The 57,548-nt window shown below is 76.2% G+C and carries 45 protein-coding genes and 2 pseudogenes (1 of these 47 running past the window's edge); 17 read left to right on the forward strand and 30 right to left on the reverse strand.

Going from position 1 to position 57,548, the window contains the following annotated elements; translation table 11 throughout:
- Window positions 1–67 (reverse strand): annotated as a pseudogene (locus RM844_RS33760) (IS200/IS605 family transposase); the annotation flags it as partial.
- A 150-nt stretch (window positions 68–217) separates the two neighbouring features.
- On the opposite strand from RM844_RS33760, the gene RM844_RS21030 reads away from it, so the two are divergent.
- Complete coding sequence (locus tag RM844_RS21030) at window positions 218–682, forward strand: MarR family winged helix-turn-helix transcriptional regulator (RefSeq protein WP_311668870.1); 465 nt, start codon at window positions 218–220, stop codon at window positions 680–682.
- A gap of 31 nt (window positions 683–713) precedes the next feature.
- Here the strand turns inward: RM844_RS21030 and RM844_RS21035 are convergent, their stop codons facing one another.
- A complete protein-coding gene (locus tag RM844_RS21035) occupies window positions 714–4,310 on the reverse strand; it encodes a hydantoinase B/oxoprolinase family protein (RefSeq protein ID WP_311668871.1) in 3,597 nt (1,198 codons plus the stop codon).
- A gap of 191 nt (window positions 4,311–4,501) precedes the next feature.
- Complete coding sequence (locus RM844_RS21040; RefSeq protein WP_311668872.1) at window positions 4,502–5,938, reverse strand: HEAT repeat domain-containing protein; 1,437 nt, start codon at window positions 5,936–5,938, stop codon at window positions 4,502–4,504.
- A 217-nt stretch (window positions 5,939–6,155) separates the two neighbouring features.
- Here RM844_RS21040 and RM844_RS21045 point away from each other — a divergent pair, with 217 nt between their 5' ends.
- Window positions 6,156–7,541, forward strand: coding sequence for a SpoIIE family protein phosphatase (locus tag RM844_RS21045; protein ID WP_311668873.1), 1,386 nt, complete (start codon window positions 6,156–6,158; stop codon window positions 7,539–7,541).
- 589 nt (window positions 7,542–8,130) lie between these two features.
- Window positions 8,131–8,496, forward strand: a complete 366-nt coding sequence (locus RM844_RS21050; RefSeq protein WP_311668874.1) for a hypothetical protein — start codon at window positions 8,131–8,133, stop codon at window positions 8,494–8,496.
- Window positions 8,497–8,565: 69 nt separating this feature from the next.
- Here RM844_RS21050 and RM844_RS21055 read toward each other — a convergent pair whose 3' ends face one another.
- Window positions 8,566–10,014, reverse strand: coding sequence for a DNA-binding protein NsdB (locus RM844_RS21055; RefSeq protein WP_311668875.1), 1,449 nt, complete (start codon window positions 10,012–10,014; stop codon window positions 8,566–8,568).
- 239 nt (window positions 10,015–10,253) lie between these two features.
- Here RM844_RS21055 and RM844_RS21060 point away from each other — a divergent pair, with 239 nt between their 5' ends.
- Together RM844_RS21060 and RM844_RS21065 are read left to right on the forward strand one after the other, a co-directional pair.
- Window positions 10,254–11,363, forward strand: coding sequence for an aminoglycoside phosphotransferase family protein (locus RM844_RS21060; RefSeq protein ID WP_311668876.1), 1,110 nt, complete (start codon window positions 10,254–10,256; stop codon window positions 11,361–11,363).
- A 169-nt stretch (window positions 11,364–11,532) separates the two neighbouring features.
- Complete coding sequence (locus tag RM844_RS21065) at window positions 11,533–12,999, forward strand: protein kinase domain-containing protein (protein WP_311668877.1); 1,467 nt, start codon at window positions 11,533–11,535, stop codon at window positions 12,997–12,999.
- A gap of 54 nt (window positions 13,000–13,053) precedes the next feature.
- Here RM844_RS21065 and RM844_RS21070 read toward each other — a convergent pair whose 3' ends face one another.
- Window positions 13,054–13,986, reverse strand: a complete 933-nt coding sequence (locus RM844_RS21070; RefSeq protein ID WP_311668878.1) for an NADP-dependent oxidoreductase — start codon at window positions 13,984–13,986, stop codon at window positions 13,054–13,056.
- A gap of 264 nt (window positions 13,987–14,250) precedes the next feature.
- On the opposite strand from RM844_RS21070, the gene RM844_RS21075 reads away from it, so the two are divergent.
- On the forward strand, window positions 14,251–14,724 hold the full coding sequence (locus RM844_RS21075; protein WP_311668879.1) for a MarR family winged helix-turn-helix transcriptional regulator: 474 nt from the start codon (window positions 14,251–14,253) through the stop codon (window positions 14,722–14,724).
- A 78-nt stretch (window positions 14,725–14,802) separates the two neighbouring features.
- Here the strand turns inward: RM844_RS21075 and RM844_RS21080 are convergent, their stop codons facing one another.
- From RM844_RS21080 to RM844_RS21100, 5 genes are all read right to left on the reverse strand, one after another.
- Complete coding sequence (locus RM844_RS21080; protein ID WP_311668880.1) at window positions 14,803–15,300, reverse strand: hypothetical protein; 498 nt, start codon at window positions 15,298–15,300, stop codon at window positions 14,803–14,805.
- Between the two features lie 198 nt (window positions 15,301–15,498).
- Entirely contained in the window at window positions 15,499–15,636 is a 138-nt protein-coding gene (locus tag RM844_RS21085) for a hypothetical protein (RefSeq protein ID WP_311668881.1), read from the reverse strand.
- 487 nt (window positions 15,637–16,123) lie between these two features.
- Complete coding sequence (locus RM844_RS21090; RefSeq protein ID WP_311668882.1) at window positions 16,124–18,055, reverse strand: sigma factor-like helix-turn-helix DNA-binding protein; 1,932 nt, start codon at window positions 18,053–18,055, stop codon at window positions 16,124–16,126.
- 91 nt (window positions 18,056–18,146) lie between these two features.
- Window positions 18,147–19,982: a serine/threonine-protein kinase gene (locus tag RM844_RS21095; protein WP_311668883.1), complete on the reverse strand. Its 1,836-nt coding sequence runs from the start codon at window positions 19,980–19,982 to the stop codon at window positions 18,147–18,149.
- A 166-nt stretch (window positions 19,983–20,148) separates the two neighbouring features.
- Entirely contained in the window at window positions 20,149–22,365 is a 2,217-nt protein-coding gene (locus tag RM844_RS21100) for an MMPL family transporter (protein WP_311668884.1), read from the reverse strand.
- A 282-nt stretch (window positions 22,366–22,647) separates the two neighbouring features.
- Here RM844_RS21100 and dhaK point away from each other — a divergent pair, with 282 nt between their 5' ends.
- The 3 genes from dhaK (at window position 22,648) to RM844_RS21115 (ending at window position 24,733) form a co-directional block, all read left to right on the forward strand.
- The gene (gene dhaK, locus RM844_RS21105; RefSeq protein WP_311668885.1) at window positions 22,648–23,643 is read left to right on the forward strand and encodes a dihydroxyacetone kinase subunit DhaK; all 996 of its coding nucleotides are present in this window, start codon (window positions 22,648–22,650) and stop codon (window positions 23,641–23,643) included.
- A gap of 62 nt (window positions 23,644–23,705) precedes the next feature.
- A complete protein-coding gene (gene dhaL / locus RM844_RS21110; RefSeq protein ID WP_311668886.1) occupies window positions 23,706–24,317 on the forward strand; it encodes a dihydroxyacetone kinase subunit DhaL in 612 nt (203 codons plus the stop codon).
- Window positions 24,314–24,733: a PTS-dependent dihydroxyacetone kinase phosphotransferase subunit DhaM gene (locus RM844_RS21115; RefSeq protein WP_311668887.1), complete on the forward strand. Its 420-nt coding sequence runs from the start codon at window positions 24,314–24,316 to the stop codon at window positions 24,731–24,733. Before dhaL ends, RM844_RS21115 begins: the two co-directional genes overlap by 4 nt.
- A gap of 163 nt (window positions 24,734–24,896) precedes the next feature.
- Here the strand turns inward: RM844_RS21115 and RM844_RS21120 are convergent, their stop codons facing one another.
- The 3 genes from RM844_RS21120 to RM844_RS21130 are packed head-to-tail and all read right to left on the reverse strand — an operon-like array spanning window position 24,897 to window position 27,505.
- Window positions 24,897–25,382: an NUDIX hydrolase gene (locus RM844_RS21120; RefSeq protein WP_311668888.1), complete on the reverse strand. Its 486-nt coding sequence runs from the start codon at window positions 25,380–25,382 to the stop codon at window positions 24,897–24,899.
- Between the two features lie 10 nt (window positions 25,383–25,392).
- The gene (locus RM844_RS21125; RefSeq protein ID WP_311668889.1) at window positions 25,393–26,181 is read right to left on the reverse strand and encodes a glutamate racemase; all 789 of its coding nucleotides are present in this window, start codon (window positions 26,179–26,181) and stop codon (window positions 25,393–25,395) included.
- A gap of 52 nt (window positions 26,182–26,233) precedes the next feature.
- The gene (locus RM844_RS21130; protein ID WP_311668890.1) at window positions 26,234–27,505 is read right to left on the reverse strand and encodes a TerD family protein; all 1,272 of its coding nucleotides are present in this window, start codon (window positions 27,503–27,505) and stop codon (window positions 26,234–26,236) included.
- A 236-nt stretch (window positions 27,506–27,741) separates the two neighbouring features.
- On the opposite strand from RM844_RS21130, the gene RM844_RS21135 reads away from it, so the two are divergent.
- Window positions 27,742–28,284, forward strand: a complete 543-nt coding sequence (locus tag RM844_RS21135) for a DUF6643 family protein (RefSeq protein ID WP_311668891.1) — start codon at window positions 27,742–27,744, stop codon at window positions 28,282–28,284.
- A 52-nt stretch (window positions 28,285–28,336) separates the two neighbouring features.
- On the opposite strand, the gene RM844_RS21140 is transcribed toward RM844_RS21135, so the two are convergent.
- On the reverse strand, window positions 28,337–29,734 hold the full coding sequence (locus RM844_RS21140) for a family 2B encapsulin nanocompartment shell protein (protein WP_311668892.1): 1,398 nt from the start codon (window positions 29,732–29,734) through the stop codon (window positions 28,337–28,339).
- A gap of 281 nt (window positions 29,735–30,015) precedes the next feature.
- On the reverse strand, window positions 30,016–31,446 hold the full coding sequence (locus RM844_RS21145) for a family 2B encapsulin nanocompartment shell protein (RefSeq protein ID WP_311668893.1): 1,431 nt from the start codon (window positions 31,444–31,446) through the stop codon (window positions 30,016–30,018).
- Window positions 31,447–32,003: 557 nt separating this feature from the next.
- On the opposite strand from RM844_RS21145, the gene RM844_RS21150 reads away from it, so the two are divergent.
- Entirely contained in the window at window positions 32,004–34,418 is a 2,415-nt protein-coding gene (locus tag RM844_RS21150; RefSeq protein ID WP_311668894.1) for a right-handed parallel beta-helix repeat-containing protein, read from the forward strand.
- A 135-nt stretch (window positions 34,419–34,553) separates the two neighbouring features.
- Here RM844_RS21150 and RM844_RS21155 read toward each other — a convergent pair whose 3' ends face one another.
- A complete protein-coding gene (locus RM844_RS21155; protein ID WP_394814564.1) occupies window positions 34,554–36,908 on the reverse strand; it encodes a hypothetical protein in 2,355 nt (784 codons plus the stop codon).
- A 137-nt stretch (window positions 36,909–37,045) separates the two neighbouring features.
- Between RM844_RS21155 and RM844_RS21160 the strand changes: the two genes are divergently transcribed.
- The 3 genes from RM844_RS21160 to RM844_RS21170 all read left to right on the forward strand — a co-directional run bounded on the left by RM844_RS21160 (window position 37,046) and on the right by RM844_RS21170 (window position 40,153).
- Complete coding sequence (locus tag RM844_RS21160) at window positions 37,046–37,894, forward strand: DeoR/GlpR family DNA-binding transcription regulator (RefSeq protein ID WP_311669051.1); 849 nt, start codon at window positions 37,046–37,048, stop codon at window positions 37,892–37,894.
- A gap of 169 nt (window positions 37,895–38,063) precedes the next feature.
- A complete protein-coding gene (locus RM844_RS21165; RefSeq protein ID WP_311669052.1) occupies window positions 38,064–39,677 on the forward strand; it encodes a bifunctional 3'-5' exonuclease/DNA polymerase in 1,614 nt (537 codons plus the stop codon).
- A gap of 107 nt (window positions 39,678–39,784) precedes the next feature.
- Window positions 39,785–40,153 (forward strand): VOC family protein, encoded by a 369-nt coding sequence (locus tag RM844_RS21170; protein ID WP_311668895.1) that lies wholly within the window; start codon window positions 39,785–39,787, stop codon window positions 40,151–40,153.
- Between the two features lie 37 nt (window positions 40,154–40,190).
- Here the strand turns inward: RM844_RS21170 and RM844_RS21175 are convergent.
- Together RM844_RS21175 and yczR are read right to left on the reverse strand one after the other, a co-directional pair.
- Window positions 40,191–40,502: pseudogene (locus RM844_RS21175) on the reverse strand (MerR family transcriptional regulator); the annotation flags it as partial.
- A gap of 234 nt (window positions 40,503–40,736) precedes the next feature.
- Window positions 40,737–42,239 (reverse strand): MocR-like transcription factor YczR, encoded by a 1,503-nt coding sequence (gene yczR, locus RM844_RS21180; RefSeq protein WP_311668896.1) that lies wholly within the window; start codon window positions 42,237–42,239, stop codon window positions 40,737–40,739.
- 100 nt (window positions 42,240–42,339) lie between these two features.
- On the opposite strand from yczR, the gene yczE reads away from it, so the two are divergent.
- On the forward strand, window positions 42,340–43,089 hold the full coding sequence (gene yczE, locus RM844_RS21185; RefSeq protein ID WP_311668897.1) for a membrane protein YczE: 750 nt from the start codon (window positions 42,340–42,342) through the stop codon (window positions 43,087–43,089).
- Between the two features lie 169 nt (window positions 43,090–43,258).
- A complete protein-coding gene (locus RM844_RS21190) occupies window positions 43,259–43,633 on the forward strand; it encodes an RNA polymerase-binding protein RbpA (protein WP_097232556.1) in 375 nt (124 codons plus the stop codon).
- A 78-nt stretch (window positions 43,634–43,711) separates the two neighbouring features.
- Here the strand turns inward: RM844_RS21190 and fxsA are convergent, their stop codons facing one another.
- The 5 genes from fxsA to RM844_RS21215 all read right to left on the reverse strand — a co-directional run bounded on the left by fxsA (window position 43,712) and on the right by RM844_RS21215 (window position 49,457).
- The gene (gene fxsA / locus RM844_RS21195; protein WP_311668898.1) at window positions 43,712–44,305 is read right to left on the reverse strand and encodes an FxsA family membrane protein; all 594 of its coding nucleotides are present in this window, start codon (window positions 44,303–44,305) and stop codon (window positions 43,712–43,714) included.
- 5 nt (window positions 44,306–44,310) lie between these two features.
- On the reverse strand, window positions 44,311–45,075 hold the full coding sequence (locus tag RM844_RS21200; RefSeq protein ID WP_311668899.1) for a polyprenol monophosphomannose synthase: 765 nt from the start codon (window positions 45,073–45,075) through the stop codon (window positions 44,311–44,313).
- 4 nt (window positions 45,076–45,079) lie between these two features.
- Window positions 45,080–46,828 (reverse strand): apolipoprotein N-acyltransferase, encoded by a 1,749-nt coding sequence (gene lnt / locus RM844_RS21205; RefSeq protein WP_394814565.1) that lies wholly within the window; start codon window positions 46,826–46,828, stop codon window positions 45,080–45,082.
- Between the two features lie 504 nt (window positions 46,829–47,332).
- Window positions 47,333–48,973 (reverse strand): amidohydrolase, encoded by a 1,641-nt coding sequence (locus tag RM844_RS21210; protein ID WP_311668900.1) that lies wholly within the window; start codon window positions 48,971–48,973, stop codon window positions 47,333–47,335.
- A gap of 43 nt (window positions 48,974–49,016) precedes the next feature.
- Window positions 49,017–49,457 (reverse strand): Lrp/AsnC family transcriptional regulator, encoded by a 441-nt coding sequence (locus RM844_RS21215; RefSeq protein WP_311668901.1) that lies wholly within the window; start codon window positions 49,455–49,457, stop codon window positions 49,017–49,019.
- Between the two features lie 202 nt (window positions 49,458–49,659).
- Between RM844_RS21215 and RM844_RS21220 the strand changes: the two genes are divergently transcribed.
- Window positions 49,660–50,112 (forward strand): hypothetical protein, encoded by a 453-nt coding sequence (locus tag RM844_RS21220; RefSeq protein WP_311668902.1) that lies wholly within the window; start codon window positions 49,660–49,662, stop codon window positions 50,110–50,112.
- 255 nt (window positions 50,113–50,367) lie between these two features.
- Here the strand turns inward: RM844_RS21220 and RM844_RS21225 are convergent, their stop codons facing one another.
- The 7 genes from RM844_RS21225 to RM844_RS21255 all read right to left on the reverse strand — a co-directional run.
- A complete protein-coding gene (locus RM844_RS21225; RefSeq protein ID WP_311668903.1) occupies window positions 50,368–51,543 on the reverse strand; it encodes an acyl-CoA dehydrogenase family protein in 1,176 nt (391 codons plus the stop codon).
- A gap of 190 nt (window positions 51,544–51,733) precedes the next feature.
- Complete coding sequence (locus RM844_RS21230; protein WP_311668904.1) at window positions 51,734–52,204, reverse strand: cupin domain-containing protein; 471 nt, start codon at window positions 52,202–52,204, stop codon at window positions 51,734–51,736.
- Between the two features lie 156 nt (window positions 52,205–52,360).
- Complete coding sequence (locus RM844_RS21235; protein WP_311668905.1) at window positions 52,361–52,981, reverse strand: L-threonylcarbamoyladenylate synthase; 621 nt, start codon at window positions 52,979–52,981, stop codon at window positions 52,361–52,363.
- A gap of 99 nt (window positions 52,982–53,080) precedes the next feature.
- On the reverse strand, window positions 53,081–54,028 hold the full coding sequence (locus tag RM844_RS21240) for an aldo/keto reductase (RefSeq protein WP_311668906.1): 948 nt from the start codon (window positions 54,026–54,028) through the stop codon (window positions 53,081–53,083).
- A 110-nt stretch (window positions 54,029–54,138) separates the two neighbouring features.
- A complete protein-coding gene (locus RM844_RS21245) occupies window positions 54,139–55,224 on the reverse strand; it encodes an enoyl-CoA hydratase/isomerase family protein (protein ID WP_311668907.1) in 1,086 nt (361 codons plus the stop codon).
- 206 nt (window positions 55,225–55,430) lie between these two features.
- Window positions 55,431–56,315, reverse strand: coding sequence for a hypothetical protein (locus RM844_RS21250; RefSeq protein ID WP_394814570.1), 885 nt, complete (start codon window positions 56,313–56,315; stop codon window positions 55,431–55,433).
- A gap of 145 nt (window positions 56,316–56,460) precedes the next feature.
- Window positions 56,461–57,548: the 3' portion of a DUF2264 domain-containing protein gene (locus RM844_RS21255; protein ID WP_311668908.1), read on the reverse strand. 868 nt of this gene lie beyond the right edge of the window; only the last 1,088 of its 1,956 coding nucleotides appear in the window; the start codon falls outside the window, past its right edge; its stop codon occupies window positions 56,461–56,463.

A 57,548-nucleotide genomic window follows, 5' to 3' on the forward strand; every position in this document is an offset into this window, starting at 1 on the left:
ACACGATGTGGAGTCCGAGGTCGTACACGCCGCCGGAGAATCGGCGAACCTTCCTGGTCACGGCCACGCGATCACTATACACGCGCCGCAAGTCTAGTGCGCCAGAAAGGTGGGCCCAGGTGAACAGCGCAGATCCATGCACACAGTTGAGGTCAGAGCAAGGCTCAGAAGCCATTCCCCACCCCGCTAAAGCGGGGCGTCCCCTGGCTAGGTACTGATGGCACCCGGCACCGAAGGCCCCGCGTCCGCCGCGTACTTCCCGACGCTCGCGGCGGAGCGGCTGGACATCGCCCTCTGCCGGGCCTCGGCCGCGGTCGCCCGCGCCACGGAGGCCCGGGCACACGCGCTCGGCCTGGGCGTCGGGCAGCACCTGGTGCTGAAGATGCTGGCGGCGGTCGGCCCCCGCTCCCAGCGGGTGCTCAGCGACGAACTGCGCATCGACCGCAGCGTCATGGTCGGCCTCTGCGACAGCCTGGAACAGGCGGGCCTCGTCCGGCGCGAGCGGGCCGCCGGCGACCGGCGCGCCTACGCCGTCACCCTCACCGACGCCGGCCGGCAGCGGCTGGCGCACGCCGAGGAGGCCGTGCCCGCGCTGCTGGACGACGCCTTCCAGGCCCTCACCCCGGCCGAACGCGACCGGCTCTCCGCACTCCTCGGCAAGCTGCTGCGGCCGGCGCCCTGACCCCGCCCCGGCTCAACCGGCGGGCGCCGGCTCAGGGCGCGCCGTAGCCGCCACCGCCCGGGGTCTCCACGACGAGCGTGTCGCCCGGCGCCACCTCGACGCTGTCGTTGCCGGCCAGCTCCTCGACCGTGCCGTCCGCCCGGCGCACCGCGTTGCGGCCCGGGGCGCCCGGGGCGCCGCCGGCCATGCCGTAGGGCGGCACCCGGCGGTGGCCGGTCAGCAGGGCCACCGTCATCGGCGCCAGGAAGGTCAGCCGGCGCACCACGCCGTCGCCCCCCGGCCAGCGGCCGGCGCCGCCGCTGCCGGCCCGCACCCGGAAGTCGGCCACCCGCACCGGGTAGCGCCACTCCAGCACCTCGGGATCGGTCAGCCGGGAGTTGGTCATGTGGGTCTGCACCGCGGACGCGCCGGGAAACCCGTCGCCCGCGCCCGAGCCGCTGGCCAGCGTCTCGTAGTACTGCACCCGGTCGTCGCCGAAGGTGACGTTGTTCATCGTGCCCGAGCCCTCCGCCTGCACGCCGAGCGCCGCGTAGAGCGCGCCCGTCACGGCCTGCGAGGTCTCCACGTTGCCGGCGACGGTGGCCGCCGGGTAGCGGGGGGCGAGCATCGAGCCGGGCGGGATGCGCACCTCGACCGGCGCCAGGCAGCCGCTGTTGAGCGGGATGTCGTCGGCGACCAGGGTGCGGAAGACGTAGAGCACGGCGGCCAGCACCACCGAGCTGGGCGCGTTTGCGTTCCCCGGCTGCTGCGGGGAGGTGCCGGCGAAGTCCAGCACCACGCCGCGGGCCACCCGGTCCACGGTGACGGCCACCTCGATCACCGCGCCGGCGTCCGTCTCGTAGCGGTAGTGGCCGTCCGCGAGGGTGGCGATGATCCGGCGGACCGCCTCCTCCGCGTTGTCCCGCACGTGCCGCATGTAGGCCCGCACCACGTCCAGGCCGAACTGGTCGATCATGGCGCGGAGTTCGGCGATGCCCCGCTCGTTGGCGGCGAGCTGGGCGCGCAGGTCGGCCAGGTTGGCGTCCACCCCGCGCGAGGGGTAGGGCGCGTCCAGCAGCAGCGCCCGGGTCTCCGCCTCGCGCAGCCGACCCCCGCTGACCAGCAGCCAGTTGTCGAAGAGGACGCCCTCCTCGTGGACGGTGCGGCTGAAGGCCGGCATGGAGCCGGGCGTGATGCCGCCGATCTCCGCGTGGTGCCCGCGCGAGGCGACCAGGAACAGCAGCCGCTCGCCGGCCCGGTCGAAGACCGGGGTGACCACGGTGACGTCCGGCAGGTGGGTGCCGCCGTGGTACGGGTCGTTGATGGCGTACGCGTCGCCCGGCCGCAACCGCCCCGCGTTGCGGCGGAGCACCTCCTTGATCGACTCCCCCATCGAGCCCAGGTGCACCGGGATGTGCGGGGCGTTGGCGATCAGGTTGCCCCGGTCGTCGAAGAGCGCGCAGGAGAAGTCCAGCCGCTCCTTGATGTTGACCGAGTGCGCCGTGTTCTCCAGCCGCACGCCCATCTGCTCGGCGATCGACATGAAGAGGTTGTTGAACACCTCCAGGCGGACCGGGTCGACCTCGGTGCCCACCGCCACCGTGGCCGGTCGCGGCACGACCCGGTCCAGCAGCAGGTGGCCGCGGTCGCCGACGGTGGCCCGCCAGCCCGGCTCGACGACGGTGGTCGCGTCGTCCTCGGCGACGATCGCCGGGCCGTCCACCGCGTCGCCGGGGCGCAGCTCGGCCCGCTGGTAGAGCGGGGTGTCCCGCCAGGCGCCCTCGGTCCAGACCCGGACGGTGTCGGCGGCCCGCGCCGGCCCCGGGCGCGGCGGCAGCGCCGCCAGGTGGTCCTGGTGGCCGCCGGCCGCGCCCACCGCCTCGGCCTCCACGGTCGCCGCCACCAGCGGCTGGTCCATGGTGAACCCGTAGCGCGCCGTGTGCGCCGTGGCGAACTCGGCCGCCATCGCCGGCACTTCGGCCAGCGCCACGGGCAGCACCGCGTCCGTCCCGGCGTACCGCAGGTGCAGCCGGACGGTGTGCCGGACGGCCGCCTCGGGCACGCCGTCGGCGCGCAGCGCGGCGCGGGCCGCCCCGGCCAGCTCGTCGGCGACGGCGCGCACGGCCGGCAGGTTGGCCTCGGTCAGCTCGGTCTCGACGGAACGCTCGCGCAGCGCGGTGGCGTCCGCCACGCCGATGCCGTAGGCGGAGAGCACGCCGGCCAGCGGCGGCACCACCACGGTGGCCACCCCCAGCGCGTCGGCCACCCGGCAGGCGTGCTGCCCGCCGGCGCCGCCGAAGCTGGCCAGCGCGTAGCGGGTGACGTCGTGGCCGCGCTGCACGGAGATCTTCTTGACCGCGCCGGCCATGTTGAGCACCGCGATGTCCAGGAAACCCTCGGCGACCTCCTCCGGGCCGCGGTCGTCGCCGGTGGCCTCGGCGATCTCCCTGGCCAGCTCGGCGAACCGCGCCCGGACCACCCCGGCGTCCAGCGGCTGGTCGCCGTCGGGGCCGAACACGCGGGGGAAGTGGGCGGGTTGCACCCGGCCCAGCATCACCTGGGCGTCGGTGACCGCCAGCGGCCCGCCGCGCCGGTAGCAGGCCGGGCCCGGGTCGGCGCCGGCCGACTCGGGCCCCACCCGGTAGCGGGCGCCGTCGAAGCGCAGCAGCGAGCCGCCGCCGGCCGCCACCGTGTGGATGTCCATCATCGGTGCCCGCATCCGCACCCCGGCCACCTCGGTGCCGAGCACCCGCTCCAGGGTGCCCGCGTAGTGCGAGACGTCGGTCGAGGTGCCGCCCATGTCGAAGCCGATCACCCGGTGGTGGCCGGCCTCGGCGCAGGCCCGGGCCATGCCGACCACGCCGCCGGCCGGGCCGGAGAGCACCGCGTCCCGGCCCCGGAAGTTGCCGGCCTCCCGCAGCCCGCCGCCGGACTGCATGAACATCAGTCGCACGCCCCGGAGTTCGTCCGCGACCTGGGCGACGTAGCGCCGCAGCACCGGGGAGAGGTAGGCGTCCACCACGGTGGTGTCGCCCCGGGACACCAGCTTGATCAGCGGGCTCACCTCGTGCGAGCAGCTGACCTGGGCGAAGCCGGCGTCCGTCGCCAACCGGGCGACGGCGCGCTCGTGTTCGGGGTGCCGGTAGCCGTGCATCAGCACCACGGCGGCGCTCCGGAAGCCGTCCGCCCGGGCCGCCCGCAGCGCCTCGGCCACCGGCGCCTCGGCCAGCTCCCGCACCACCGAGCCGTCCGCGCCGATCCGCTCGCCGACCTCGATCACCCGGTCGTAGAGGGCCTCGGGCAGCCGGATGTGCCGGTCGAACAGGCGCGGCCGGTTCTGGTAGGCGATGCGCAGCGCGTCCCGGAAACCGGCGGTGGTGAGCAGCACGGTCGGCTCGCCGCGCCGCTCCAGCAGGGCGTTGGTGGCCACCGTGGTGCCCATCTTGACGATCTCGACCCGCTCGGCCGGCACCGGCTCCCCCGGGGCCAGGCCCAGCATCCGGCGGATGCCGGCGACCGCCGCGTCCCGGTACCGCTCCGGCGCGTGGGAGAGCAGCTTGTCGGTGACCAACCGGCCGTCCGGCCGGCGGCCCACCACGTCGGTGAAGGTGCCGCCACGGTCGATCCAGAACTCCCAGCGCCCGTCCATCCGGTCATCGTGCCAGGCGCGGCGCGCGGCGGGCCAGCGCGACCGAGGGGCGGACGCGCCGTCAGCCGACCGCGGGCGGCGAGCCGTCGGCCGTCAGGGGGCGCATCGGGGGCGCGTCGGACCGACCGCGCGCCGGGGTGGGGCGGCCGGCCGCACGCCGGCGGGGTGTCGGTCGGCGCGCGCCGGGCGGGTCAGCCGGCGGCGCCCGGGGCCAGCCGGCCGCGCACCACGCTGCGCACCCCGGCCTGCTCGGCCGGATCGCTGGCCAGCCGGCGCATCCGGGCCAGCGCCCGGCGGTCGCCGGTGCTGACGCACTCGGCGCCCAGCAGCCTGGTCTCCTCCTCGCAGTCCCACAGGCACTCGACGGCCAGCCCGCTGGCGAAGCCGGGGTCGGTGGCCGCCAGCGCCCGGGCGGCGTGGCCGCGCAGCTGGGACGAGGGCGTCTCGCGGTACAGGTGGCGCAGCACCGGGGCGGCGGCGGTCACGCAGAGCCGACCCACCCCCTCGACCAACGGGCGCAACTCCCGGCTGTCCGCGCCCCGCACACACACCGCGCGGTGCAACGCGGCCAGCACCCGGGGCGCGTCGGTCGCGGTGCCCCGGCGGGCCAGCAGCGCGGCGGCCGTGATGCCCAGCTCGTCCCCCCTGGTCGCCCAGTGCCGCGCCTGGTCCAGGGTCCGGGCGCCGTCCATCCGGGAGAACGCGGTCAGCGCGGCCCGCCGCACGTCCGGGTCGGGCGCGGCCACCGCCGACTCGACCAGCGCCAGCGCCCGGGCGTCGCCGCGCTCGGCGAGGTGGCGCAGCGCGGCGGCGCGGGCCGCCGGGTGGCCGCCGCCGGCGGCGGCCAGCAGCGCCGGCCGGTCCTCCGGGCCGGCGACCGCGCCCAGGCAGCGGGCGGCCGGCGCCTCGCGCCACTGCCGCGGGGTCTGCGCGTAGCCGTCCTCGGCCCAGGCCAGGACGGAGGCCACGCTCCAGCCCGGCCGGGGGCCGGACGGCCGCAGCTGGCGCTGCCAGCGGTCGAAGTCGCCCCGCTCCAGGGCGGCGGTCAGCCGCTCGCGCTGGGCCGGCCGGTCCGGGTCCTCGGACCAGACCCGCCAGGGGCGCGGCTCGAAGGAGTCCCGGACCGCGTCGGTCAGCGCGGCGTCGCCCTCGGCCGTGCGCGGGAAGCGGTCCAGGATGCGCGGCCCCAACGGGCGCAGTCCGGCGTCGGTGTCCCGGACCGCCAGCTCGTCGAGGGCCCAGGGCCAGTTGGTGCCGCGGACCGCGTAGTCGCGGAGCAGCCGCAGGGCCTGGCCACGGCCGTAGGTGGCCAGGTGGCCGAGGACGGAGAGGGCCAACCCGGTGCGTTCCTCGTCGCCACGGGCGGCGTCGTCCGGGTGGAAGAGGTGCTCGGCGATCGGGCCGAGGTCCGCGCCCAGCTCCAGGTAGAGCCTGGCGTAGTAGAGCGAGCGGCGTTCCAGCTGCCAGTCCGGGCGTGGATCGTGGAGCACACAGTGCTCCAGGGCGGCCACCGCCTCCGCCCTGGGGGCGGCCAGCGCGTGCAGCCACCCGTCACCGCGCCCCCGCTGGAGGAGCCCCAGAAGGGTCCCGCTGGGCGCTATGCCGGTTTCGGTCGGACTGGCGAACATATGAGTCAGCATCCGGTGCGTTGTCATCGGTGGCAACGGGATTTCCCGCTGGCCGGCTCCTTGCCGGTGACACAGGTTCTACACCCGATGTGCCACCGTGCGCGCCCCGTGCGGCGGCTGAATCTCTTACGGAGCGGGTAGGGCTGTGCAACAGTCTGGAGTCGTCCGTGCCGACCGCTCCGGCCGTCAGGCCCGACTCGCCGTATCGAGGTCAGCCATGCTCTCCTCCCAGAATCCCAAGCCCACGCTGGACGATGTCCCGGCCGGGCCCACGCTCGACGAGCTGATCGATCGCGCCCGCCGGTTGCGGGACGACCTCGACGCGGCCCGCCGCGCGGACTCCCGGGACACCGCCGGTGAGCCGGTGCGGCGGGCCGCGTGGGAGCTGGTCGGCAGCTGGCTCGACGACGTCGGGGAGCAGCTGCACGAGCTGCGGGCCGCGCCCCGTCCGCCGGCCCCGGCCGCCCCCACCCCGCGGGTGGGCAGCGCGGAGTGGAACCTGCTGACCGACGGGGTGGTGTGGTCGGACGAGCTGTTCGCGATCTTCGGCCGCCCCGTGCGGGAGGGGCCGCTCACCCTGGACCAGCTCCCGTCGTTCCTGCCCGCCGAGGACCAGCCGGCGCTGACCGCGGCCGTCACCGGCTGCCTGGTCGACGGCCGGCCGATGGACTGCGAGTTCCGGATCACCAGGCCGGACGGCTCGCTGCACACGGTGCGGATGGCCGGCGAGCCGGTGCTGGACGACGAGGGCGGCACGGTCGCCATGTGGGCGATGATCAGGGATGTCGGCGAGGTGGCGCACCCGGTGCCCAGCCAGCGGCGGCCGGAGGCGGCCGAGGTGCTGCCGGACCCGGGCGAGGAGGCGGCCGGCGGCCGGGAAATCGAGCGCGCGCTGACCGCGGCGGCCCACGCCCCGGCGGTGGCCGCCACGCCGGCCGCGCCCGGCGTGCTGGAGCTGGCCGCCCGCTACCTGCCGGCCGGGCACGGCGCGCCGATGACGGGCAAGTGGTCCGACTGTCTTGAACTGCCGGAGGGTGGCGCGTTGTTGAGCGTCGGCGACCTGGCGGGCCGGGGCCCGGCGGCGGTGGCGGGGACGGCCACCGCGCTGGGCGCGATCCGGGGCATCGCGCTGGCCGGGCAGCCGCCGGCCGCGCTGCTCGGCCATCTCAACCAGCTGCTGGACCGGGGCCCGCACCCGGTGCTGGCCAGCGTGTTGTGCTGCCGGTACGAGCCCAGGGACGGCCGGCTGACCTGGGCCCAGGCCGGCCACCCGGCGCCGCTGCTGTGCCGGGGGGGCACCGGCTGGGCGCTGCCCCGGCCGACCGGCACCCTGCTGGGCGCCGTCTCGGACGCCGCCTACGCCGAGCGGACGGACCGGCTCCAGCCCGGGGACGTGCTGGTGCTCCATACTGATGGACTGTTTTCGGACATCCCAGCACGCGGTGTGACCGGCCACGCGGGGGACCAGCGGCTGCTCAAACTGGCCGGCCGGCTGAGCGCGGCCGGCAGCGCGGCGGAATGCCTGCGGCTGATCGCCGACGAGCGGGTCGAGCAGGATCTGACCGACGACGCCTGCGTCCTGGTCGCCCGCGTCACCCGCTGACCCCGGCGCCGGCGAAGCCCGGGGGCGGCAGGGTCGGTGACCGGCCGCCGACCGGCGCGCAGCGGCGGGGCCGCGTGCCGAGTGCGGGGCCGCGTGTCGGCGGCGGGGCGCGGAGCGCCCGAGCGCACGCCCGGGCGCGCGGCGCCACGACCGGCGGGGCCGGGGCGGCAGGGCCCGGTGACCGCCGACGCGAAGCGCCGGGCGCGGGGCAGCAGGGTGATGCGCGCAGCCGGCGATCCGTGCGGCGGGGCACCGGGGCCGGCCGGCGGCGGGGCGCGGGACCCTCCACCACACGCCCGGCGCGCGGCGCCAACAGGGGCGCTGTGCAAGCGCGAAGCGCCCGGGGCCGACACCGCAGCAGCAGCCGGACCGGCGCGGAAGGTCGAACGGGCTCGGCCCGGGGCAGGCCCGGCCGCGGGCAGCCGGGGGGCGAAGCGCTGGGGCCGGTGGCGCCGGCGCGGCCCGTCGGGGCTCGGGCCTCGGTCCCGGCCCGACGCAGAGGTGCTCGGCTCGGCTCGGCCGTAGGCTGGCCCCTGCGGTCCAACTCTCTTGTGTGGAGGCCATGATGGGGGATTCCGAGTGTGCGCGTGTGGTGCGCGGTCACCTCACCGGGGGTGAGGAGCTGCGGGCGGCCGTTTCGGTCTACACGGGCGCCGGCCTCAGCCGTGTCGTCCTCGGCGTCACCAACCGCCGGGTGCTGGCGATCAGGAGCGGCTACTGGTCGATCCGGGACAGGGGGCTGCTCTGGGCCGACCCGGTGGAGGAGGTGGCCCTGGCCCAGCGGACACGGGACGTCCGGGTGAAGGGCGCCTACACCGGCAACACGTACCTCCGCCTCCGGCGGGCCGACGGCAGCGAGCTGCGGTTGAACCCCCGCAGCGGCTTCGCCGGCGACCACGCCGGCACCAGGAAGAACGTGGATCGGCTGTACGTGGTCATCCCCGGTCGTTTCTGACCCGCGCGCGCCCGCGGTTCCCGCGCGGCGCCCCCTGTCCGCCCGCCGCCGGGGCGGCGGGCGGCGGGGTCAGACCAGGCGGGGGGCGCCCGCCGGGCGGGGCAGCGTCTGGGACAGCTCCTCCCGCAGCTCCTCGATGCGCGCGTAGCCGGCGTAGTAGCCCGTCAGCCGGTACATCTCGCGGAGCCGGTCCCAGGTGCGGTGGGAGGAGTTCTCCGCCACCGAGGCCAGCGCCAACCTGGCGTACCGGTCGGCCTGTTCCGGGTCGTCGTCGATGAAGCAGGCCGAGGCCAGCGAGATCTGGTCGAAGATCCGGGCCCGCTTGAGGTCGCCGGCGCGCAGCGCGAGCGCCTGCTTGGCGTGCCGCTCGGCGTGCGGGGCGGCGGTCGGGTCGTGGTCGGCCAGGGTCCGGTAGGCCAGCGCCTGCATGCCGTGCAGGTCGGCCTCGTCGAACAGCTGCATCCAGCTCGGTGGGGGCACGTCCCCCCGGTCGGAGACGAAGAGGTCCTCCGCCTCGCCCAGGGTGCGGCGCATCGCCTGGCCGTGGCCCATCGAGGCCTGCGCCCAGGCCTCGATGGTGCGCAGCATGGCCCGGGTGCGGGGCAGCGCCTCGTCGCCCATGCCGGCGTTGGCCAGCCGCATCAGGTCCAGCGCGTCGTCCGGCCGGCCCAGGTGCACCATCTGGCGGGCGGCCCGGGAGAGCGCCTCGCCGGCCCTGGGCCGGTCGCCGCCCTCCCGCGCGGCGTGCGCGGCGATCACGAAGTACTTCTGCGCGGTGGCCTCCATCCCCACGTCGTGCGACATCCAGCCGGCCAGCACCGCGAGGTTGGCCGCCACCCCCCACAGCCTGCGCTTGAGGTGCTCCGGATGCTGGTAGGCCAACAGGCCGCCCACCTCGTTGAGTTGGCCGACCACCGCCTTGCGTTGCAGACCGCCACCGCGGGCCGCGTCCCAGGCGCGGAACACCTCGACCGAGTGTTCCAGCGCCTCGATCTCCTCGGAGCCGATGGGGGCGGCCTCGTAGCGGTCCAGCCCGGGGTCGTCCAGTGCTGAGCCGGGGCCACGGGTGTCGGGGGTCGTCCTGAGCCAGTCGTGCATGGCGTCGCTGAGTGCGGAGCCGGCGGCGAGCGCGGCGCCCGCGCCCACCATGCCGCGTCGGTTGAGCATGAGGTCCATTCCCGTGAATTCGGTGAGGACCGTGGCCGTCCGCCAGGGGGTCCAGGGCAGTCCGTGGATGGACGGCCGCCTGGCCGCGCTGTCTGGCCGGCGCAACCCGAGGTCCTCGATGGTCACGACACGGCCGAGTCGCTCGGTGAACAGCGTCGCCAACACCTCGGGCACCGGGTCCCGCGGGGTCTCGCCGGTGTCGATCCACCGACGCACCCGCGATGTGTCGGTGGCCAGCTGGGGGAAGCCCTGGGCCGCCGCCTGCCGGTTCACCAACCTCGCGAGTTCTCCCTTGGACCATCCGGCGAGCCTGAACAGGTCCGCCAGCCTGGTGTTGGGTTCTCTGCTCACGTCAAGCCCCCAGGATCTCGGCTGAGTTGACAGTAACCGGGCCGGTACCCCGGCATGACAATTCGCCAGGGTTCGCCAGGGCTCGCCAGATGGTGTGCCACCCGTCCGAGGGGGTGATGTGTAACCAGGCGCCACTGCGGCACCGGGCCGGCGGGCACGTCCCCCAGGATGTCCGACGGACCGACGGCCGGCGGCGGCGCTCCCCCTCTCCGGCGGCACTGAAGGGATCTCGTCCGGACATGTACCCAGCACCCTCTCCCGTGGCCATCCGGCACCGCGTCGTGCCGGCGGCATCGCCCGGCGGTCAGCTCGGCGCCCGCCCCGAGGAGCGGGTGCGCCGCTCGCCGCAGCCCGGGTCGCCGCTGCCGGGCGCCCCCCGCCTGGAGTTCGCCGGGGCCGGCGGCGAGCGGCTGCGCGACGCGCTGGCCGCCGTGCGCCGGCTCTGCCCCGAGTTCGCCCCGGCGCGGGTGCTCCGGGACGCCGCCGGCACCGTGGTGCTCGCCGGCATGGCCGGCCGCCGGGCGGTGGTGGCCAAGTGCGCGCCCGAGCCCACCCCGGAGCGGGCCGCCAGATTCGATCAGGAGATAGCGGCCAACCGCGCGTTCTCGCGGCACCGGCCGCCGGTGCGGGTGCCGAAGCTGATCGCCGACGCCCCGGAGGAGCGGGTGCTGGTCACCGAGTTCGTGCCGGGCCGGGCCGCCGCCCCGCTGCGCCACCCGGCGCTGCCGCCGTCGACCGCCGACCTGCGGGCGGCGCTGGCCGCCGTGGGCCGGCTCAACAGCTGGCGCCCGCCGGCCGGGGTCTTCCCCGACGCGGTCAACTACCCGGCCGAGCTGACCCGTTACCAGACGCTCGGGCTGCTGACCGAGCGGGACGTGAGCGACCTGAAGACGCTGCTGCGCGACCTGCGCAGCCGGGGCCGGCAGGGACCGCCGCGGCAGTTCTGTCACGGCGCGGCACTGCCGCCCCAGGTGCTGCTCTCCCCCACGGGCCCGGTGCTGGTCGGCTGGGGCGACGCCGGCTGGTACCTGCCCGGGTACGACCTGGCCTCGCTGTGGGCGGCGCTGGGCGAGTCCCCGCTGGTGCGCCGGCAGATCAGCCAGCTCGCCCAGGCCGGCGGCCGGACCGCGCGGGACGCGTTCCTGGTGAACCTGATGCTGGTGCTCACCCGGGAGATCCGGCTCTGCGAGCGGGCGGTGCGCCGGGCGATGGACCGGCCGGGCAGCGCCTCGGCCGACCGCACCGCCGGGCCGGCGCCCGGCGAGGAGAAGCGACTGCTGCTGCGCCGTCTGCACGAGGACTGGTCCCGGGCGCGCAGCGCCGTCCGGGCCGCCGTGGGCACCCGCTGACCGCCGGCCCCTGGACCGCCGGACGACTCCGGCCCTGGGCGGAAAGTCGCCCGCGCCCAGGGCCGGTTACCCCTCGACGGCGGGACGTCGGCCCGGCGGCGCGGTAGCGTGCGACGGCCGGCGGAACGCCGCCGGTGTGGTCGCGACCGGGCTGGGGGCGAGCGTCCGTATGGTGCCGTTGGCGGAGGACGACCCGCGGCGGGTCGGTGCGTACCGGTTGCTCGGTCGGCTGGGCGAGGGCGGCATGGGCCGCGTCTACCTGGGCCGTTCGGTGGGTGGCCGGGCAGTGGCGCTGAAGGTGGTGCACCCGCGGTTGGCCTCGGTGCCCGGCTTCCGCCAGCGTTTCGCGCGGGAGGTCCGGGCCGCCCGCGCGGTCTCCGGGCCCGGCACGGTCCCCGTGGTGGCGGCCGATCCGGATGGCCCGGTCCCCTGGCTCGCCTACGCCTATGTGCCGGGCCTCGCGCTCGCCGACGCGGTCCACGCGTACGGGGCGCTGCGGCCCCGCACGGCCTGGTGGCTGTTGGCCGGGCTGGTCAGCGCGCTGGGCTCGGTACACGACCGCGGCGTGGTCCACCGCGATCTCAAACCGTCCAACGTGCTGCTCACCCACGACGGCCCCCGGCTGATCGACTTCGGCATCGCGCGCGCGGCCGACGACGCCACGCTGACCGGGACCGGCATGGTCGTCGGCTCGCCCGGCTACCTGTCACCCGAGCAGGCCGGCGGCGGCGAACTGACGGCGGCCAGCGACGTGTTCTCCCTCGGCGCCGTGCTCGTGCACGCGGTGACCGGGCACGGCCCCTTCGGTGCGGGTTCGGCCCCCGAGTTGCTCTACCGGGTGGTGCACCAGGAGCCGGAACTCCCCGACCTGCCCGACGGGTTGGCCGAGATCGCCCGCCGGTGCCTCGCCAAGCGGCCGGCGGACCGGCCGCTCCTGGCCGACCTGCGGGAGGCGGTCGCCGCACACGCCGACCACCGGGCCGCGCTCCCCTCGCCCGTCGCCGCCGAGCTGCTCCGCCGCGCCGAAGAGCTGCTCAACCTCGAACTCGCGCCGCTGACCCGCCCGTCGCGGCCGGTGGCGCACACCGCCGTGCCCACCGCCGTCGACCCGGCCGTGGCGCTGGCGGCCGAGCCGACCGTCAGTACGCCGCCGGCCGACGCCGTCGTCCCACCCTTCTGGTTCGCGGTGCCGGTGCCCCGCCCCCTGCTCTCCGCGGACGGGGAACCGGTGGCGGAGCTGGCGCCGGGCGCCTGGTACCTCGCCGAGCGCGCGCACGGCGACACCCTCCACGTGCTGGCCGGTGACGGCCGGCGCGGCCTGCTGCACGACACCGACGGAATCGAGATCGGCCACCACGGCACGGCGGAGCGCCAGGAGCAGACGGCCGCCGACGAGGCCCAGGACGCGCCGCGGACTCCGGCCCCCGAGGCGGGGCCGTTCTGGTTCGCGGTGCCCGAACACCGCCCGCTGCTGTCCGAGGACGGGGCACCGGAACCAGTGGCCGAGCTGGCGCCCGGGGCGTGGTACCTCGCGGTGCGGGCGCGCGGCGACGCCCTCGAAGTCCTCAGCGGTGACGGCCGGCGCGGCCTGCTGCACGACACCAGCCGCATCCAGCGGGGCGACGATCCACGCTGACGACCCGCCGGTCCGGGTCCGGCGCGGCCCGGCCGTCGCCCGCCGCCGGCGCGGTCAGTGGGTGAGCACCGTCTTGCCGGGCAGCCGCCCGGCGCCGGCCTCCGCGTGCACGGCGGCCAGCTCGGCCACCGGGCGGCGGGCGACGACGTGCGGCCTGACCTTGCCGGCGTTCACCTTGGCGACCAGCTCGGCCAGTTGGGCACCGTCGGGGCGGACCCAGAGGCTCGCGCCGCGCACGCCCCGGGCGGGGGCCTCGGGGATCGGGCCGGCGGAGCTGGCGGCGACGCCCCCGTCGGCGACGTACTCCGTCAGCCGCGCCAACTCCGCCGGGGCGACGCGCACATGGTTCACCACGACCTGGAAGGGGCCGCCCACCGCGGCCGGGCCGGCGGCGAGGTCGAGCGGGCCGACGACCCGGTCCGCGCCGTAGCCGCGGAGCCGGTCGGCGTGCCGCGCCGCGTCCACCGCGGTCACGGTCGCGCCCGCGTCGACGGCGAGCTGGACCACGAGGCTGCCGACCGCGCCGCCCGCCCCGTTGACCAGGACGGTCTGGCCGGGCTTCAGCTCGGCCAGCTCGAACGTGGTCTGCCAGGCCGCCAGGCCGGACAGCGGCAGCGCGGCGGCGTCGGCCAGCTCGGTCGTCCGGGGCGCCCGGGCGAGGGACGTGGCCGGGGCGAGCGCGTACTCGGCGGCGCCGCCGGCGGAGTCGAGCGGCAGCATCGCCACCACCGGGTCGCCGACCGCCAGGCCGGTCACGTCCGCGCCCAGCTCGGCTACGGTGCCCGCCAGGTCGATGCCCGGCACGTAGGGGAGGCGGATCGGCAGCAGCTCGGCCAGCGCGCCGGCGCGGATGTGGTCGTCGACCGGGTTGAACGAGGTGGCCGCCACCCGCACCAGCACCTGCCCGGCGCCGGGCACCGGCCGGTCGACGTTCTCGTGGCGGAGCACCTCGCTGCTGCCGAACTCGTGGAAACGTATGGCCTTCATGGCACTTCCTTCAGGGGGTCTGGGCCGTCGCCCACGGTCGGGGCGAGCGGCGGGGTGCGCGCCGAGAAGGCCGAGGTCAGACGGTCCTTCACGGTGGCCGAAAGCAGGTCATTCACTTGCCTTGGCAAGCACTCGGGCTCGCCGAGGCACATCACAACGTAGCCCACGGCGAGTTGCCCAGGCAAGTGAAATGAGTTGCCCAGGCAAGTAATCCCGGTTGCCGGAGCAAGTGATCAGCGCTCCCGGGCCCCTATGATGGGACGCATGGATACTCAGTCGCCCTGGCTCGACGACGACCAGCAGGCCCTGTGGCAGGCGCTCCTCACGGTCGTCATCGCGCTCCCGGCGGCGCTCGACCGCCAACTGCAACGGGACGCCGGCATCAGCAACTTCGAGTACGGGGTCCTGGCCCAGCTGTCCATGGCCGACGAGGCCACCATGCGGCTCAGTGACCTGGCCCGGGTCTCCGACAGCAGCCAGCCCCGGCTGTCGAAGGTGATGGACCGCTTCGAGGCGCGCGACTGGGTCGCGCGCCGGCCCGACCCCGAAGACGGCCGGTACACCCTCGCCGCGCTGACCGAAGCCGGCCGACAGAAGCTGGCGGAGAGCGCGCCGGAACACGTCGCGCAGGTGAGGCGGCTGGTGTTCGACCCGCTCAGCGCCGCCCAACGGCGGCATCTCACCCCCGCGCTCACCCGGATCGCCGCCACCGTCCGGCGGGAGCTCGAAGGCGGCTGAGCACCGCCCGGCGGCTCCTCAGCACGGACGGGGCACGGCGCGGCGACGGGGCCTGGTCAGCCCTGGAGCAGCGCCGGATCAGCCCTGGAACATCTCCGCCGGCAGCGGCTTGAGCAGCTGGTACAGCTCGTCCGTGATCGGCCGCTCCCAGCTGGCGATGGTGACCAGCACCCCGTCGCTGCGGTCGAACTGCACGCAGGAGACCCGGCCCTCGCTGCACTTCACCCGCCGGACGATCAGCAGGTTCCCGTCGTGCATCACCGGGACCTCCTCGGTACCCAGACAGCGCACGTCGTCCGTCAGCTCCAGCGCCGCCATCAGCTGGTGCACCTCGAACGGGACCTCGTCCTCCGCGCGCTCCCTGGCCGGCGAGCCCTCGGGCAGGTTGCCGATCACCATCGCCGGGCCGCGCCCGCCGAACAGGTCGTAGCGCAGCACCACGCCCTGACAGCTGCCGTCCGGCGCGGGCAGCAGGCCGGCGCCGAGCACCCCGGGCCAGTCACCCGGATCCATGGCCAGCACGTCGAAGTCGGGCCCGGCGGGGGTGGGGGCGTTGCGGCGGCGGAGGAACGACATGCCCGCCATGGTACGTCGACGAGGCCGGACCCGACGGCCGAGGGCCGGCCGGGACGGGGTGCCGGGCGGTCGGGCCGGCGCGGCCGGCCGGCGGGGTGCGCCGGCGCCGCCGCCGGACCGGGTCACCGGCCGGCCGGCGGGCCATCTCGGCGGCCCGGCCCGGCAGTTGCCGGGGCGCCGAACGGGCGCGCCGGACGGTCAGCCGCCGAGCGCGGCCGGCCGGCGGACGGTCCCGCTCGGCACCGGCCGGCCGTCGTCCAGCACGAGCGCCGTCATCGCCTCGTCGGGCACCTCGAAGGGCGCCCGGACGCCGCACCGGGAGGCCGGGGAAGCCAAACCGCGGTGGTACGCCGGGGTGCCCCAGGACGACCACGAGGTGCTCGCCGGCGACCAGGGCGGCGCAGCGCACGGCGGCGGAGCCGGCACCGGTGCGCTGCGCGGTGGGCAAGCACGGCGCACGGCGCCCGGGCGAGCGCCGGCTCGCCGCCGACCCGGCGGCGGGTGCGCGGCGCTCGCCCGGTCAGGGTCCGGTCGGGGGCGACGGCGCCGAAGGAGAGGCCGGCGAGCCGGGCGGCGGGGCCGGCGCGCGGGGCCTCGACCAGGTCGGCCTCCTCGGCGGTGGGGGAGGCGGCGAGGCAGACGGCCAGGACCGCCGGCCGGGCGGCGGCGGTCCCGGGGCGGGTGGTCCGGGTGGTCGTGGCCCACCCGTCGCTGCTGGTCCGGGTGGGTACGGCACCCGAGGGGCCCGCCACGACCGCACGGACCACCGCCACCGGCGCCAACGGCCCGCCGGCGCGGGCCCGTCGGGGCCGTGCCGCCCCGGTCAGGCCGGGTCGGCCGGCGGGGCCTGCCGGGCGGCGGACAGCCGGTAGGGGCCGGTCCGCCACTCCCAGCCGTGCCGGAGCACCAGCGCGGCCAGGTCCCGGTGGGTGAAGGAGACCCGCTCCCGCAGCGCGCACACGTCCGGCCAGGAGAGGGCGGCGCCGCCGGCCAGGGCCGTGGCCAGCGCGCTGGTCACGGCCGGGTCCACCGGATGGCGCCGCAGGTCGGGCAGCGTCCGGTGGCCGTCGGTGCGCAGCAGCCCCCAGCCGCGCTCGGCGCACCGGGCCACCAGGGCGCGGTGCCTGGCCACCTGCACCGCCAGCGCCAGGTCGGTGATCGCGCCGACCGTGACCAGCACACAGCCGCCGTCCTCGGTGACCACCAGCAGGTCCGGGCGGTAGCGGTGGGCCACGCCGTCGAAGGCGCAGGTCACCACCGGCGGCTCCTCGGTGAAGTCGGCGACCTGCGGCGCCGCGTCGAGCAACTCGACGACATCCAGCACCCGTTGGGAGGAGTACCGGACCTCGCGCCCCAGCTTGTGGCTGAGCCAGCGCCCCGAACGGTCCCCCGGCTCCACCGGCGGTTCCGCCGGCTCGGCGTCGGGGGCCGGGCCCCGGGCGGGACCACCGGGCCAGTCGATCCCGGCCGCCAGCCGCCCCCAGCGCAGCCGGGCCCGCTCGGCCCGTGCCGCGTCCCGCCGCCTCCGCCGCGCCACCGCCCGGCGGCGCTCGACCAACTCGGCTACCGCGCGCTCCAGTTGGCGGGCACCCGCGTCGGAGGCGCCGGCCAGGCGCGCCAGCTGGGCGACCGCCTGCCCGCTGTTGACCCCGGGCAGCAGGGCCTCGGCGAGCACCAGCAGCCGCGCGGCCGGGGCGGCCTCGCCGGTCAGGCGTTCCCCGGCCCCGGCCGGCCGATCACCGGGACCGGCCATCCGTTCCCCGAAACCGTCCGGCCGCTCCCGGGAGGCGGTCTGTCCCCCGGAACCGGCCGGCTCCTGCCCGGCGGCCGGCCGATCACCGGGGCCCGCCGGGGCCGCCCCGGCCGCCCGGTCGCCACCCCGCGGGGCAGCCGACAGTCCGAGACCCGCCCGCAGCAGCTCGGCCAGCCGCCGGGCGGCCGGCTCGTCGGAGGTCGCGAGCCCGGCCACGGTCCGCTGCTGGAGCTGGCGGGCCCGCTCGCCGGTGAGCCCCAGCTCCCCGCCGACCGCGGCCAGCGACCGCGGCACCCCGTCGTCCAACCCGAACCGGCCGGCCAGAACGGTGCGTTGGCGGGGCGGCAGCGCCGAGAGCGCGGCGGCCAGCAACTCCCGCAGGGCGAGCACCGCGTCCGGGTCACCGGCCTGGATCGCCGCCCGGTCGGGCGCCCGCCCGCCAAGGCCCGGGTGCCGGCACTCCAGGAGCCAGTCGTCCAGCAGCAGCCGCCGGTCCCGCCGCCACAGCCGGTCGGCGGCCGCCCGCCGGGTCGGCGCCGCCTCGCCGGCCAGGGCCGCGGTCACCGGTCGGCGCAGGAACTCCTCCGCCCGGGTCGGGGCGAGGCGCTGCCCGGTGCGGTCGGTCCACTCCGCCAGCACCTCATCCAGCGCGGCCGGGGGCACGGCGGCCGACGCCCTGGCGCCCCGGGCGGCACGCGCCGACTCCCGCCGCTGCGGCCTGCCCCGCTCCCACTCCGCCAACCGGCCGGCCCAGTCGTACTCCGGCTCGGTGGCCAGCCGGGCACGGAGCCAGGCCAGCGCGCCGGACCGGTCGACGCGCTCGGCCGGCGGGATCAGGCGGACGGCGCGGGCGGCGATCGCGCCCGGCGAGCGGCCGTGCGCGGCGGCGATCTCGGGGAGCGAGCGGCCGACGCCGATCGCCTCGACCAGCTCGGCGCACTCGGCGAGCGTCCAGCCCCGCCCCTGCCGACTCCGGTCGGCCGGCTCCGCCAACTCGGCCATGCCGTCCCCCTGTTCCTCGACGTCCCGCCAGTGTTTCCCGCCGACCCGCACGGTAGTGGGGCGGCCTCGACGCCCACCGGGTCAGGTCCCGTCAGGGCGTCTCCGGCGGCTCCTCGCGGACCGTGGCGACCTGCCGGTACAGCTCCGCCGCCTCGCCGCCGCGCCCCAGCCGCTCCAGGCAGAGCGCCTCGTCGTTGCGGCTGTTCAGGGAGTCCGGATGGCTGGGGCCCAGCACCCGCTCGCGGGCCAGCCGGACCCGCTGGAAGCGCTCCAGCGCCTCCTCCCAGCGGCCCAGCCAGCCGAGCGCCACCGCGATCTCCCGCTCGCTGACCAGGGTGTCCAGGTGTTCGGCGCCCAGGCTCGCCGCCCGGGCCCGGCAGACCTCGGTGGCCTCGGCCAGGGCCTCCGCCCAGCGGCCGAGCCGGCCGAGCGTCATGCCCCGGCCATGCCGGGCGCGCAGCGTCTCCGGGTGCTCCGGGCCCAACGCCCGCGCCCTGGCCTCGACCAACCGCTCGTAGAGCGGCAGCGCCTCGGCCGGCCGGCCCAGCCGGCCCAGGCAGATGCCGACCTCGTAGACGACCTCCAGGGTGTCCGGGTGCTCGGCGCCCAGCAGCTCCGCCCTGGCCTCGGCGGCCTGCCGCAGCCCGGCCAGCGCCTCCCCCCAGCGGCCCAGCCTGGCCAGCGCGTAGGCCGCCTCGTACTGGCTGGTCACGGTGGACTCGTGCGCCTCGCCGAGGGCCTCCCTGCGGCGCTCGGCGACCGCGCTGTGCACCTCGTGCGCCTCCGCCCAGCGGCCGAGGCGGCCCAGGCTGAGCCCGGCCCGGTGCCGGCTGAGGAGCACCGCCAGGTACTCGGGCGACGGGCCGCGCCGGGTCGCCGGCGGATGCGCCAGGACGGTGGCGGTCAGGCCCGTCCACTGGCCGGTGAGCCCGGCCGAGCGGTCCGGTGGGGCGACCCGCAGCGACCAGGCGCCGCTGGCCCGGGAGCCGACCCGCATGCCACGCGTCCAGTCCGGCAGCCGCGCCAGCTCGCCGGCCCGCCGCGGCACGGCCAGCTGGGCGCCGGCCGCGGCGGCCGGCGGCCGGCCGAGCAGCCGGCGGGCGAGCCCGGCGGCGTCGGCCGGCCGCGCGTCGGGGTCCTTGGCCAACAGCGCCAGGATGAACCGGTCGAGCCCCTCGGGCAGTTCGGGCCGCAGCAGCCGGGGCGGCTCGGGCTCGGTGTCCCGGTGCCCGATGAGGATGGCCCACGGGTCGCCGAGGTCGAACGGCGGGGCGCCGGTGGCCAGTTCGTAGAGGACGCAGCCGAGGGAGTAGAGGTCGCTCCGGGCGTCGACGTTGACCCCGGCGATCTGTTCGGGCGACATGTAGTGCGGGGTGCCCATGGCCATGCCGGCGCTGGTGAGCTTGGTGGACAGGCCGATGTCCTGGGCGAGCCTGGCGATGCCGAAGTCCAGGATCTTCACCGTGCCGTCGGGCAGCCGCATGATGTTGGCCGGCTTGAGGTCGCGGTGCACCACGCCCTGTTCGTGGGTGTAGGCCAGCGCCGTGGCGACCTGGTCGGCGATGTCGGCCACCAGCTCGACCGCCAGCGGTCCCGGCCCTGCGGTCTGGAGCAGCTCGCTGAGGTTGCGCCCGTCGAGCAGCTCCATCACCAGGTAGAGGATGCCCTCCCACTCGCCGAAGTCGTGGACCACGGTGACCCCGCGGTGCTGGAGCCCGGCGGCGACCCTGGCCTCCCGCCGGAACCGCTCCCGCAGCACCCGCAGGAAGGAGTCGTCGTCCTGCTGACTCCCCAGGGGCTTCAGGCACTTGACCGCGACCCGCCGGCCCAGCGCCTCGTCCCGGGCACGCCAGACCTCCCCCATGCCCCCGCGTCCGATGAGTTCGAGCAGCTGGTAGCGCCCCTGGAGCAGTACGCCTTCCGCCATCGTCCGGTTCCCACCCCCCGTCGTCGAGCCGTTGTCCACCCCCGCCTCCCAGTATGGCGCCCCGGGCTGGACGTTCCTATGGCATGCGGCGGGAAAGCGGTGGAACGGGCGGATTCGGGACCCGGGTTGACGCGCCAGCGGCCACGGACCCGCCCGGCCCCCGCCGTCAGACCCGGCTGGGCGAGCGCTCGGCCGGCACGGGGGTGGCGTCGGCCGGCGGGGCGGGCAGCCGACTGCCCTCGATGTCCACGTGCGGCAGCCGCCGGCCCAGCCAGCCGGGCAGCCACCAGCCGGCCCGGCCGACCAGGACCAGCACCGCCGGCACCAGGGTGAGGCGGACCAGGAAGGCGTCCACCAGCACGCCGAACGCCAGGGCGAAGGCGATGGGCTTGACGATGGCGTCCTCCATGGTGACGAAGCTGGCGAAGACCGCGAACATGATCAGCGCGGCCGCCGTGACCACCCGGAAGGCCAGCGGCGCCCCCTCCCGCACCGCGACGACCGGGTCGGCGCCGAGCGCCTGCCGCTCGTGCACCCGGGAGACCACGAACACCTCGTAGTCCATGGCCAGTCCGAAGAGCACCGCCATCAGGATGATGGGCAGGAAGCTGACCACCGGACCGGTCCTGGCCACGTCCAGCGCGCCGGCCAGCCAGCCCCACTCGAAGACCGCGGCGACCGCGCCGAAGGACGCGGCGACCGAGAGCAGGAAGCCGAGGGTCGCCTTCACCGGCACCACCAGCGAGCGGAAGACCAGCAGCAGGATCAGCAGGCCGAGCCCCACCACCACGGCGCCGAACGGCACCATCGAGTCGCTCAGCCGGCTGGAGACGTCAACCGCCACGGCGGTGTTGCCGGTGACCGCCAGGGTGATCCCGGTGTCGGTGGCGTGCGCCCGGGACCAGTCCCTGATGGTGTGCACCAGGTCCTCGGTGCCCGGCTGGTCGGGCCCGGTGGTGGGCACGGCCTCGATCAGCCAGGCGGTGTCCCGCTCGGTCGGCCGGGGCGGCGCCACCGCCGCCATGCCGGGCAGCCCCGCCAGCTGCTCGGCCACGTCCGTCAGCGCCGGCTCGGGGTCGCCGGCGACGTCGGCGGTGTCGGCCAGGACCAGCAGCGGGCCGTTGAGGCCGGGCCCGAACGCCTCGCTGACCGCGTCGTAGGTCTGCCGCTCGGTGCTGGCGGCCGGCGCCGAACCGTTGTCCGGCAGCGCCAGCCGCAGGTCCCTGGCCGGCAGCGCGACCACCAACAGGCCCACCACCACGGCCAGCACGGCGACCAGCGGCCGGCGGGTGACCAGCCGGACCCAGCGCCCGCCGAGGGTGCCGGCCGCCGCCTCCCGGTCGGCACGCCCCTCGCGGCGGGCGGCCCGCGAGCCGGGCCGTGGCCGCAGCCGTTCGCCGCCGAAGCCGAGCAGCGCCGGCAGCAGGGTGACGGCCACCAGCACCGCGATGACCACGGTGGCGGCGCCGCCGAGGCCCATCACGGTCAGGAACGGGATGCCGACCACGGAGAGCCCGCAGAGCGCGACCACCACGGTCAGCCCGGCGAAGACCACGGCGCTGCCCGCGGTGCCCAGGGCCCGCCCGGCGGACTCCTCGGCCGGCATGCCCTGGGCGAGCTGCGAGCGGTGCCGGGAGAGGATGAACAGCGCGTAGTCGATGCCGACCGCCAGGCCCAGCATCACCGCGAGGGTGACGGCGGTGGACGACAGCGTGAACAGGTGACCGCCGACCAGCAGCCCGCCGACCGCGGTGCCCACCCCGACCAGCGCGGAGACCAGCGGCATCCCGGCGGCCAGCAGCGAGCCGAACGTGACGATCAGGACCACCAGGGCGACCAGCACGCCGAAGAGCTCCTTGGCGCTGATCTCCACCCCGGTGGGCGCGAAGGCCTGGCCGCCGACGTGCGTCTCCAGGCCGGCCTCGCGGGCCGGCTCGACGGTCCGCTCCAGGGCGGCGGTGGTGCCGTCCGCGAGGTGGAAGGCCGTCGCCTCGTAGCGGACGGTGGCCAGCGCGGTGCGCCCGTCCGCGGAGAACGTGCCGGCCTCCTCGGCCGGGACCACGGCGGACACCTCGGGCGCCCGGGCGGCGTTGGCGAGCGAGCGCTCGATCGGCTCGGCCCAGCGCTCGTCGGTGATCTGGCTGCCGTCCGGGGTGGTGAAGACCAGCTGCCCCGTGGTGCCGCCGGCGGCCGGCAGGACCTCCCGCATGGTGTCCAGCGCGCGCTGCGACTCCGACCCGGGGATGGTGAACTCGTCGTCCAGCGCGCTGCCCAACGCGCCGCTGACGGCGAGCAGGGCGGCCAACGCGCCGAGCCAGAGCGTCAGCACGAGCCGCCGGCGCCGGAAGGCGCCGCGACCGAGCCGGTAGAGGAGGGTGGCCATGGGTGCTCCACGGGGAGTCGAGTCAACGGGCGATGCGTGGGCCCATGCAACCGGCCCAGCCGGACGCTATCGTGCATACCTGGCGCTTCGCCAAAAACAACCCATCGCGCACATGTTCCCCCCATTCCGCCTCACCGGATGGGGTGGCCGCCGGGTCACCGGGTGGACAGCGACCGACGCGTGTTCGGGCCGGACGACCGGGGCGCCAGCCCGCGTCGGCGTCCTGCCGACCCGTCAGCCGACGGCTGGTCAGCCGGCGCCGGCCAGCACCAAGGAGTCCAGATGAAGATGCTGATCAACGGGCCGGAGCGGGTGGTCGCCGACGCGCTGCGCGGCATGGCGGCGGCCCACCCCGGGCTGCGGGTGGACGTGCCGCACCGACTGGTGCTGCGCGGGGACGCGCCGGTGGCCGGCAAGGTCGCGCTGGTCTCCGGCGGCGGCTCGGGGCACGAGCCGCTGCACACCGGCTGTGTCGGCCCCGGCATGCTGGACGCCGCCTGCGCCGGCCAGGTCTTCACCTCGCCCGTGCCCGACCAGCTGGCCAGGGCCGCGGCCGCGGTGCACGGCGGCGCCGGGGTGCTGCTGGTGGTCAAGAACTACACCGGCGACGTGCTCAACTTCGAGATGGCCGCCGAGCTGGTCGAGGAGAGCGGCGTCGAGGTGGCCCAGGTGCTGGTCGCCGACGACGTGGCCGTCGCCGACGGCGCCACCACGGCGGGCCGCCGCGGCGTCGGCGGCACCCTCTTCGTGCACCGGATCGCCGGCGCCGCGGCGGCGGCCGGCGCCCCGCTGGCCGAGGTGGCCGCCATCGGCCGCCGGGTGGCGGCCGCCAGCCGCAGCTTCGGCGCGGCGCTGCACGGGCCGACCACGCCGGCCAAGGGCAGCCCCACCTTCGACCTGCCGCCCGGCGAGCTGGAGCTGGGCATCGGCATCCACGGCGAGCCGGGCCGCGAGCGGCGGCCGATGCTCAGCGCGGCCGAGCTGGCCGACGTCACGGTCGAGGCGCTGCTGGCCGACCGGCCGGCGCTCACCGACCCGGTGCTGTGCCTGACCAACGGCATGGGCGGCACACCGCTGCTGGAGCTGTACGGCTTCCACGCCGAGGTGGTCAGGGCGCTGGGCGAGCGCGGGGTGACGCCGGCGCGTAGCCTCGTCGGCAACTACGTGACCTCGCTGGACATGGCGGGCTGCTCGGTCTCGCTGTGCCAGCTGGACGAGGGGCTGCTGCGCCTGTGGGACACCCCGGTGTGCACGCCGGCGCTGCGCTGGGGGCGCTGAGTGGGCCGGCGGGCGGGTCGGCTGCCGGATCGGCCGGTGCGTCGCTACGGAAGGAGCCGGAGGTGACGGAGCAGGTGGCGGAACGGGACACCCGGTTCTTCACGGACTGGCTCCGGGCGGCGGCCGAGGCCGTCGCCGCGGAGGAGGACCGGCTCACCGAGCTGGACTCGGCGATCGGCGACGCCGACCACGGGAGCAACATGCGGCGCGGCTTCACGGCCGTGGTCGCCGCGCTGGACGCGGACCCGCCGGGCAGCCCGCGCGAGGTGCTGCTGCTGGCCGGCCGGACCCTGGTCGCCACGGTCGGCGGCGCCTCGGGACCGCTCTTCGGCATCCTGCTGCGGGCCGCCGGCCAGGCGCTCGGCGAGGCGGAGCGGGTGACCGACCAGGAGCTGCGGACCGCGCTGTCCGCCGGGGTCGCCGCGGTCGGCCGGCTGGGCGGGGCGGCCGCCGGCGACAAGACGATGCTGGACGCGCTGCTGCCGGCGACGGCCGCGCTGCCCGACTACGCGGCGGCCGACCGCGCCGCCCGGGACGGCGCGGCCGGCACGGTCCCGCTGCGCGCGCACAAGGGGCGCGCCAGCTACCTGGGCGAGCGCAGCGTCGGCCACGAGGACCCGGGCGCGGCCTCGGCCGCGCTGCTGGTCGGCGCGCTGACGCGGGTGAGCCGGTGACCGGCGGCGGGGCGGCCGGCCTGGTGGGGCTGGTGCTGGTCTCGCACAGCGCCGCGGTGGCCGGCTCGGTGGCGGAGCTGGCCCGCGACCTGGCCGGGGCGGGCCGGCTGGCGCCGGTGGAGCCGGCCGGCGGCACCCGGGACGGCGGGCTGGGCACCAGTGCGGAGCTGATCGCGGCGGCGGCCGGGCGCGCGAACCGGGGCGCCGGGGTGGCCATCCTGGCGGACCTGGGCAGCGCGGTCCTCACGGTCCGCGCCCTGCTGGCCGAGGAGGACGCGCTGCCGCCGCTCGCCCGACTGGTGGACGCTCCCCTGCTGGAGGGCGCGGTCGCCGCGACCCTGGCCGCCTCGACCGGCGCCGACCTCGACGCGGTGACGGCGGCCGCCGAGGAGGCCCGGCACTACCGCACGTCCTGACCGGCCGGCCGCGGGCCCCCGGCCCCGGCCGGCGCCGGGCACCGGGACGGGCGTGCGCGGCACGCACGGGGCTCGGGTCGGCGGCGGGGCCGGGGCGCACGCGCGCCGGGCCGTCCCAGCACCGGGGCGCCGCCCGCGGAGCCGGGGCCGGGCCTGGGCGGGGTCAGGCCGGGTGGGGCGAGGGCGGGGCGAACCAGGTCGGTTCGTCCCTGGTGGCCAACCCGATCCGGGCCAGGGCCTGTTCGGAGAGCGGCGGCAGCTCGTCCAGCGCGAACCAGCCGACCTCGGTGGACTCCTCGTCGTTGACCCGGGCCTCGCCGCCCACCGGACGGCAGAGGAAGTTGATGTCGAGGTACTGGCACTGGTCGCCGTTCGGGTAGCGGACCGGCGGTTGCGTGTCCACCATCAGCACCCGCTCCGCCACGCAGCGCACCGCGGTCTCCTCCTCGACCTCGCGGACCGCCGTCTCGGCCGGCTGCTCGCCCGGCTCGGGGATGCCGCCGATCAGCGTCCACCGCCCGTCGTCCGCCCGGCGGACCAGCAGCACCCGCCGCCGGTCGTCGAGCACGACGGCGCTCACCCCGGGCAGCCAGAGCAGCTGGTGGCCGATGGAGACCCGCAGGTCACGGATGAAGTCGGGGGTGGACATGGTGGCAACCTCAGCGATCGGTCGGCGGGGCGTCGAGCAGGGCACGGCCGGCCGCGTACCGGCGGGCCGGCTCGGGCAGGGGCACCCGCCGGCCGTTGGCCAGCACGGTCAGGCCGCCGGTCGGTGGCGCGCTGGGCGCCGGCGCGGCGCCGATCCGGCGCAGCGCCTGGGCGGCGACGGCGGGCGCCGAGCCGTGCAGGGCGACCCGGCGGCCGGTGAGCGCGGTGAGCTGGCGGCCGATCTCGTCGGCGACCAACTCGTAGTGGGTGCAGCCGAGCACCGCCGACGTGGTCTCGGGCGGGGTCAGCTCGATGGCGGCCTTGATGGCGGCGCTGACCGCGGCGGCGTCCGCCGCCTCGACCGCGGCGGCCAGGCCGTGGCAGGGCACCTCGGTGGCCGGGGCGCCGCCGGCGAACTCGGCCAGCAGTCGCCGCTGGTAGTCGCTGCCGGTGGTGGCCGGGGTGGCCCAGACGGCGAACGGGCCGCCGCCGGCGGCGGCCGGCTTGATGGCGGGCACCGTGCCGATGACCGGGACCGCCGGCTCCAACGCGGCACGCAGCGCCGGGAGGGCGTGCACGGTGGCGGTGTTGCAGGCGACGATCAGGGCGTCCGGCCGCTCGGCCAGCGCCGCCCGGGCGCAGGCCAGCGCGCGGTCGGTGATCCGGGCCGGCTCCAGCGGCCCCCAGGGCATGTGCGCCGGGTCGCCGGACAGCACCAGATCGGCGTCCGGCCGCAGCCGCCGCAGCTCGGCGGCCGCGGCCAGCAGGCCGATCCCCGAGTCCAGAAGCGCGATTCTCACGAGGCCCCAGCCTACGTGGACCGCGTCCGGCGCCCGGGGACGGCCCGCCAGGTCACTTGCGGCCCGGCGTCCACTGCATGCCGAAACCGTACGCGTGGTCCACCGTGCGCTGCGGGCTGACCCCGCGGTCCGGCACCAGGTAGCGGGCCTCGCGGTTGACCACCAGCTCGCCCCGCTCGTTGACCAGGGTGGCCAACACGCAGACCGGCGAGGGGACGTTGCACTCGTCGAGGAAGAACTCGATGGGCGCGCCCCGCTCGGGGGTCAGCGTGACCGTGGCCGAGAGGTCCTGGAAGCTGGCCGCGCCGGAGTAGATGGTCACGAAGATGACCACCCGGCGCAGCTCCTTGGCGTGGTCCAGGTTGACCGTGAGGTTCTCGCCCTGGGCGACGGCACCGGTGCGGTCGTCGCCGTCGAGATGCATGTAGGGCGGCTGGTGGAGCGAGCCGAAGGCGTTGCCCAGGGCCTGGATCACGCCCTTGCGGCCGTCGGTCAACTCGAACAGGGCGCACAGGTCCAGGTCGAGGCCGCCGCCCATGGCCTTGCTGATGCGGTCCTTCCAGCTGGTCTTCTGCGGCGCGTTCCGCTGCTGCCAGTTGAGGTTGACCCGGAGCTGGCCGCTGGTGGCGCCCTGCTTGGCCAGCGAGATGGCCGGGGCGTCCTTGGTGAGCGTGATCTTGCTCAGGTTGATCGCGGAGCCACCGCTGGCGGCCGGCGCGGGCGCCGGGCGCTGGGCGGGGGCCGGCGGCGCGGCCTGGACGGGAGGCGGCGGGGCGGCCGGGGCGGGCGCGGGAGCCGGCGCCGGCTCGTCGTCCACGCTGATCCCGAAGTCGGTGGCCAGGCCGGCGAGCCCGGAGGCGTAACCCTGGCCGACCGCGCGGAACTTCCAGGCGCCCTGGCGGCGGTACAGCTCGCCGATCACGAAGGCCGTCTCGGAGGTGGCGTCCTCGCTGTCGAACCGGGCCACCTCGGCGCCGCTGTCGGCGTCGAGCACCCGGACGTGCAGCCCGGCGACCTGCCCGAAGGTGCCGCCGTCCGCGGAGGCGGCGAGCACGACCTTCTCGATCTCCGGCTCCACCGAGGCCAGGTCGACCGCCAACGTGTCGGCGACCGTGCCGCCCTGCGGCTGCTTGCCCTCGTACCGCACGGCGCCCGAGGCGTGCCGCGCCTGGTTGTAGAAGACGAAGTCGTCGTCCGAGCGGACCCGGCCGTCCTTGAGCAGCAGCGCCGAGGCGTCCACGTCCGGGGTACCGGCAGCCGTGCGCCAGCCGATCTCGACGCGTACGGCCCGCGCGGGCACCGGGACATTAGAGCCTTTGAGCATGGTTGCGTTTCCTCCGTCGGTGGGCATCCTCAACCCCTGTTCGCGCTGGCAACGACTGACTATGCCATCAGGTTCCCGAGCCTCCCGAACGGGCCCTCTCATACCCCATCAGGAAGGGGTTGATCGGCGTTTTTTCCGGAATCCAGCGAATTGCCCGCCCAGGGGTGTGCCGGCCCGGCAAATGACCCGCTAATCGGTCTCCCCAACGACCACATGGTGGGCTTAACTTATGGAGCATGACCCTCCCGCGCCCCTACGGCGGTGGCTACTCCTCCTCCGCCTTCCCCGACACCCCGATCTATGACCGGCTGGTGGCCGAGCGGGGAACCCCGCAGATCGCCCCCATCCGGGTGCCGGCGGCCTACGACTCGATGGGGTACCAACACCCGGCCCCCCAGCCGTCGTTGCCCGCCCTGCCCGCCCTCCCCTCGGCCTCCTCGACGCCGCCCCCGCAGCACGGCGGGTACCAGGGTGGCTACCAGCAGCAGGCCCCGGTCCGGCAGCCCCTCGGGGCGCCGGCGCCCGGCGGCTACCCGGGCCCCGGCGGCCACATCCCGCAGCAGCAGCCCGGGCGTCCCTACCCGGGTCCGGCCGCCCCGCAGGCGCCGGCCCCGCAGCAGATGCGGCCGGCGCCCCAGCCGATGCGCCCCGCCGCGCCGCAGCAGATGCGGCCGGCCGCGCCGCGCCCCGGCGGCTACCAGGGCAACCCGCCCTACCCCCAGCAACCGCAGGCCCAGCAGGCCCCGGCGCCGGGCTACTGGACGGAACAGGGGGCCTGATCGCGGACGACTGAGGGGACCGCGCGGCGCCGGGCGCGCCGGCGGGCCGGGCTCACAACTCGACGTCCTCCAGCACCCCGAGGGCGTCGGGGACCAGCACGGCCACGGAGTAGTAGGCGCTGACGAGGTAGGAGAGCACGGCGCGCTCGTCGACGCCCATGAAGCGCACGTTGAGGCTGGGCGCGTACTCGTCCGGGATGCCGGTCTGGTGCAGGCCGACCACGCCCTGGCGCTCCGCGCCGGTGCGCAGGGCCAGCACCGAGCTGGTGTTGGCCGCCGAGATCGGGATCTTGTCGCAGGGCAGCAGGGGGATGCCACGCCAGGCGTGGACGGGGGTCCCCTCGATCTCGGTGGTCGCCGGGTAGAGGCCACGCGCGGTGCAGGCGCGCCCGATGGCCGCGATGGTGCGGGGATGGGCCAGCAGGAGGCGGGTCTCGCGGCGCCGGGAGACCAGCTCGTCCAGGTCGTCGGGGGTCGGCGGCCCGGTGCGGGTGTACAGCCGCTGCCTGGGGTCGACGTTGTGCAGCAGACCGAACTCCCGGTTGTTGACCAGCTCGTGCTCCTGCCGCTCCCGCAACGCGTCCACGGTCAGGCGGAGTTGCTCCTCGACCTGGTCCATCGGCTCGCTGTACAGGTCGGCGACCCGGGAGTGCACCCGCAACACCGTCTGCGCCACGCTCAGTTCGTACTCCCGGGGCGACGCCTCGTAGTCCACGAAGGTGCCCGGCAGCGTCGGCTCACCGACATGCCCCGAGGCCAGCGCGATGTCGGCCTCACCGCGCCGGTTGTGGGCCGTCGCGGGGCGGGCGGCCTCCCGGTCCAGGTGGGCGCGGAGCGTCGGCGAGCGGTCGGCCAGCTCGGCGACGGCCGCCAGCGGCAGCGCCAGCACGGTGGCGCGGGTTCTGGTCCGCAGGGTGTGCGGCCAGCTGGCCGGCGTGCCGAGCAGCGCCTCGTGGCCGGCGAACGCGCCGCCGCCGAGGGTGCCGAGCGTGGCCTCGCCGTCGTAGGCGCCGGGCACCACCCGCGCCACCTTGCCGTGCGCGATCAGCAGCACCTCGGTGACCGGGCTGCCGGCCTCGGCGACGGTCTCCCCGGCCTGGTAGGCGCGGGCCACACAGCGGTCGGCGAGCGCGTCGAGCGTGCCGGGGTCGTCCAGCCGAGCCAGCGGCGGCAGTTCGCGCAGCTCGGCCGGGATCACCCGGACGTCGGGGCCGGTGGCATAGAACTCCACCCGGCCGTTGCCGAGGGTGTGGGTCAGCCGGCGGTTGACCCGGAAGGTGCCGCCGGAGACCTGCGTCCAGGGCAGGGAGCGCAGCAGCCAGCGGGGCGAGGTGCCCTGGTTCTGGGGCGGGGTCTTGACGGTGCCGGCCAGCTTGCCGGCCGCCTCGGTGCCGAGCGCGGTGCGGTCGGGCGCCTGGGGGGCCGGGCTGGCGGTGGTCGGGGTGGTCACACGGGGCCTTTCGGAGGAGCTTGGGTGCCCGGGCGTCCGGGCACGGCGAGCCGCCGCCGCGCGGCGGAGGTGGCGCGGCGGCGGCGGTCTCTCGGGGGTGGGAAAGCGAGCCGGCCGGGGCAGGGACCGGGTCCGGGACCGGAACGGGCGGCAGCGGCGGTGGCGGCGGGGAACCGTTTCACCGGCGTTCCGCGCCCCGTCGACCGGCCGCCGCGCTGGTCGTCGGCCCTGCGGTCACCCGGAGGTGGACCGGAACCGGCCACGCCCGCCCCGGGAAACGCTCAGTGGCCGATCTCGACATCCTCCAGAATGCCGAGCGCGTCCGGCACCAGGACGGCCACCGAATAGTAGGCGCTCACCAGATAGGAAATGATCGCCTGTTCGCTGATTCCCATGAATCGCACCGACAGGCTCGGCTGGTATTCGTCCGGAATTCCGGTGCGGTGCAGCCCGACCACGCCCTGCCGTTCCGCGCCGGTGCGCAGTGCCAACACCGAACTGGTGCCGGTCGCCGAGATCGGGATCTTGTCGCAGGGCAACAACGGCACCCCGCGCCACGCCGGGACGGAGTGCCCGGCCAGCTCGGTGGGCGCCGGGTAGATGCCGCGGGCGTTGCACTCCCGGCCGAAGGCGGCGATGGCCCGGGGGTGCGCCAGCAGCACGCTGGGCTCCTTCCAGACGGTCGCCAGCAGCTCGTCCAGGTCGTCCGGGGTGGGCGGCCCGGAGTGGGTGTGCCGGCGCTGCCTGGGGTCGGCGTTGTGCAGCAGACCGAACTCCCGGTTGTTGACCAGCTCGTGCTCCTGCCGCTCCCGCAACGCCTCGACGGTCAGGCGGAGTTGCTCCTCGACCTGGTTCATCGGCTCGTTGTACAGGTCGGCGACCCGGGAGTGCACCCGCAACACCGTCTGGGCGACACTCAGTTCGTATTCCCGGGGCGACGCCTCGTAGTCCACGAAGGTGCCCGGCAGCGTCGGCTCACCGACATGCCCCGAGGCCAGCGCGATCTCCGACTCGCCCTGCGCGTTGCGCTGGCTGGGCAACTGGGCCCGGGCGTCAGCGAGATGGGCGGTGAGCGGGGCCGAGCCCGCCGCGATCCGCTGGAAGTCGGCCCGGGCGAGGGTGAGGACGGTGCCGCTGGTGAGCGCGGTCAGGCCGTGCTCGAAGACGCCGGGCTCGGCATCGGTGAGCGCCTCGGCGGCGAAGAACTCGCCGTCCGCCAGCACCCCGAACTCGGTCTCGCTGTCGTAGGCGCCAGGACCGCGCCGGCTGACCTTGCCGTGCGCGATCAGCACCACCCGGTCGGCCGGCTCGCCGCGCCGCACCAACTCCTCACCGGGCCCGAAGTCCTGCTGGACACAGGCCCCGGCCAGCGCCTCCAGGCTGGGCTGGTCGTCGAAGCCGGCCAGGCCGGGCAGCTCGGTCAACTCGGCCGGGATCACCCGGATTTCGGGCCCGGTGGCGTAGAACTCCACCCGGCCGTTGCCGAGGGTGTGGGTCAGCCGGCGGTTGACCCGGAAGGTGCCGCCGGAGACCTGCGTCCAGGGCAGCACCTTCAACAGCCAACGGGAGGTGATCGCCTGCATCTGCGGCGGCGTCTTGGTGGTGGTCGCCAGATTGCGCGCGGCTGCCGTGTCCAGGCTGAGCCGCGGGGATTCCGCCGCTCCGGGAGATCCGGCCTGGTTTTCGGAAGTCGGTTCGATGGAAGTGGTCATGCTGAAGGTGCCCAATCTGGGGTTGTCCGGCGGCGTTGGGGAGGCCCGGATATCCGGGCCGGCCATGAAACTAGGGGCTGTACCCGACGTACCGCAATCACTCAAAAGTGGAGCCAACTGCCGGATTTCCACGGCGAATTACTGGGTAGCTCGCCCGGATCGCCGCGCCCGGCCCAGGAGTTGCCCGACCGGCGAGACCCAACGCCCCCGCCGTGAGCCGACCACGGGCCCGGCCGGCGTGCTGGGCGGGCGGCCGGGGCCGCCGGCCGGAGCGGCGTGGGACCCGGTGCCGGGGCGGGGCAGGACCCGAGGCGGGGGCAGGGCGGGGCGGGGGCGACGCCGGGCGTTCAACGGATAGGGTTGGGGGCGCTCAGTGCTGGGCCCACGCGCCGGCGCACCCAACGGCTGGCGTGGGTCGCGTCCGGTCCCGAACTCGCCCGTCATCCCGGCGGTTCGCGGCGCGCTACGGTGGAGCGGCCAGACGCGCGGGCAGGTCCTGATCGCAGGAGCGGGCCCGAGCGCCTTCGATAACGCACGAGGTTGGGGCACATCAGTCCATGGCTAAGGGCTCGGTCCAGGTAACGCACACCGGAACCGCACGCTGGCGGCGCCGGACGGCCGTCTACGGCTCCGTGGCCGAGGCCCTGGCCGCCGCCGCCGACGGCGACGTGCTGCTGCTCTCGCCCGGCACCTACCGGGAGAACCTGGTGATCGAGCAGGCCGTGACGATACGCGGCCCGCACGACGAGCGGGACGGGCCGGCGCGGATCGCCCCCGTCGAGGGCGTCCCGCTGACCGTGCGCGGCTCGGCCACCGTGCGGGAGTTGCTGATCGAGGGGCAGGACACCACGGCGCCCGCCGTGCTGGTGGAGAGCAGCACGCCGGAGCTGGCCGGCCTGCGGGTGCGCACCGCGTCGGCCGCCGGTGTCGAGGTCCGCGCCGGCGCGCGGCCGACCGTGCGGAACTGCGTCCTGGCCAACGCCACCGGCGTCGGCATCAACGTGAGCGACCAGGCCGGCGGCCTGTTCGAGGACTGCCAGGTCACCGAGGCCGGACAGGCAGGGGTGAACGTCTCAGGCGCCGCCCACCTGCGGCTGGAGCGCTGCCAGGTGACCCGGGTCAACGGCGCCGGCCTCGCGGTCGCCGGCGAGGGCAGCGCGGTGGACGCGCTGGGCTGCACCTTCGACCAGGTCAAGGGCGTCGGCGTGCGGCTGGCCGACCGGGCCACCGCACACCTGACCGAGTGCCAGGTCTCGCACACCACCGGCGACGGCATCACCCTGGAGACCGAGGCCGTCCTCACCCTCGCCGACAGCCGGCTGACCGACATCCCGGAGAACGCCCTGGACCTGCGGTCCCGTTCGGTGCTGACGCTGATGCGCACCCGGGTCAGCCGGTTCGGCCGCAACGGCGTCTCGGTGTGGGACCCGGGCACCCACGCCGACGTCCACGACTGCGAGATAGCCGAGTCGACCGGCGACTACCCGGCGGTCTGGGTGAGCGACGGGGCCACCGTGGTCCTGGAGTCCTGCACGGTGCGCCAGGTGCCGGACGCGCTCTTCGTGCTGGACGCGGGCTCGCGGGCGGACGTCGTGGACAGCACCGTCGAGGAGGTGCGCGGCTCGGCGGTCTCGGTCAGCGACGGCGCCACCGCGCGGCTGGACAGCTCCCGGATCGCCGGCGCCGGCACCGGCGCCTGGTTCCGGGACGCCGGCAGCGGCGGCTCCGTCACCGGCTGCACCATCGAACGCAGCCGCACCGGGATCATCGTCACCAAGGGCGCCGACCCCACCGTCACCGACACCACCGTGCTCTCCCCCACCGAGGCCGGCGTCTACGTCTCGGCCGGCGGCGTCGGCCGGTTCACCCGCTGCCGCGTCTCGGACTCCGGCGGCTACGGCTTCCACGTCATCGACGGCTGCCGCACCGAACTGACCCGGTGCCGCACCGAACGCTGCGCCAGGGGCGGTTACGTCTTCGCCGAGGAGGGGCCCGAGGTGCTCGACTGCCAGAACGACGAGGCGCTGCCGCCTGGCGCGCCCCGCCCGACCGGCCGGGCCACCGAGCCGGCGCCGGCCCCCACCCGGCCGACACCGGCCGCCCCCACCCCGCCCGCGAAGGCCGCCCCGGCCGCCGACGCCGAACAGCCGCCGGCGGAGAGCCGCCCGTCCGACGAGGTGCTCGCCGAACTGGACGCCCTGGTCGGCCTCGACACCGTCAAGCGCGAGGTGCGGGCGCTGATCGACCTCATCGAGGTCGGCCGCCGCCGGGTGGCCGCCGGCCTCAAGGCCGCCTCGGTCCGCCGCCACCTCGTCTTCACCGGCTCCCCCGGCACCGGCAAGACCACCGTGGCCCGCCTCTACGGCGAGATCCTGGCCTCCCTCGGCGTGCTGGAACGCGGCCACCTGGTCGAGGTCTCCCGGGTCGACCTGGTCGGCGAACACATCGGCTCCACCGCCATCCGCACCCAGGAGGTCTTCGAACGCGCCCGCGGCGGCGTGCTGTTCATCGACGAGGCCTACGCGCTCTCCCCCGAGGACGGCGGCCGGGACTTCGGCCGGGAGGCCATCGACACCCTGGTGAAGCTGATGGAGGACCACCGCGAGGCGGTGGTGGTGATCGTCGCCGGCTACACCGAGGAGATGGCCCGCTTCCTGGCCACCAACCCCGGCGTGGCCTCCCGCTTCTCCCGCACGATCGCCTTCGGCGACTACACCCCCGAAGAGCTGCTCAGCATCGTCCGCCAGCAGGCCGGGGAACAGGAGTACGCGCTCGCCGACGGCAGCGAGGACGCGCTCATCAAGCACTTCACCGCGCTGGACCGCGGCCCGTCCTTCGGCAACGGCCGCACGGCACGGCAGACGTTCGAGGCCATGGTCGAAGCCCACGCCGGCCGCGTCGCCCGACTCCCCGACCCCAGCACCGAGGAACTCACCCTCCTCCACCCGGAAGACCTCCCGTCCCTCCCCTGAAGTGGGCAGTCCTGCGGGCACGTCCACGCGACCGGGGCGATCCCCGCGCGTGCGGGGAGCAGGAACGCGTGGACGACGGCGGGTTGCCAGAGCTGGGACCATCCCCCGTGCGCGCCGGGGCGGGCGCACGCGGTCTCAGCCCGCCGTGGGCGGGGATTCGTGGGCGGGGGCGGTGGGTTGGGGTGGGAGCGGGGGGCGGGTCTCAAGGGGGAGGCGGTGCATCAGGTCGGCTCGTTCGGTGGCGAAGGCCGGGTCGGCGGCGTAGTCGCCGTGGCCGAGGATCGGTTCGGGCAGCGGGGAGCGCAGGTTCCGGCCGTAGTACTGCGGGTCGTTCAACGCGGGGCGGTCGACCGGGAGTTGGCTGTCCTTGGCGACGCCGACCGGGCCGCCGATGGGGTCGGTCGGCCGCCACAGGTTGCGCCAGCAGGGCAGGTCGCGGTGCAGGGCGTGCAGGGCGCCGTGGCCGAAGTAGGCGGGGAACCAGCGGCCGTAGAGGCGTTCCAGCGGCGAGCCGTGGGTGAGCAGCGCGATCCGGCTACGGGTGGCGGTGTCGAGCTGCCAGACGGCTGCGGCCGCCAGCACGCTGCCCTGGGAGTGACCGGAGATGACGAGTCGGCCGCCGGTGGCGTCGATCCAGGTGCCCATCCGCCAGGAGAGGTCGGGCACCGCGCGTTCGGCGTAGCAGGGTGGGGCGAAGGGGTGGGCGGCGCGGGGCCAGAAGGTGCCGACGTCCCAGAGGATGCCGACGGTGCGGCGGGCGCCGGCGTCCCGGTAGGCGCGACGGCCGAGGGCCAGCAGGAGGACGACGCCCAGGCCCATCAGCCAGGAGCCCAGGCTCTGGCAGGCGTCGGCGACGGCCTCCAGCACCGGGTGGGTGCCGTCGGCCGCCTCGGAGGGGGTCTTCCTGGTCAGGGTGCCGGCGACCGCGCCGACCCCGAGCAGCAGGCTGGCGCCGCTGATCCAGCCGACCAACGGGGCGGCGCACTCGGTGAGTTCGGCGCGCGCGATGGCGCCGGCGATACGTCGGCTGCGGTCGGTGTCCGGGGCGCAGCTCTCCTCCGGGTAGCGGGCGCGCACGGTGGGCGCGAGGACGCGGCGCCGGCGCAGCACCCGGATCACCCCGAAGACGCCGAGGCCGAGCAGCACCAGCAGCAGCGGTGGGATGGCCGCCGCCTCCCAGCTGAGCATCACCGGCGGACCGACGAGGCGGGCGCCCGGCTCGCCCGGCTCGGCCGAGGGGTCGAGCCAGTCGGCGACGCGCTGGGCGACGCCGCCGGTGAAGACCCCGCCGAGCGCGCAGGCCAGTAGCGCGACGGCGGCCCCGCCGAGGCCGTGCAGGGCGCCGCGTTCGGCGTCCCGCGCCTGGCGGTGCAGCCGGTAGGCGGCCCAGGCGAGGGCGACCACCAGCAGGCCCTGGACGACGACCAGCGCGGGGAACGCCTCGCTGCCGGCGGGGAGTCGGCCGGTGGAGCGCCACTCGGGGCGGTGCCAGGCGGTGTGCGCGAGGACCAGCACCAGCAGGGCCATCGCGCCCCAGGGCAGGGCGCGGGCGGTGGGCGGCTCGGGCCGTTCGTCCCGTTCGCTCTCGCTGCGGCCGTGCCGGAGCTGGCCGACGAGCAGCACCAGCCAGCCGGCGACCGTGCCGGCGACCAGCAGCAGCCCGGTGGTGGCCAGCGCCGGGTCGCCGTCCGGGCCGCGGTCGTGGCTGCCGCTGGCGACCAGCAGCGCGCTGGCGACGGTGAGCAGGCCGGCGGTGGTGTGCGCGGCGCGCAGCCGGGCGACCAGCACCCGGCCGTACCAGAAGCCGGGCAGGCTCAGCGGCGCGGCGTCCTCGTCGGTGCGGGGGCGGACGGGTGGGGACGCCGACTCGTAGGCGCTCCAGGTGCGGTGCGAGAGCCACCACAGCAGGCAGAGCAGCGCGACCGGCACCAGGGCGCCGAGCAGCAGTCGCCGCCCGGGCTGGCCCCACCAGGAGTGGGTGGCCCACGGCTGGATCCAGCCGGCCTCGCGGGCGCAGGCCTCGGCGCCGGCGCACTGCCAGGCGACCAGGTCGAGCGCGACGGCGCAGGCCCCGCCGGTGAGGAGCACCGTCAGGGAGAGCGCGAGCAGCCGCACCAGCAGGTCGTAGCGGCCGTTGGCGCGGACGGTGGTGCGGCCGGCGGGCCGCATCCAGTGCGCGACGTTGACGATCATGAACGGCAGCAGCAGCAGCCAGAGCGCCCTGGTGCCGTTGCCGGAGGTCAGGTTGGACCAGGAGTAGGCCTCCCTCACCGGCCGCTCCGGGTCCCAGGGGCGGTCGGTGAGGTCGTCGGTCCTGCGGTGGATGCTGGCGGTGGCGTCGCCGGTGACGCGGGTGGTGCGGGCGTCCTCCAGCATGTCCTGCGGGGTCGCCCCGCCGACCCCGTGGACCAGCAACTCCATGCCGGGGAAGCGTGGTTCGGCGTCCGGGGCGCTGGTGGCCCGCCGTGGTGAGGTCTCCTTGGCCGTCACTTCGTCCCCCCATGACCCGGCGCGCGCGGTGCGTGCCGCCTGTCAGGAGCTTTCTCGTCCGGAAGCGTGGCCAACCGCCTCCGGAGGGTGGATGTTGGCATGGCAGGATGAAGCGCACCGAGGACGTGGGAGGTCCTGTGAGCGACAACCAGAACCTGCTGGCGGGCCAGCGGCGGGCGCTCATCCTGGACGAGGTCCGCCGCAGGGGCGGCATCCGGGTGAGCGAGCTGACACGCATGCTTCAGGTCTCGGACATGACGGTCCGTCGGGACCTTGATGTGCTGGCCCGGCAGGGCGCGTTGGAGAAGGTGCACGGCGGTGCGGTGCCGGTGGCCGAGCAGCGGACCCACGAGCCGGGGTTCGAGGCGAAGTCGGCGCTTGAGCTGTCCGCGAAGAGCGCCATCGCGCGGGCGGCGGCCGGGCTGGCGAGTCCGGGCAGCGCGGTGGCGCTCTCCGGCGGCACCACCACCTTCGCGGTGGCCCACCAGCTGCTGCGGGTACCGGAGTTGACGGTGGTGACCAACTCCGTGCGGGTGGCCGACGTGTTCCATCACGCGCGGCAGGCCGCCGAGTCGGGCGGCGGCGAGGACGGCGCGGAGGCGGCCCGGGTGGTGCTGACCGGCGGGGTGCGCACCCCGTCGGACTCGCTGGTCGGCCCGGTGGCGGACGCGGCGATCGCCTCGCTCCACTTCGACGTGCTCTTTCTGGGCGTGCACGGCATCTCGGTGGAGGCCGGGCTGTCCACGCCGAACCTGGCGGAGGCGGAGACCAACCGGCACTTCATCCGTTCGGCGCGCCGGGTGGTGGTGGTCGCGGACCACACCAAGTGGGGGACGACGGGGCTGAGTTCGTTCGCCTCGCTGGACGAGGTGGACACCTGGGTCACCGACCCGGGGCTGCCGGAGCCGGACCGGGAGGAGATCGCCGAGCACCTGGCCGAGCTGCTGATCGCGGGCGGAGAGCCGCCGGACCAGCCCGCCGGCTAGCCAGGCGGTTAGAGAGGCGCCCGGGGCGGGCGCGTGCGCCGGGCCGGGGGCGGTGCGCCGGCCGGGTCGGGGGCCGTTGTCAGTGCCCGCTGCCAGAATCGCTCGGGTGAACGAGGACCGGGTGGACGAGGGCCGGGCGGCGGGCGGCGGCCGGGTGGCGCTCTGCGCGCTGGCCGAGTATCCGGACGGCTCGGCGCGGGTCTGCCCGCTGGACGCGGCGGGCCGGCCGGCGGGCGCGGTGCGGCGGGAGCCGGACGCGGCGACGGCGGTGCGCGGCCGGCCGTGGGTGACGCGCTGGGTGTGGCGGTCCACGGCCGCCGTCTACCCGGAGGTGCTGGCCGCCGGCGGGTGGGTGACGCGCTGCCATGACGTGGAGGCGGTCGAAGCGCTGCTGCTGGGGCACGAGGGCGCCTGGGGCCGGCCGCGGTCGCTGGCGGCGGCGCTGGCCCGGCTGCGGCGGCTGCCGGAGCCGGCCGATCCGCCGCTGCCCAGCGCGCCGAGCGACCAGCCCTCGCTCTTCGAGGCGGCGCCCGCGCCGCTGCCCGGGGACGCGGACCCGCTGGACGCGCTGCTGGCGGTCTACCAGTCCCAGCTGGCGCGCACGGCGCTGGCGCAACACCCGGAGCGGATGCGGCTGTTGCTGGCCGTGGAGTCGGCCGGCACGCTGGTCGCCGCCGAGCTGCGGGCGGTGGGGCTGCCGTGGCGGGCCGACATCCACCGCCGGCTGCTGGACGAGCTGCTCGGCGAGCGGTATCCGGGCAGCGCGGAGCCACGGCGGCTGACCGAGCTGGCCGACGAGGTCTCCCGCGCCTTCGGCAGCCGGGTGCGGCCCGATCTGCCGGCGGAGGTGATCCGGGCGTTCGCCGGGGCCGGCGTCCGGATCGGCAGCACCCGGGCGTGGGAGCTGCGGGAGATCGACCACCCGGCGGTGGCGCCGCTGTTGGAGTACAAGCGGCTGTACCGGATCTGGACGGCGCACGGCTGGTCCTGGCTGCGGACCTGGGTGCGGGACGGCAGGTTCCGCACGGAGTACCTGGTGGGCGGCACGATGACCGGCCGCTGGTCGACGCACGGCGGCGGCGCGTTGCAGATCCCGAAGGTGGTGCGCCGGGCGGTGGTGGCCGATCCCGGTTGGCGGCTGGTGGTGGCCGACGCCGACCAGCTGGAGCCGCGGGTGCTGGCCGCGGTCTCCCGGGACCGGGGTCTGATGGCGGTCGCCTCGTCGGCGGACGACCTGTACACGCGGGTGGCCGGGCAGGGTTTCGCGGGGGACCGGGAGGCGGCGAAGCTGGCGCTGCTGGGCGCGGTCTACGGGCAGACCTCGGGCGACGGGCTGCGTCATCTCGCCGATCTGCGGCGGCGGTTCCCGGCCGCGGTCGCCTGGGTGGACGAGGCGGCGCGGGCCGGCGAGCGCGGGGAGCACGTGCGGACGTGGCTGGGGCGCACCAGCCCGGCGGTGCCGCCGGACGAGCCGCCGCCGGCCGGGGCGGCGGCCCGGGCCAGGGGTCGCTTCACGCGGAACTTCGTGGTGCAGGGCTCGGCCGCCGAGTGGGCGCTGGCGCTGCTGGCCGCGCTCCGGCTGGGGCTCCGGGGGATGGCGGCCGAGCTGGTCTTCTTCCAGCACGACGAGGTGGTGGTGCACTGCCCGGCCGAGGAGGCGCCGGCGGTGGTGGCCGCGGTGGCCGAGGCCTCGGCCACCGCGGCGCGACTGACCTTCGGGGAGACCCCGGTGGCCTTCCCGTTCGGCACGGCGACGGTGGAGGTGTACGCGGACGCCAAGTGAGGAGGCGCGCGGAAGGGTCGCCGCGGACCGATGAGTTCCGCCCGGGGCGCCGGTCCACCCGTTCGAACCCGTTCATCCGGAACGGCGGAAGCGAAGGCGAGTGTGGGATGGCAGAGAACGTCAGCGGGCTCGGAGTAATCATCGCCGGTCGGGACCCGGAGGCCCTGGCCGCGTGGTACCGGTCGGCGCTGGAGCCGTTGGGGGCGCGCTGGGAGGAGCACATGCTGGTGGTCGGCCCGGGGGCGGTCATCGGCTTCGACCAGCGGGACGACGTCGCGGACCGGGCGGCGGAGCCCGGGCGGCACCTGGTCAACGTCAGCGTGCGGGACATCAGGGCGGTCGAGCGGCACCTGAACACCCTGGAGGTGGAGTGGGTCCGGCCGGTCGAGGACGACGGCTCGGGCTGGTTCTTCGCCACCGTGCTGGACCCGGTGGGCAACTACCTGCAGTTCATCCAGGTGCCCGAGGGCGGCTGAGCGGGCGCGCACGCCCCGTCCGGCCGGGCCACGGGGGTCAGCCGGTCGGGGTCGCGCGCCCCGGCGGGGCGGCGGCCTCGTCGCGGGCGCGGAGGTACGCCTTTAGCTCCGCCGCCCCGCGCAGCATCGCCCGCCCCTGGTCGGTCAGTCGGCCGCGTCAGTCGGCGAGGGTGTGAGCGAGCGGCGCCAGCCCACCCGCCGTGCGCACCCGCGCGAGGACGGGGGCGATCCGCTCCAGCGGGTACCCGCCCCGCCTGAGCTGGCGGGCCAGGCGGGCGTCGCGCACGTCGGCCCCGGTGCGGACGCGGTACCCGGTGCGCGGGTCGCGGCGCGGGCGGGCCAGCCCGGCGCGCCGCTGGGCGAGCGGCTCGGCGCCGGGTACGACGTGCCGGCCACGGCCGTCGGCGCGTCGGCACATCGGGTCGCGCCCGCGCCGGAGGCATCACTCCCGGACGGAACGCGCCGGACCACCCCGCCGAGCCGCGCCGGCCCACGGCGGACGGCGTGCCGGCCTCCGCACCGGGCGGCGGAGCGGGGCCGGGGACCGGCCACCCCGACCCGACCGTGCCGCCCCGGCCGGGGTCTAGCTGGTGTAGCTGGCCGGGCGTTCCTGGGGGGCGGCGCCGTCGGCGACCAGTTCGGCGGCTCGGGCCAGGCGGGCGGCCGCCTCGTCGACCACCGGGCCGCGCACGGTGAACGGCAGTCGGACGTAGCCCTCGAAGGCGCCGTCCACGCCGAACCGGGGCCCGGAGGGCAGCCGCACCCCGCACCGCTCCCCCGCCTCGGCGATCCGGGAGCCGGAGAGCCCCCCGGTGCGCACCCAGAGGGTGAGGCCGCCGGGCGGCACGGTGAACTCCCAGTCCGGCAGCCGGGCGCGCAGCGCCCGCACCAGGTCGGCGCGGCTCGCGGTGATCTCGGCCCGGCGCTGGGCGACCGCGTCCTCCCAGCCACCCGAGGTCAACAGCCAGCTGACGGCCAGCTGTTCGAGCACCGGGCTGCCGAGGTCGGCGTAGGCCCGGCGGGAGATCAGGCCCCGGATCACCTCGGGGGCGGCGCGCACCCAGCCGATCCGCATGCCGGCCCAGATCGACTTGCTGGCCGAGCCGACCGTGATCACCCCGGCGCCACCGTGGTCGAAGGCGCTCATCGGGCGGGGCATCCGCCGCCGCGGCTCCTCGTCCAGCGCCAGGTCGACCATGGTCTCGTCGACCACCAGGGTGGTGCCGGCCGACCTGGCGGCGGCGACCAGTTCACGCCGCCGCTCCTCGTCGGCCAGCGCGCCGGTCGGGTTGTGGAAGTCGGGCACCACGTAGGCCATCCGGGGGGCCGCCTCGGTCAGGGTGCGGCGCCAGGCCGGCAGGTCCCAACGCCGGTCGGCGTCGTCCGTCATGGGCACCGGGACCAGCCGGGCGCCGGCGTCCCGCATCAACTGGAGCACGTTGGCGTAGGAGGGGTGCTCGACGGCGACCCGCTCGCCGGCCGCGAACATCCGGCAGAGCGCGGCCATCGCGCCCATCGCGCCGGTGGTGACCATGATCTGCTCCGGCATGGTGGGCACGCCGCGCGCGGTGTACCGGTCGGCCAGCGCCCGGCGCAGCTCGGGCAGACCGGCCGGGAAGTCGCCGTGGGTGGCGGCGGCCGGCGGCAGCGCGGCCAGCGCCGCCTGGCAGGCCCTGGTCAGCCACGGCTCGGGCGCCGGCAGCGCGGCGCAGCCGAGGTCGATCATGGAGCCGACGGCCTCCGGCGGCAGCGGCTCCAGGCCGCGGGCCGGCAGCGGCCGGCCGGCCGGCACCGCCGTCCAGCTCCCGGCGCCGCGCCGGGACTGGAGGAAGCCCTCGCCGCGCAGCGCCTCGAAGGCGGCGGCCACCGTGGTCCGGCTGACCGCGAGCGCGCCGGCCAGCTCCCGCTCGGCCGGCAGCCGGGCGCCGACCGGCACCCGGCCCTCCAGCACCAGCAGCCGCACCCCGTCGGCCAGCGCCCGGTAGGCCGGGAGCTTCCGCGCGCCGGGCGGGCCGCCGTACCACTCCTGGGAGGTGAGCAGCCGGGCGAGCTGCCCGGTGCCGACCGTGGAGGTCCATTCGGCCATGGAAATCGGTCCACCTTTCTGAGATTGGCCGTACTCACGGCGGCCGAACAGGCCAGAAGGTGACCCGTATCGGTCCAATTCAAGTAGAGGATGGCCTCCGTTGAACCATTTGTCACGCCGCCTGGTCAGACTGGCCCTCGGCCTGCTGCTCTTCGGGGTCAGCGCGGGGCTGCTGATCGAGGCCGGTCTCGGCACCGGGCCCTGGGACGTCTTCCACCAGGGGGTCAGCGGCCACACCGGCCTCTCGGTCGGCGTGGTGGTCAACATCACAGGACTGCTGGTGCTGGCGCTCTGGCTGCCGTTGCGGGAGCGCCCCGGGTTCGGCACCTTCGCCAACGCGCTGCTGGTCGGGCTTGGCATCGACGCCACCCTGGCGCTGACGCCGACCCCCGCCGGGCCGGCCGTCCAGCTGCCGTTGATGCTGGCCGCCGTGGTGCTCAACGGGCTGGCCACCGGCCTGTACCTGTCGGCCCGGCTCGGCGCCGGGCCGCGGGACGGGCTGATGACCGGACTGGCCCGGGTCACCGGCCGTTCGCTGCGGCTGGCCAGGACCGGGGTGGAGGTGGCGGTGCTGCTGCTCGGGGTGGTGCTCGGCGGCACGGTGGGGGTGGGTACGGTGGTCTACGCGGTGGCGATCGGCCCGCTGGCCCAGTTCTTCCTTCGGGTGCTGGCGGCGCCGGAAGCCGTCGCCGACGCGGGTCCCGGCCCGGGCCGGGACGCGACGTCCGACACGAGCGCCGACGCGGTGCCGCGAATGGATTTCGAAGACCGGCCCAGGCGGGGTATTCTGCGCCCTTGGTCCCGCCGGATGGACCGTGACCACGAGCCATCCTCTGTGGACGCCGGGTGACATCCCCTCTCAGATGTGACAAACCGGGCGGCGGTGGGTACAAGAAGGGGCGGTACGACGGGCGACGTATGACCTACAACGGGAATCTTCACCGCCGACCGGACGTTGACCTGATTGACGATGACAGCGACACCTGTCCTGTGGGCGACCAGCCCGGGAGGCACGATTCATGAGTGAGCGAGCTCTGCGCGGCACGCGGCTCGTGGTGACCAGCTACGAGACGGACCGTGGTATCGACCTCGCGCCGCGTCAGGCGGTGGAGTACCAATGCCAGAACGGGCATCGGTTCGAGATGCCGTTCTCGGTCGAGGCCGAGATTCCTCCGGAGTGGGAGTGCAAGGTATGCGGCTCCCAGGCCCTGCTGGTAGACGGCGAGGGTCCCGAGGAGAAGAAGGGGAAGCCCGCGCGGACGCACTGGGACATGCTGATGGAGCGGCGTACCCGTGAGGAGTTGGAAGAGGTGCTGGCCGAGCGGTTGGCGGTACTGCGCTCGGGGGCGATGAACATCGCGGTGCATCCCCGGGACAGCCGCAAGTCCGCCTAGCGGACGCCCCGTAGGGGCCACACCGGATTGCCGAGGGCCGGGTCACCACTGGTGACCCGGCCCTCGGCTGCGTCGCGCTCAGTCCCGGTCGCGGTCCCGGTCCGGGCGGCCTTCGGGGCCGGCGCCCGGCTCCTCGTCGGGCACCACCTCGCCCTGGATGACCTGACCGCCCTGGCCGCGCCGCCGCCTGGCCTCGTTCGCCGCCCGGAACGCCGGGCCGGCCGGCCAGGTGCGGCGCTCCAGGGCGCCCTTCGCCCGGCGCCGCAGCAGCCGGGCGGTGGGCGGGAAGATCAGCACCAGGCCGACCACGTCCGAGATCAGCCCGGGCAGGATCAGCAGCAGGCCGCCGAGCATGGTCAGGACCCCGCTGGAGGAGTCCTGACCCGGCTTGTCGGCCGGCACCTCCCCCCTGGCCTGGGCCGTCAGCCGCTGCCAGGCGCGGCGGCCGGCGTGCCGGATCACCAGCGCGCCGGCCAGCAGCCCGGCGGCCAGCAGCAGGAAGACGGTCATCCCACTGGCCGCCTCCCCGATCAGGATGAACAGCCAGATCTCCAGGATGGCCCAGACGGCCACCGCGATCGGCAGCAGCGTCAGGCGGCCACGCGGCCGGCGGGCGGGTCGGGAGGCGCCCGACTGGCGGGCTCGGTACGGGTCAGGGCTACCGCTCGTCATGGTCCTCAGTGTGCCTGGCGTCGGAGGATTCTTCCGAGTCGGGCCGCCACTCCCCAGGCGGTGACCCGCCACAGGGCCTCGATCACGATGTCCCGGCTCATCTTGCTGTTGCCGTGGGCCCGTTCCACGAAGGTGATCGGCACCTCGACCACCCGGTGACCGGCCCGGACCGCCCGGTGCGCCAGGTCCACCTGGAAGCAGTAGCCCTGCGAGGCCACGTCGTGCAGCAGCGCGCCGTCCAGCACCGGCGCCCGGAAGGCGCGGAAGCCGCCGGTCACGTCCCTGATCGGCAGCCCCAGCACCAGCCGGGAGTAGGCGCTGCCGCCGCGGGAGAGCAGCTGCCGGTAGCGCGGCCAGTTCACGATCCGCCCGCCGGGCACCCAGCGGGAGCCGAGCACCACGTCCGCGCCGGCCAGCGCGGTCAGCAGCCGGGGCAGCTCCTCCGGCTGGTGCGAGCCGTCGCCGTCCATCTCCACCAGCACCCCGTAGCCGCGCGCCAGGCCCCACTCGAAGCCGGCCAGGTAGGCCGCGCCCAGGCCCTCCTTGCCCGGCCGGTGCAGCACCCGCACGCCGGGGTCGGCGGCGGCCAGCTCGTCGGCGAGCTTGCCGGTGCCGTCCGGGCTGTCGTCGTCGGCGATCAGCACGTCACACGCCGGCATGGTCTCCCGCAGCCGGGCGACCAGCGGCGGGAGGTTGTCGGCCTCGTTGTAGGTCGGGATGACCACCAGGACCCGACCCAGCGGCGGGAACTCCCGCGCGCCGCCCGTCACCCGCTCACTCCTCCCGCTCGGCGGGGCCGGCCTCCCGGCTCCGCTCGGCCGCCGGGCGGCGTCTCAGTCTGGGGGCCGCGCCGGTCCACAGCCAGGCCAGCAGCCCGGCCAGGGCCAGCGACCACTCCGGCGCCGCGCCCACCCGGTCGGCGACCGTCCGCTGGTCGCGCAGCGGCAGCTCGGTGGTGAGCACGTCCTGGGTGAACTCCTCGGTGCGCTGCTCGATGCTGCCGTCCGGCCGGACCACGGCGCTGATGCCGCTGGTCGCCACCGTGACCACGGCCCGGCCGTGCTCCACCGCGCGCAGCTGGGACATGGCCAGCTGCTGCTCGGGCTGGCCGGTCTCGCCGTAGGTGGCGTTGTTGGTCTGCACCACCAGCGCGCGGGCGCCCTCGTTCACGGTGTCCCGGACGATGCCGTCGTAGGCCACCTCGAAGCAGATCACGTCGCCCAGCCGGGCCGGGCCGACGTCCAGCACGCCGGAGTGCTCGCCGGGCCAGAAGTCCCGGGGCACCCGGTCCAGCCGGGTGATCACCTTGCTGAGCTGGTCCCGGAACGGGACGTACTCGCCGAACGGCACCGGGTGCTGCTTGGTGTACGAGTCGCCCGGGCCGGTCTCCGGGTCCCAGACGATGCCCTGGTTCTCCACGTAGCCCTCCCGGGTCGGGTGGTCCACCAGGGCCCCGATCAGCACCGGCACGCCGACGGCCCGCACGGCCCGGTCGATCGCCGCGTAGGCCTCGGGCCGGCGGTACGGGTCCAGGTCGGAGGCGTTCTCCGGCCAGAGCACCAGCTCCGGCCGCTCGACCCGGCCGGCCTCGACGTCGTCGGCCAGTTCGAGGGTCGCCTCCACGTGGTTGTTGAGGATCATCATCGGGCGGCCCAGGAAGTCCATCCCGGCCTGCTGCACGTTGCCCTGCACGATGGCCACCCGGACGGTGTCGGCGGCGGCCGTGCCCACCGGCACCGCGTAGCCGACGGCACCCACGGCCAGCGCCAGGCCGGCGCCGCCCAGCGCGGGCAGCGCGGTCCTCGGCGCCAGCAGCCGGGCCCGGTGCAGCGCCCACAGCCGCAGCCCGGCCCAGGCCAGCAGCGCGCCGGTCAGCGCCACCGCGAAGGTCACCAGCGGCGCGCCGCCGAGCGCGGCGAGCGGGGTGAACGGGGTGTCGGTGTTGGCGAACGCCAGCCGGCCCCACGGGAAGCCGCCGAACGGGACCCGCCCGCGCAGCAGCTCCTCGCCGACCCACAGGCAGGCCGCCCACAGCGGCCAGGCGCGCAGCCGGGCGGTGGCCGCCAGGCCCGCGCCGAGCGGGATGAAGAAGGCCGCCTGGATGATCGCCAGGCCGATCGTCGCGTCCCAGCCGATCACCCGCAGCCAGGCCAGCAGCCCGAGGAAGAACGGCACGCCCGCCACGAAGCCGAGCCAGCCGCCCCGGCGGGCGCTGCGGCCCCGGGTCAGCAGGGACAGCGCGGCGACCGCGACCAGGGACAGCGGCCACAGGTCGTAGGGCGGGAACGCCGGCACCAGGACCAGCCCGGCCAGCGCGGCCAGCAGCGTCGCCGGCCAGTCGTGCCGCAGCGCGGCGGCCAGCCGGCGCAGCCGCCCGGGGCGGCGCGCCGGCGGGGCGCCGGGGGCCGCCGGCGGGGGCGCCGAGCCCGGCTCCTGCGGCTCGTGCGGCTCGGCGGGATCGGCCGGCCGGGCGCGCAGGCCCTCGGCCTCGTCCCTGGCGGTCGTCTCTGGGCCCGGTGGCACCACGGTCGTGGCCTCTCTGGCGAGCGGGGCGATGATGAACGACCGTACCTCGCCTGCCGGGGCGCGCGATCACACGGGCCGCGGAACGTGCGCTCCGCGCCCGGCTGCGGACCGGAGCCCGGCGCCCTTCGGTCCGACCAGGGACCCGCTGGCTGCGGGTCGACCGAAGCCGTTGTCTACTGAGCGTCCGGGCCCCGCCCGGGTCGCACCTGCCGACCGGGCGAAACCTCCCGCCCCCGTGCCGCGGACACTGGACCTGGCTCCCGCTGGCGGGACGCCGGGACGGCGCCCGCCCTCTGGCCCAGCAGCGTTCGACGGCTGCGCGAAGGAACGCCGGTCGGACGTCCTGTGGTGGACCCGGCCGAACCTACCCCCGGACGCCCGGCGGCTGTCAACACGTGCGTCACCTGCGGTGTTCCGCCAAAGCGGCTGGTCAGTGCGGGCGGCACACGGCCGGTGGGTGAGCGAGCGCACGTCGTTCGGCGGTATCGGCCGGGCGCCGGATCACTCGTTCAGCCGGTCGTAGACGATCTCCCCGCCGACCACCGTACGACGGCACTCCGGGAGCGGGCCGCCCGGGCTGAGGTCCGGGAGGCCGGGGGTGCCGGAGCGGGGGTCGGTCGACCAGCGGGCCACCCGGTCGTCCGGGGCCTGCACCAGCAGCGCGCCGGTGTGCCAGACCGCGTAGTCGGCCGGGGCGCCGGGCACCAGGACGCCGGCGTCGTCCCGGCCGACCGCCCGCCAACCGCCCCTGGTGTGCGCGGTGAAGGCGGCCCGCACCGAGATCCGGTGGGCCGGGGTGCGGTGGTGGGCGGCGGCCCGCACCGCGCCCCACGGGTCGAGCGGGGTGACCGGCGCGTCCGAGCCGAAGGCCAGCGGCACCCCGGCGCGGGCCAGCGCCGCGAACGGGTTCAGCTCGGCGGCCCGTGCCGGCCCCAGCCGGGCCGCGTACATGCCGTCCTGGCCGCCCCAGGCGGCGTCGAAGGCCGGCTGGGCGGAGACCACCAGGCCGAGCGCGACCAGCTCGGCGATCAGCTCGGCGGAGAGCAGCTCAGCGTGCTCCACCCGGTGCCGCAGCGCGCGGACCCGCTCCAGACCGACCCGGTCGGCGGCGGCCCGGACACCGCGCAGCACGGTGGCCACGGCGGCGTCGCCGATGGCGTGGAAACCGGCCTGGAAGCCGGCCTCGGTGCACAGCGCGACATGGGTGGCGATCTGGTCATCGGTCAGGTGCGCCAGGCCGGTGTGCGGGGCGTCGGCGTACGGCTGGCACAGGTGCGCGGTGTGCGAGCCGAGGGAGCCGTCGGCGAACAGGTCGCCGGCCGCGCCGACCGCGCCCAGCTCGGCGATCCGGCGCGGGTCCTTGGGGTCGGTGACCAGCTCGGCCCAGTACCCGAAGATCCGCGGCCCGGGCTCGGCGGCGGCCAGCTTCACCAGCGCGACCAGGTCGTCCTCGCTGGAGATCTCCGGGCCGCCGCACTCGTGCAGCGCGCCGATGCCGTGCGCGGCGGCGTGCGCCCGGGTGGCGCGCTGCGCCTCGGCGCGCCGGCTCGGGCTGAGGTCGCCGAAGGCGCGGGCCCGCACCGCGTGGTGGGCGTCGCCGGTGAGCGGCCGGTCGGCGTGGTAGCCGGCGCGGTGCGCGACGCCCGGGACCAGGTCGAGCAGCGCGGTGGTGGCCAGCGCCGAGTGCACGTCGACCCGGGACAGGTAGAGCGGCCGGCCGCCGGCCGCCGCGTCCAGCTCGGCGCGGGTGGGGGCCCGGTCCTCCGGCCAGCGGGCCGAGTCCCAGCCGTGGCCGAGCAGCACCCCGCCGGCCGGCCGGGCGGCGGCGTAGGCGCGGACCCGGGCCAGCGCGTCGGCCAGGTCACGGGCGCCGGTCAGGTCGAGCCCGGTGAGCGCCAGGCCGGCGGCGGTGACGTGCGCGTGCGCGTCGGTGAAGGCCGGGGTGACGAGGGCGCCGTCCAGGTCGACCGTCTCGTCGGCGGAGTCGGCCAGCGCGTCGGCGGCGGCCTCGGAGCCGAGCCAGGCGACGCGGTCGCCGGTGACCAGCATGGCGGTGGCGAACGGGTCGGCCGGGCTGTGGATCTCGCCCCGGCGCAGCAGCGTCGACCGCGCGGTCGCGCCGGGGGTGGTGCGTTGGGTCATGCCCCCAGTCTCCCGGCCGCCGGGGGGTGCTCCGGCCGCGGGGTCAGATCCGGGGCGGCCGGGACTCGTAGGGGGTGGAGAGCACGACCGTGGTGTGCGTGGAGACGCCGGCCAGCGAACGGATCCTGGCGAGCAGCAACTCCAGCTCCCCCGAGGTGGCGACGCGCACCTTGAGCAGGTAGTTCTCCGCGCCGGCCACGCTGTGGCAGGCCTCGATCTCGGGGACCGGGGCGAGCCGCTCGGCGATGTCGTCGGGGGCGCTGGGGTCGAACGGTTTGACGGAGATGAACGCGGTCAGCGACAGGCCCACCGCCTCCGGGTCGACGATCGCCGCGTATCCCCGGATGACCCCCCGCTGTTCCAGCCGGCGGACCCGCTGGTGGACGGCGGAGGTGGACAGGCCGGTGGCCCTGCCCAGATCGGTGTAGCTCATCCGCCCGTCCTTGACGAGCAGTTCCACGATGCGCTGGTCCAGTTCCTCCACGAGTCCGTAACCTACCCGGATCACCGGCGAAGCGCTGGCCGCTTTCCGCTTGTCAGACCGTCAGGCGTACAGTCGTTCTTCACACTTCTGTGATGAAGACCACAATCACGGCGCGCAGGCGCCCTCCGGCCGGGCGATTATCCGCCGATCGGCACGGGCAGCTCTTGCAGAGGCCGCCACATGTGCCTTCCAAGGGGGATTTATGCCCACTGTTCAACCGCCCCGGCAAGCCGCGGGCCAGGCCGCCGCGCGCGCCGCCCGCCGGGGCTCCACCGGCTCCGGGCCGACCGGCGTGGTGCCGGTCGCCCCGTTCTCGACCGGCGGGCTCGCCGAGCCGCCGGACGAGCCGGAGCTGGTCGGCGTCGAGGGGCCCCGGGTGGTCTGCCCGGAGTGCGCCCGCTCGATCGCGCTCGGCGCGGCGGACGAGCCGCTGCCCCAGCACGCGCTGTGTGCCACCCCGTGGCAGCCGTTCGGGCTGACCATCTGCCCCGGCTCGGGCCGGGAGCCGGCGGAGGCCGGCTGGTCGGTGCAGCTGGCCCCGCCGACCGGCGGGGAGGTGCTCTCGCTGGCGACGCTGCCGGAGGGGCTCGACTGGCGCCTCCAACCGTTCTCGCACGCCGCCGGCCCCGCCCCGGCCCTCCGCCAGGCGGCCTGACCCCGGTCCCCGCGGCGCCGCGGCGCCGCGGGGGCCGGGCCCCGCGGGCCCGGCCGGCCCGCCATGGGCTATCCCGCCAACTCCCGCCGGGAGTCCGGCGGGACGGTCGACCGCGGGTCGAGGATCCGCACACGACCGAACCAGACCCCGCACCGGGCCGTGGGCTGGACGGCCGACGACTCCCCCGGGGCTCGGCCGGCTCGCGGCCGGGCCGCGGCCCGGCTGGGGAGGGCGGGGGCCTCGCGACCCCCGGGGTCAGTTCGGGGTCGGTTCGGCTCGGGCGAGGACCTCGCGGGCGATGACCAGGCGTTGGATCTGGTTGGTGCCCTCCACGATCTGCAGCACCTTCGCCTCCCGGAGGTAGCGTTCGGCCGGGTAGTCGGCGCTGTAGCCGTAACCGCCCATCAGCTGGACCGCGTCCACCGTCACCCGCATCGCCGCGTCCGTGCAGAACAGCTTCGCCATCGCCGCCTCGGCGGTGAACGGCCGGCCCGCGTCCCGGAGTCGGGCGGCGCTGTGCAGCAGCGCCCGGCCGGCCTCGATCTGGGTGGCCAGCTCGGCGAGCAGGAAGCGGGTGCCCTGGAAGTCGGCGACCGGCCGGCCGAACTGCCGGCGCCGGGTGGTGAACGCCAGCGCCTCGTCCAACGCCGCCCTGGCCAGGCCGACCGCGCAGGCGGCGATGCCCAGCCGGCCGGCGTCCAGCGCGGCCAGGGCGATCGGCAGGCCGCGCCCCAGCTCGCCGAGCCGGCGCTCGTCGGCCACCCGCACGCCGTCGAAGTGCAGTTGGGCGGTGGGCGAGCCGGCCATGCCCATCTTGCGTTCCGGCTTGGCGGCGGTCAGGCCCGGCGCGTCGCCCGGCACCAGGAAGGCGGTGATGCCCTTGGGGCCGTCCTCGCCGGTGCGGGCCAGCACCGTGTAGAAGTCGGCGATCCCGCCGTGCGTGATCCACGCCTTGGTGCCGGTGATCACCCAGTCCGCGCCGTCCCGCACCGCGCGGGTGCGCAGGCTGGCCGCGTCGGAGCCGGCGGTCGGCTCGGAGAGGCAGTAGCCGCCCAGCAGTTCACCGCCGAGCGCGTCGGGCAGCCAGCGGGCGCGCTGCGTCTCGTCGCCGAAGCCGGCCAGCGCGTGACAGGCCAGGGTGTGCACGCTCACCCCCAGGCCGACGGTGAGCCGGGCCGCCGCCAGCTCCTCCAGCACCCGCAGGTACACCTCGTAGGGCTGGCCGCCGCCGCCGTACTCCTCGGGGTAGGGCAGGCCGAGCAGGCCCAGCTTGGAGAGCAGGGCGAAGGTCTCCCTGGGGAAGACCGCGGCCGCCTCCTCGTCGGCGGCCGACGGCCGGATCTCGCGGCCCGTCACCTGACGGACGAGGGCGAGCAGTTCGTCCGCCTCGCCGGCGTTCGACGCGGTCGGGGTCGGGGGGTGGGACGGCATGGTGACCATGGTTCCTTTCGGTGGCGGGTGCGGGTGGCCCGCCGACCCGGGCGGCGCGGAGGTGGCCCCGACGCCCGGGTGGCGTGAAGACGGTGCGAGGCAGTGAACCAGCTGCCGGCCCCCAGGTCGAGGACTCCGGCCCGGTCCGCCGCGGGACGCGCGCGGCGCGCGCCGGGCGCCGGCGAGGCGGTCAGGGGCAGCCGGGGTTCTCCGCGTCCACCGAGAGGGGCGCGCCGTGCGGCACCAGGTAGGTCGCGTAGAGCACCACCGGCTCGGTGCCGAGGTTGCGTCCCACGTGGACGTGGTCGGCGCCGTGGGCCTCGACCAGGGCGTCGCCCGGTCCTGACACCTCGACCGTGCAGTCGTCCAGGGTGCGGGTCAGGATGCCGGACTCGACCACGCCGAGCAGCGGCCCGTGGTGGTAGTGCCAGCCGGTGGAGCCGCCGGGCGGGATGGTGATGAGCCGCTGGACCACGTCCGTCGGCCCCTCGACGGCGATGTCCACGCCGTGCGGGGCGAGGCCCTCGGTCAGCGGCTCGACGATCGGCTCGGTGTCGGCGCCGGCCGCGCCGACCGCCGAGGAGGGCAGGGCGCCCAGCGCCAGCGTGCCGGCCAGCGCGGCGATGATCCAGGGCAGCCGGCGAGCCCGTCCCCGCCTCATCGGGCTATCTCCCGACGTGCGTCCTGACTCGCCGTCAACATCTCGCGTGCTTCCGTTCGTTGGGGCACCTGACCTCCTTGTCGAGGCTCCGACACTGCCAGGCCGATCATGCCCCGCGGCCGGATGATCAACCCAGGGAAGCGCGCGTCCCGCGGGTCAGGCGAAGCGGTCCGGGTCGCCGGCGCCCCGGCGCACGATCTCCGGTTCGCCCTCGGAGAAGTCGACGACGGTGGTCGGCACGGTCCCGCAGTCGCCGGAGTCGAGCACCGCCTCCACCACGTGGTCCAGGCGCTCCTTGATCTCCCAGCCCTGGGTGAGGGGTTCGTCCTGGTCGGGCAGCAACAGCGTGCTGGAGAGCAGGGGTTCGTCGAGGGCCGCGAGGAGCGCCTGGACCACGGGGTGTTCGGGGACGCGCACCCCGACGGTGCGCCGCTTCGGGTGCAGCACCCGGCGCGGCGCCTCCTTGGAGGCCGGCAGGATGAACGTGTAGCCGCCGGGGGTGGCGGCCCGGACGGCGCGGAAGACGGCGTTCTCCAGCCGGACGAACTGCCCCAGTTGGGCCAGGTCCCGGCAGACCAGGGTGAAGTGGTGCCGGCTGTCCAGCTGCCGGATGGTGCGGATGCGCTCCAGACCCTCGCTGTTGCCCGGCAGGCAGCCGAGCGCGTAGCAGGAGTCGGTGGGGTAGACGATCAGCCCGCCGTCGCGCAACAGCCGCACGGCCTCGGCGATGGCGCGGGGCTGCGGGTTCTCCGGGTGAACGTCGAGGTATTTCGCCATGCGCCGAGCTTAGGTCGTGCGCGGCGGCGCCCGGCGCGGCGCCCCGGCCGGTGGGACCGGGGCGCCGGGCGGGTGAGACCGGGGCGCCGGGCGGTGGGGTCAGCCGGCCGCGTCGAGCAGGGCGCGGTGTTCGGCCGGCAGTTCGAGGGTGACGCCGGCGATGGCCTCGGTGAGCTGCTCGGGGCGGCTCACCCCGACGATCGGGGTGACGGCCGGCTCGCCGCCGGTCAGCCAGGCGAGGACCACCTGGTTGGGGGTCACCCCCAGCTCGTCGGCGACCTGGCCGAGCGCCGCCGCGCGGCGTTCGTTGCCGACGTGCTGGTAGGCCTCGCCCGGGTCGCGGTCGGGTCGGGCGTAGTGGCCGTAGAGGAGGGTGGTGTAGGCCCAGAGGGTCAGCTCCGGGTCGCTGTGCACGTAGTCCAGCGTCTCGTCGGTGGCCCAGCCGAACCGGTGGTTCTGGCCCGGCACGGCGATGCCCGGGCGGGGTCTGAAGTAGGAGTGGCGCAGCTGGAGCGCGGTGTACTCGGCCCAGCCGTGGCTCCGGGCGATGCCGCGGGCCCGTTCCACCCGCCACAGCGGGTGGTTGGAGGCGCCCAGCCGGCCGACGGTGCCGTCGGCGGCCAGTTTGGCGAGCGCCTCGGCGGTCTCCGCCAGGTCGACGCTCCGGTCCTCCATGTGCGCCCAGTACAGGTCGAGGTGGTCGGTGCCGAGCCGGCGCAGGCTGCCCTGGACGGCGGTGGCGATGGCGGCCCCGGACAGGCCCTGCCGGTTGGCCGGCCACTCCCCGTCGTCCATCGGTTCGGCGCCGACCTTGGTGCTGATCCGGACCCGGTCCCGGACGCCGGGGCGGCTGGCCAGCCAACGCCCCAGGAGGCGTTCGCTGGCCCCGCCGTGTCCGCTGTCGTCGGCCCAGAAGCTGTAGCAGTCGGCGGTGTCCAGCCAGACGCCGCCGGCGTCGACGAACTGGTCGAGCAGCGCGAACGAGGTCTCCTCGGGGACCTTGATGCCGAAGAGCATGGTGCCCAGCGCGAGATTCACCGCGGTCATGGTGTTCCTTCCCGTTGTCCCTGGTGGGAGGGGTAACACTGGTCGCTGGAGTGCTCTCCAGGGCAAGCCGCGAGGCTTGACGGAGCGTCAGCTGATCACCTGACGCTCCATCAACTGCGCTTGTCCGGACGGCGCTCCGGTGCGGTGAGACCGAGGTCATCGGGGTCGTCGCCGGGGAGGTGGCGGGCCACCTCGGCGTCGGTGACCTCGGCCAGGGTGGCCGGCCGCCAGCGTGGCGCGCGGTCCTTGTCGACCACCTGGGCGCGGATGCCCTCGACCAGGTCGTGGCTGGTCAGGCAGGCGCGGGAGGTGCGGTACTCCTGCTCGAGCGCCTCCTCCAGGGTGGCCAGCCGGCGGGCCCGGCGGACCGCGGCCAGGGTCACCTTGAGCGCGGTCGGGGAGCGGCCGAGCAGGGTGCGCGCGGCCGCCTCGGTGGCCGGGATGCCGGCCGCGGTCAGCCGGGCCAGGATCTCCTCGACGGTGTCGGCCGCGTAGCAGGCGTCGATCCAGTCACGGGCCGCGGCGAGCGGGGCCGGCGGCGCGGGGCTGGCGTGCCGGGCCACCGCTTCGGCGGCCGGCCGTTCGGCGAGGTCGGCGGCGAGCGCGGGCAGCGCGGCGGCCGGCACGTGGTGGTCGGCGAAGCCGCACAGCAACGCGTCGCCGGCGGTCATCTCGGCGCCGGTGAGCGCCAGATGGGTGCCCAGCTCGCCGGGCGCGCGGGCCAGCAGCCAGGTGCCGCCGACATCGGGCACGAAGCCGATGCCGGTCTCCGGCATGGCGACCCGGGAGCGTTCGGTGACCACCCGGAGGTCGCCGTGGGCGGAGACGCCGACGCCGCCGCCCATCACGATGCCGTCCATCAGCGCCACATAGGGCTTGGGGAACCGGGCGATCCGCGCGTTGAGCCGGTACTCGTCGCGCCAGAACGCCGCGGTGGCGGTGCCGTCCGAGGTGCTGGCGTCCCGGTGGATGGCGCGGATGTCGCCGCCGGCGCAGAGGCCGCGGTCGCCGGCGCCGCTGATCAGCACGGTGGTCACCGCGGGGTCGTCCGCCCAGCCGCGGAGCGCCGCGTCCACCGCCCGCACCATGGCGTGGTTGAGGGCGTTCAGCGCCCGGGGCCGGTTGAGGGTGATCCGGCCGAGCCGGCCCGTCGTCGCCAGCAGCACCTCGGGCCGCTCCCGCTGGTCGCCGGTCACCGCGTGGCCTCCGGGCCGGTGCTCTCGCCTCGCATGATCCGCTGGTCCTTCCCTCTCGGTCGCCGGTCGGCCGCGCGGACCGGCCGGCCGCCGCCGCCGGACCGCCGCGCGCCCCCCGAGGGTACGGCGGGGGCGCGCGGCGCGGCGGGGGCCGGTGCGCCGGAAGGGAGGTGGGCCGGTTCGCGGGGGCCGGTCTCGCGGGGGTGTCAGACCCCGTAGCGCGGCCTGAGGTGGCGCCAGAAGTCGCGGGCCATCCAGGCGTCGAAGCCGGTGATCTCGGCGGCGCTGCCGGCCTTCATCAGGAAGGAGTCGACGCCGGTCGGCGTCCAGTCGTAGAAGTCGTCCAGCCCGAGGGTGTGGCCGATCTCGTGCAGCAGGATGTGGATGTTCTCCTGGCCGAGGGCTCCCACGAAGTACTCGCGGCCCATCCGCTGGCCCCAGTCGCCGCCGGCGCCGCCGCCGAAGCCGTCGGTCAGCCACAGCGACTGGTCGAAGTGGCGGGCCTCCCCGCCGGGGCACTGGCTGTAGTCGCCGTCCTGGTGGTGGAACCGGTCGCACTCGGGGGCGCAACGCGGGGCGCCGCCGGCGTCCAGGTCGCCGATGTAGAGGTCAACCGCGTCGTCGTCCCACTGGAGGGTGGCGCGGTCGGCGGCCGCCCAGCCCACGACGTTGACCGGGACCCGCTGGTAGGGGAACCCGTCGAAGCCGTCGACGGCCTCGAACCACTTGTTGACCTGCTGGTCGAGCACGGTGTGGATCTGGTCGCGCAGTTCGGCGGTCACCGGGGTGGCGGACTCCCAGCGGACGCAGTAGTTGAGGGTGCCACCGTTGGCCATGACTTGGTCCCAGCCGTAGTTGGGGAAGCCCAGCAGGTCGGGGTAGGTCTCTGCCATGTGCCGCCAGACCTCGTCGAGGCCGGTGGCGTACTCGGCCGGCGGGTTCCAGTTCTCGTCGGGGTGGTCGGCGGCGGCGGGGGTGGGGGCGGCGGTGGCGGCCGAGGGCACGAGCAGGGCGGCGACCAGGGTGAACAGCAGGACGCCGCAGAGCGTCAGCGGCCCGCGGCGCCGGGCCGGGCGGTCTCCGGTGGGGATGCGCACGGTCAACTCCTTCGTGGACGTGGCGAGTCGGGCCCGCTGTCCGCGGGCCCGTCCCCAGGTGGCCGCCGGCGCCCGGTTGGTTGCCGAGGGTGGGCGGGTGCCGGCCGTGGGTGGTGGCCGGCGCCCGCCCGGCGCCGGGTCAGACGGGGACCTCGGTGGTCAGGCCGTCCGGCCAGTGAACGGTGACCCGCTCCCCCGCCACCTCGACCCGCGGCGGCTCCGCGGGCGCCGGGTCCGCCCCGCCGTCGGCCGCGTCCAGCGTGACCAGGGCGGCCAGCAGGCCGTCGGCCGGCGGGCCGTCCGCGGTGGCCACCCAGGGCACCGCGGTGTGCGGGCCCAACGGTGTGACGTCGTCCGCCCGCCACACGCCGGCCTCGGCGAAGCCGCGCAGCGCCCGCACCGCCGAGCGCAGCCGGCCGTCCCGCGCGGCGGCCACCAGCCCGGCCGGCGCGGGGGCCGGCGCCGGCGGCTCGGCCGCCGTCAGCGGCCAGCCGCCGAGCCGGACCCGGGCGCCGGGCGCCGCGTCGGCCACCCGCACCAGCCGCAGCTCCCGGCCGTCCCGCAGCACCGAGGCGACCGTGAGCCGGCCGGCCACGGTGGCCGCGCCGGCGCGGCCCGAGCCGTGGTCCGGGCCGGCCTCGGACGCCGGGTCGAGCCAGTGCGCCGGCCCGCCGGAGACGGCCAGCAGCACGCCGCCGGGGGCCCGGCCGGTGTGCCGGGTGGTGAAACCGGTGCGGTGGCTGGCGCGACCGGCGGAGTCCAGCAGCACCACCGCGTTGTCCACCGGGGCGTCCACCGTGTCGCCGACCAGCGGCGGGACGGTGGCGGTCGCGTAGCCCAGGCGGGCGTAGAGCGGGGCGTCGGTGAGGACGTCGCCGGCCCGCGCGTGGTCGGTTCCGTGGTTGACGACGGTGATCACGCCGGTTTCCCGCCGGCCGCTGACCAACCAGCCGGGCGCCTCGACCAGCCGGTCGAAGTCGCCGCGCTCCACCGGGAGTCGCTCCTCGACGTCGGTCCACACCGGGTGGTCGGCCGGCAGGGCGAGGCCGAGCATGCCCTTGGCGGCCCAGTAGGGCGAGCCCGGCCCCGAGTAGGACTGCTTCATCGCCGGCCACGGGTGGTGCCAGCCGAGGCTGAGCAGCCCGTCGGCCGGGTCCGGCGCGCCCCGGTCGTGGAAGTGCTTGAGGATGCCGCTGGCGGCGCGGCGTAGCTGGCCGGGCGGCAGGT

Source organism: Streptomyces chisholmiae (genome assembly GCF_031845445.1).
Classification (GTDB): Bacteria; Actinomycetota; Actinomycetes; order Streptomycetales; family Streptomycetaceae; genus Streptomyces; species Streptomyces chisholmiae.

Coding starts and splice junctions, on each gene's coding strand:
- RM844_RS21030 (WP_311668870.1), top strand. CDS start 218: ATGGCACCCGGCACCGAAGGCCCCGCGTCCGCCGCGTACTTCCCGACG.
- RM844_RS21035 (WP_311668871.1), bottom strand. CDS start 4,310: ATGGACGGGCGCTGGGAGTTCTGGATCGACCGTGGCGGCACCTTCACC.
- RM844_RS21040 (WP_311668872.1), bottom strand. CDS start 5,938: ATGTTCGCCAGTCCGACCGAAACCGGCATAGCGCCCAGCGGGACCCTT.
- RM844_RS21045 (WP_311668873.1), top strand. CDS start 6,156: ATGCTCTCCTCCCAGAATCCCAAGCCCACGCTGGACGATGTCCCGGCC.
- RM844_RS21060 (WP_311668876.1), top strand. CDS start 10,254: ATGTACCCAGCACCCTCTCCCGTGGCCATCCGGCACCGCGTCGTGCCG.
- RM844_RS21065 (WP_311668877.1), top strand. CDS start 11,533: ATGGTGCCGTTGGCGGAGGACGACCCGCGGCGGGTCGGTGCGTACCGG.
- RM844_RS21070 (WP_311668878.1), bottom strand. CDS start 13,986: ATGAAGGCCATACGTTTCCACGAGTTCGGCAGCAGCGAGGTGCTCCGC.
- RM844_RS21075 (WP_311668879.1), top strand. CDS start 14,251: ATGGATACTCAGTCGCCCTGGCTCGACGACGACCAGCAGGCCCTGTGG.
- RM844_RS21080 (WP_311668880.1), bottom strand. CDS start 15,300: ATGTCGTTCCTCCGCCGCCGCAACGCCCCCACCCCCGCCGGGCCCGAC.
- RM844_RS21090 (WP_311668882.1), bottom strand. CDS start 18,055: ATGGCCGAGTTGGCGGAGCCGGCCGACCGGAGTCGGCAGGGGCGGGGC.
- RM844_RS21095 (WP_311668883.1), bottom strand. CDS start 19,982: ATGGCGGAAGGCGTACTGCTCCAGGGGCGCTACCAGCTGCTCGAACTC.
- RM844_RS21100 (WP_311668884.1), bottom strand. CDS start 22,365: ATGGCCACCCTCCTCTACCGGCTCGGTCGCGGCGCCTTCCGGCGCCGG.
- dhaK (WP_311668885.1), top strand. CDS start 22,648: ATGAAGATGCTGATCAACGGGCCGGAGCGGGTGGTCGCCGACGCGCTG.
- RM844_RS21120 (WP_311668888.1), bottom strand. CDS start 25,382: ATGTCCACCCCCGACTTCATCCGTGACCTGCGGGTCTCCATCGGCCAC.
- RM844_RS21130 (WP_311668890.1), bottom strand. CDS start 27,505: ATGCTCAAAGGCTCTAATGTCCCGGTGCCCGCGCGGGCCGTACGCGTC.
- RM844_RS21135 (WP_311668891.1), top strand. CDS start 27,742: ATGACCCTCCCGCGCCCCTACGGCGGTGGCTACTCCTCCTCCGCCTTC.
- RM844_RS21145 (WP_311668893.1), bottom strand. CDS start 31,446: ATGACCACTTCCATCGAACCGACTTCCGAAAACCAGGCCGGATCTCCC.
- RM844_RS21150 (WP_311668894.1), top strand. CDS start 32,004: ATGGCTAAGGGCTCGGTCCAGGTAACGCACACCGGAACCGCACGCTGG.
- RM844_RS21170 (WP_311668895.1), top strand. CDS start 39,785: ATGGCAGAGAACGTCAGCGGGCTCGGAGTAATCATCGCCGGTCGGGAC.
- yczR (WP_311668896.1), bottom strand. CDS start 42,239: ATGGCCGAATGGACCTCCACGGTCGGCACCGGGCAGCTCGCCCGGCTG.
- RM844_RS21190 (WP_097232556.1), top strand. CDS start 43,259: ATGAGTGAGCGAGCTCTGCGCGGCACGCGGCTCGTGGTGACCAGCTAC.
- fxsA (WP_311668898.1), bottom strand. CDS start 44,305: ATGACGAGCGGTAGCCCTGACCCGTACCGAGCCCGCCAGTCGGGCGCC.
- RM844_RS21210 (WP_311668900.1), bottom strand. CDS start 48,973: ATGACCCAACGCACCACCCCCGGCGCGACCGCGCGGTCGACGCTGCTG.
- RM844_RS21220 (WP_311668902.1), top strand. CDS start 49,660: ATGCCCACTGTTCAACCGCCCCGGCAAGCCGCGGGCCAGGCCGCCGCG.
- RM844_RS21225 (WP_311668903.1), bottom strand. CDS start 51,543: ATGCCGTCCCACCCCCCGACCCCGACCGCGTCGAACGCCGGCGAGGCG.
- RM844_RS21230 (WP_311668904.1), bottom strand. CDS start 52,204: ATGAGGCGGGGACGGGCTCGCCGGCTGCCCTGGATCATCGCCGCGCTG.
- RM844_RS21235 (WP_311668905.1), bottom strand. CDS start 52,981: ATGGCGAAATACCTCGACGTTCACCCGGAGAACCCGCAGCCCCGCGCC.
- RM844_RS21240 (WP_311668906.1), bottom strand. CDS start 54,028: ATGACCGCGGTGAATCTCGCGCTGGGCACCATGCTCTTCGGCATCAAG.